General features: G+C 70.4%; 51 protein-coding genes, 1 tRNA gene and 2 pseudogenes (2 of these 54 running past the window's edge). 29 read left to right on the top strand and 25 right to left on the bottom strand.

The annotated features are described in order from the left end of the window. Positions 1-162, top strand: the 3' portion of a protein-coding gene (locus tag ACWGJM_RS28020) for an MFS transporter (protein WP_453414484.1). 1,281 nt of this gene lie to the left of the window's left edge; only the last 162 of its 1,443 coding nucleotides appear in the window; the start codon falls outside the window, past its left edge; the stop codon is at positions 160-162. A 19-nt stretch (positions 163-181) separates the two neighbouring features. Here the strand turns inward: ACWGJM_RS28020 and ACWGJM_RS28015 are convergent, their stop codons facing one another. Both ACWGJM_RS28015 and ACWGJM_RS28010 read right to left on the bottom strand, forming a co-directional pair. Further along, positions 182-1,063: a hypothetical protein gene (locus ACWGJM_RS28015; RefSeq protein WP_453414483.1), complete on the bottom strand. Its 882-nt coding sequence runs from the start codon at positions 1,061-1,063 to the stop codon at positions 182-184. A 38-nt stretch (positions 1,064-1,101) separates the two neighbouring features. Continuing rightward, positions 1,102-2,874 carry a glycoside hydrolase family 35 protein gene (locus tag ACWGJM_RS28010; RefSeq protein WP_453414482.1) on the bottom strand — a complete coding sequence of 591 codons (1,773 nt, stop codon included), beginning with the start codon at positions 2,872-2,874 and terminating at the stop codon, positions 1,102-1,104. A 184-nt stretch (positions 2,875-3,058) separates the two neighbouring features. Between ACWGJM_RS28010 and ACWGJM_RS28005 the strand changes: the two are divergent. From ACWGJM_RS28005 to ACWGJM_RS27985, 5 genes and pseudogenes are all read left to right on the top strand, one after another. After that, positions 3,059-3,916 (top strand): annotated as a pseudogene (locus ACWGJM_RS28005) (helix-turn-helix domain-containing protein); the annotation flags it as partial. A 36-nt stretch (positions 3,917-3,952) separates the two neighbouring features. Next, positions 3,953-4,303, top strand: coding sequence for a chorismate mutase (locus tag ACWGJM_RS28000; RefSeq protein WP_453414517.1), 351 nt, complete (start codon positions 3,953-3,955; stop codon positions 4,301-4,303). A 115-nt stretch (positions 4,304-4,418) separates the two neighbouring features. Beyond that, positions 4,419-4,964, top strand: coding sequence for a response regulator (locus tag ACWGJM_RS27995; RefSeq protein ID WP_453414481.1), 546 nt, complete (start codon positions 4,419-4,421; stop codon positions 4,962-4,964). A gap of 99 nt (positions 4,965-5,063) precedes the next feature. Beyond that, positions 5,064-7,565: an aminopeptidase N gene (pepN, locus tag ACWGJM_RS27990; RefSeq protein WP_453414480.1), complete on the top strand. Its 2,502-nt coding sequence runs from the start codon at positions 5,064-5,066 to the stop codon at positions 7,563-7,565. Between the two features lie 120 nt (positions 7,566-7,685). After that, positions 7,686-8,519, top strand: coding sequence for an NAD(P)H-binding protein (locus ACWGJM_RS27985; RefSeq protein WP_453414479.1), 834 nt, complete (start codon positions 7,686-7,688; stop codon positions 8,517-8,519). 21 nt (positions 8,520-8,540) lie between these two features. On the opposite strand, the gene ACWGJM_RS27980 is transcribed toward ACWGJM_RS27985, so the two are convergent. Beyond that, positions 8,541-9,080, bottom strand: a complete 540-nt coding sequence (locus ACWGJM_RS27980) for a GNAT family N-acetyltransferase (RefSeq protein WP_453414478.1) — start codon at positions 9,078-9,080, stop codon at positions 8,541-8,543. Between the two features lie 177 nt (positions 9,081-9,257). Here ACWGJM_RS27980 and ACWGJM_RS27975 point away from each other — a divergent pair, with 177 nt between their 5' ends. Beyond that, positions 9,258-10,616, top strand: coding sequence for a pyridoxal phosphate-dependent decarboxylase family protein (locus ACWGJM_RS27975; protein WP_453414477.1), 1,359 nt, complete (start codon positions 9,258-9,260; stop codon positions 10,614-10,616). Continuing rightward, a complete protein-coding gene (locus ACWGJM_RS27970; protein ID WP_453414476.1) occupies positions 10,613-12,025 on the top strand; it encodes a lysine N(6)-hydroxylase/L-ornithine N(5)-oxygenase family protein in 1,413 nt (470 codons plus the stop codon). Before ACWGJM_RS27975 ends, ACWGJM_RS27970 begins: the two co-directional genes overlap by 4 nt. A gap of 35 nt (positions 12,026-12,060) precedes the next feature. Here ACWGJM_RS27970 and ACWGJM_RS27965 read toward each other — a convergent pair whose 3' ends face one another. Next, positions 12,061-13,884 (bottom strand): bifunctional metallophosphatase/5'-nucleotidase, encoded by a 1,824-nt coding sequence (locus ACWGJM_RS27965; protein WP_453414475.1) that lies wholly within the window; start codon positions 13,882-13,884, stop codon positions 12,061-12,063. A gap of 149 nt (positions 13,885-14,033) precedes the next feature. On the opposite strand from ACWGJM_RS27965, the gene ACWGJM_RS27960 reads away from it, so the two are divergent. Together ACWGJM_RS27960 and pyk are read left to right on the top strand one after the other, a co-directional pair. Beyond that, on the top strand, positions 14,034-14,717 hold the full coding sequence (locus ACWGJM_RS27960) for an SIMPL domain-containing protein (RefSeq protein WP_453414474.1): 684 nt from the start codon (positions 14,034-14,036) through the stop codon (positions 14,715-14,717). A gap of 175 nt (positions 14,718-14,892) precedes the next feature. After that, positions 14,893-16,323 (top strand): pyruvate kinase, encoded by a 1,431-nt coding sequence (pyk, locus tag ACWGJM_RS27955; RefSeq protein ID WP_453414473.1) that lies wholly within the window; start codon positions 14,893-14,895, stop codon positions 16,321-16,323. An 8-nt stretch (positions 16,324-16,331) separates the two neighbouring features. Here pyk and ACWGJM_RS27950 read toward each other — a convergent pair whose 3' ends face one another. Together ACWGJM_RS27950 and ACWGJM_RS27945 are read right to left on the bottom strand one after the other, a co-directional pair. Next, on the bottom strand, positions 16,332-17,087 hold the full coding sequence (locus ACWGJM_RS27950) for a transcriptional regulator (RefSeq protein WP_453414472.1): 756 nt from the start codon (positions 17,085-17,087) through the stop codon (positions 16,332-16,334). Positions 17,088-17,193: 106 nt separating this feature from the next. Beyond that, positions 17,194-17,266: transfer RNA gene (locus tag ACWGJM_RS27945), tRNA-Leu, on the bottom strand. 101 nt (positions 17,267-17,367) lie between these two features. Here ACWGJM_RS27945 and ACWGJM_RS27940 point away from each other — a divergent pair. After that, positions 17,368-18,024 carry an ANTAR domain-containing response regulator gene (locus ACWGJM_RS27940; RefSeq protein ID WP_453414471.1) on the top strand — a complete coding sequence of 219 codons (657 nt, stop codon included), beginning with the start codon at positions 17,368-17,370 and terminating at the stop codon, positions 18,022-18,024. A gap of 95 nt (positions 18,025-18,119) precedes the next feature. On the opposite strand, the gene ACWGJM_RS27935 is transcribed toward ACWGJM_RS27940, so the two are convergent. From ACWGJM_RS27935 to ACWGJM_RS27900, 8 genes are all read right to left on the bottom strand, one after another. Continuing rightward, the gene (locus tag ACWGJM_RS27935; RefSeq protein ID WP_388788818.1) at positions 18,120-18,836 is read right to left on the bottom strand and encodes an ABC transporter ATP-binding protein; all 717 of its coding nucleotides are present in this window, start codon (positions 18,834-18,836) and stop codon (positions 18,120-18,122) included. Next, on the bottom strand, positions 18,833-19,765 hold the full coding sequence (locus ACWGJM_RS27930) for an ABC transporter ATP-binding protein (RefSeq protein WP_453414470.1): 933 nt from the start codon (positions 19,763-19,765) through the stop codon (positions 18,833-18,835). The genes ACWGJM_RS27935 and ACWGJM_RS27930 overlap by 4 nt, the downstream gene beginning before the upstream one ends. 5 nt (positions 19,766-19,770) lie before the next feature. Further along, positions 19,771-21,594 carry a branched-chain amino acid ABC transporter permease gene (locus ACWGJM_RS27925; protein WP_453414469.1) on the bottom strand — a complete coding sequence of 608 codons (1,824 nt, stop codon included), beginning with the start codon at positions 21,592-21,594 and terminating at the stop codon, positions 19,771-19,773. Positions 21,595-21,599: 5 nt separating this feature from the next. Next, positions 21,600-22,529, bottom strand: coding sequence for a branched-chain amino acid ABC transporter permease (locus ACWGJM_RS27920; protein WP_453414468.1), 930 nt, complete (start codon positions 22,527-22,529; stop codon positions 21,600-21,602). A gap of 114 nt (positions 22,530-22,643) precedes the next feature. Further along, positions 22,644-23,870, bottom strand: coding sequence for a branched-chain amino acid ABC transporter substrate-binding protein (locus ACWGJM_RS27915; protein WP_453414467.1), 1,227 nt, complete (start codon positions 23,868-23,870; stop codon positions 22,644-22,646). Positions 23,871-24,347: 477 nt separating this feature from the next. Beyond that, entirely contained in the window at positions 24,348-24,776 is a 429-nt protein-coding gene (locus ACWGJM_RS27910; RefSeq protein ID WP_453414466.1) for a hypothetical protein, read from the bottom strand. Between the two features lie 66 nt (positions 24,777-24,842). Further along, positions 24,843-25,331 (bottom strand): PaaI family thioesterase, encoded by a 489-nt coding sequence (locus tag ACWGJM_RS27905; RefSeq protein ID WP_453414465.1) that lies wholly within the window; start codon positions 25,329-25,331, stop codon positions 24,843-24,845. A 48-nt stretch (positions 25,332-25,379) separates the two neighbouring features. Continuing rightward, positions 25,380-27,659: an FdhF/YdeP family oxidoreductase gene (locus ACWGJM_RS27900; RefSeq protein ID WP_453414464.1), complete on the bottom strand. Its 2,280-nt coding sequence runs from the start codon at positions 27,657-27,659 to the stop codon at positions 25,380-25,382. A 269-nt stretch (positions 27,660-27,928) separates the two neighbouring features. Between ACWGJM_RS27900 and polA the strand changes: the two genes are divergently transcribed. Next, entirely contained in the window at positions 27,929-30,655 is a 2,727-nt protein-coding gene (polA, locus tag ACWGJM_RS27895) for a DNA polymerase I (RefSeq protein WP_453414463.1), read from the top strand. 257 nt (positions 30,656-30,912) lie between these two features. Then, complete coding sequence (locus tag ACWGJM_RS27890; RefSeq protein ID WP_453414462.1) at positions 30,913-31,305, top strand: hypothetical protein; 393 nt, start codon at positions 30,913-30,915, stop codon at positions 31,303-31,305. Here the strand turns inward: ACWGJM_RS27890 and ACWGJM_RS27885 are convergent. Further along, positions 31,226-32,080 (bottom strand): DUF4184 family protein, encoded by an 855-nt coding sequence (locus ACWGJM_RS27885; protein ID WP_453414461.1) that lies wholly within the window; start codon positions 32,078-32,080, stop codon positions 31,226-31,228. The two genes, ACWGJM_RS27890 and ACWGJM_RS27885, sit on opposite strands and share 80 nt — an antisense overlap. A 314-nt stretch (positions 32,081-32,394) precedes the next feature. Here ACWGJM_RS27885 and ACWGJM_RS27880 point away from each other — a divergent pair, with 314 nt between their 5' ends. The 3 genes from ACWGJM_RS27880 (at position 32,395) to ACWGJM_RS27870 (ending at position 35,493) form a co-directional block, all read left to right on the top strand. Continuing rightward, the gene (locus ACWGJM_RS27880) at positions 32,395-34,176 is read left to right on the top strand and encodes a lytic transglycosylase domain-containing protein (RefSeq protein WP_453414460.1); all 1,782 of its coding nucleotides are present in this window, start codon (positions 32,395-32,397) and stop codon (positions 34,174-34,176) included. Positions 34,177-34,337: 161 nt separating this feature from the next. Then, positions 34,338-34,475: an SPW_0924 family protein gene (locus ACWGJM_RS27875; RefSeq protein ID WP_453414459.1), complete on the top strand. Its 138-nt coding sequence runs from the start codon at positions 34,338-34,340 to the stop codon at positions 34,473-34,475. A gap of 25 nt (positions 34,476-34,500) precedes the next feature. Then, positions 34,501-35,493, top strand: coding sequence for a DUF3068 domain-containing protein (locus tag ACWGJM_RS27870; RefSeq protein WP_453414458.1), 993 nt, complete (start codon positions 34,501-34,503; stop codon positions 35,491-35,493). Here the strand turns inward: ACWGJM_RS27870 and hrpB are convergent. Then, positions 35,483-37,978 carry an ATP-dependent helicase HrpB gene (gene hrpB / locus ACWGJM_RS27865; RefSeq protein WP_453414457.1) on the bottom strand — a complete coding sequence of 832 codons (2,496 nt, stop codon included), beginning with the start codon at positions 37,976-37,978 and terminating at the stop codon, positions 35,483-35,485. The two genes, ACWGJM_RS27870 and hrpB, sit on opposite strands and share 11 nt — an antisense overlap. Before the next feature lie 4 nt (positions 37,979-37,982). Beyond that, positions 37,983-38,843: a class I SAM-dependent methyltransferase gene (locus ACWGJM_RS27860; RefSeq protein WP_453414456.1), complete on the bottom strand. Its 861-nt coding sequence runs from the start codon at positions 38,841-38,843 to the stop codon at positions 37,983-37,985. Positions 38,844-39,159: 316 nt separating this feature from the next. On the opposite strand from ACWGJM_RS27860, the gene rpsA reads away from it, so the two are divergent. The 4 genes from rpsA (at position 39,160) to ACWGJM_RS27840 (ending at position 42,982) form a co-directional block, all read left to right on the top strand. Continuing rightward, positions 39,160-40,659 (top strand): 30S ribosomal protein S1, encoded by a 1,500-nt coding sequence (rpsA, locus tag ACWGJM_RS27855; RefSeq protein WP_361437177.1) that lies wholly within the window; start codon positions 39,160-39,162, stop codon positions 40,657-40,659. Positions 40,660-40,879: 220 nt separating this feature from the next. Beyond that, positions 40,880-41,818: a PAC2 family protein gene (locus ACWGJM_RS27850; protein WP_453414455.1), complete on the top strand. Its 939-nt coding sequence runs from the start codon at positions 40,880-40,882 to the stop codon at positions 41,816-41,818. A 100-nt stretch (positions 41,819-41,918) separates the two neighbouring features. Then, positions 41,919-42,551 carry a dephospho-CoA kinase gene (coaE, locus tag ACWGJM_RS27845; RefSeq protein WP_453414454.1) on the top strand — a complete coding sequence of 211 codons (633 nt, stop codon included), beginning with the start codon at positions 41,919-41,921 and terminating at the stop codon, positions 42,549-42,551. 50 nt (positions 42,552-42,601) lie between these two features. Then, positions 42,602-42,982 (top strand): tetratricopeptide repeat protein, encoded by a 381-nt coding sequence (locus ACWGJM_RS27840; protein ID WP_453414453.1) that lies wholly within the window; start codon positions 42,602-42,604, stop codon positions 42,980-42,982. Between the two features lie 87 nt (positions 42,983-43,069). Here ACWGJM_RS27840 and ACWGJM_RS27835 read toward each other — a convergent pair whose 3' ends face one another. Beyond that, positions 43,070-43,390 carry a DUF6343 family protein gene (locus ACWGJM_RS27835; protein WP_453414452.1) on the bottom strand — a complete coding sequence of 107 codons (321 nt, stop codon included), beginning with the start codon at positions 43,388-43,390 and terminating at the stop codon, positions 43,070-43,072. 66 nt (positions 43,391-43,456) lie between these two features. Here ACWGJM_RS27835 and ACWGJM_RS27830 point away from each other — a divergent pair, with 66 nt between their 5' ends. From ACWGJM_RS27830 to ACWGJM_RS27820, 3 genes are all read left to right on the top strand, one after another. After that, a complete protein-coding gene (locus ACWGJM_RS27830) occupies positions 43,457-44,368 on the top strand; it encodes an acyltransferase domain-containing protein (protein ID WP_453414451.1) in 912 nt (303 codons plus the stop codon). Positions 44,369-44,442: 74 nt separating this feature from the next. After that, positions 44,443-45,120: a class I SAM-dependent methyltransferase gene (locus tag ACWGJM_RS27825; RefSeq protein WP_453414450.1), complete on the top strand. Its 678-nt coding sequence runs from the start codon at positions 44,443-44,445 to the stop codon at positions 45,118-45,120. Between the two features lie 66 nt (positions 45,121-45,186). Next, entirely contained in the window at positions 45,187-45,654 is a 468-nt protein-coding gene (locus tag ACWGJM_RS27820) for a DoxX family protein (RefSeq protein WP_453414449.1), read from the top strand. 14 nt (positions 45,655-45,668) lie between these two features. Here the strand turns inward: ACWGJM_RS27820 and ACWGJM_RS27815 are convergent, their stop codons facing one another. Further along, the gene (locus ACWGJM_RS27815; RefSeq protein ID WP_453414448.1) at positions 45,669-46,208 is read right to left on the bottom strand and encodes an RNA-binding S4 domain-containing protein; all 540 of its coding nucleotides are present in this window, start codon (positions 46,206-46,208) and stop codon (positions 45,669-45,671) included. Between the two features lie 90 nt (positions 46,209-46,298). On the opposite strand from ACWGJM_RS27815, the gene ACWGJM_RS27810 reads away from it, so the two are divergent. Then, the gene (locus ACWGJM_RS27810) at positions 46,299-47,021 is read left to right on the top strand and encodes a uracil-DNA glycosylase (RefSeq protein WP_453414447.1); all 723 of its coding nucleotides are present in this window, start codon (positions 46,299-46,301) and stop codon (positions 47,019-47,021) included. 42 nt (positions 47,022-47,063) lie between these two features. Here the strand turns inward: ACWGJM_RS27810 and ACWGJM_RS27805 are convergent, their stop codons facing one another. Continuing rightward, on the bottom strand, positions 47,064-47,723 hold the full coding sequence (locus ACWGJM_RS27805; protein ID WP_453414446.1) for a GntR family transcriptional regulator: 660 nt from the start codon (positions 47,721-47,723) through the stop codon (positions 47,064-47,066). A 165-nt stretch (positions 47,724-47,888) separates the two neighbouring features. On the opposite strand from ACWGJM_RS27805, the gene ACWGJM_RS27800 reads away from it, so the two are divergent. Both ACWGJM_RS27800 and ACWGJM_RS27795 read left to right on the top strand, forming a co-directional pair. After that, complete coding sequence (locus ACWGJM_RS27800) at positions 47,889-49,340, top strand: NCS1 family nucleobase:cation symporter-1 (RefSeq protein ID WP_453414445.1); 1,452 nt, start codon at positions 47,889-47,891, stop codon at positions 49,338-49,340. A 5-nt stretch (positions 49,341-49,345) separates the two neighbouring features. Then, the gene (locus tag ACWGJM_RS27795) at positions 49,346-50,068 is read left to right on the top strand and encodes an aspartate/glutamate racemase family protein (protein WP_453414444.1); all 723 of its coding nucleotides are present in this window, start codon (positions 49,346-49,348) and stop codon (positions 50,066-50,068) included. Here ACWGJM_RS27795 and ACWGJM_RS27790 read toward each other — a convergent pair whose 3' ends face one another. Both ACWGJM_RS27790 and ACWGJM_RS27785 read right to left on the bottom strand, forming a co-directional pair. After that, a complete protein-coding gene (locus ACWGJM_RS27790) occupies positions 50,069-50,503 on the bottom strand; it encodes an N-acetyltransferase family protein (protein ID WP_453414516.1) in 435 nt (144 codons plus the stop codon). A gap of 21 nt (positions 50,504-50,524) precedes the next feature. After that, on the bottom strand, positions 50,525-50,926 hold the full coding sequence (locus ACWGJM_RS27785; protein WP_453414443.1) for a RidA family protein: 402 nt from the start codon (positions 50,924-50,926) through the stop codon (positions 50,525-50,527). A gap of 259 nt (positions 50,927-51,185) precedes the next feature. Between ACWGJM_RS27785 and ACWGJM_RS27780 the strand changes: the two genes are divergently transcribed. After that, entirely contained in the window at positions 51,186-51,704 is a 519-nt protein-coding gene (locus ACWGJM_RS27780) for a hypothetical protein (protein ID WP_453414442.1), read from the top strand. 1 nt (position 51,705) lies between these two features. Here ACWGJM_RS27780 and ACWGJM_RS27775 read toward each other — a convergent pair whose 3' ends face one another. After that, the gene (locus ACWGJM_RS27775; RefSeq protein ID WP_453414441.1) at positions 51,706-52,662 is read right to left on the bottom strand and encodes an expansin EXLX1 family cellulose-binding protein; all 957 of its coding nucleotides are present in this window, start codon (positions 52,660-52,662) and stop codon (positions 51,706-51,708) included. A gap of 269 nt (positions 52,663-52,931) precedes the next feature. On the opposite strand from ACWGJM_RS27775, the gene ACWGJM_RS27770 reads away from it, so the two are divergent. Beyond that, positions 52,932-54,905 carry a hypothetical protein gene (locus ACWGJM_RS27770; RefSeq protein ID WP_453414440.1) on the top strand — a complete coding sequence of 658 codons (1,974 nt, stop codon included), beginning with the start codon at positions 52,932-52,934 and terminating at the stop codon, positions 54,903-54,905. Between the two features lie 61 nt (positions 54,906-54,966). On the opposite strand, the gene ACWGJM_RS27765 is transcribed toward ACWGJM_RS27770, so the two are convergent. Beyond that, entirely contained in the window at positions 54,967-55,638 is a 672-nt protein-coding gene (locus tag ACWGJM_RS27765; protein ID WP_453414439.1) for an SMI1/KNR4 family protein, read from the bottom strand. A gap of 214 nt (positions 55,639-55,852) precedes the next feature. Beyond that, the gene (locus ACWGJM_RS27760) at positions 55,853-56,335 is read right to left on the bottom strand and encodes an ATP-binding protein (protein WP_453414438.1); all 483 of its coding nucleotides are present in this window, start codon (positions 56,333-56,335) and stop codon (positions 55,853-55,855) included. Between the two features lie 181 nt (positions 56,336-56,516). Here ACWGJM_RS27760 and ACWGJM_RS27755 point away from each other — a divergent pair. Then, a pseudogene (locus ACWGJM_RS27755) lies at positions 56,517-56,984 on the top strand (helix-turn-helix domain-containing protein) (it continues 304 nt past the right edge of the window).

Genomic DNA, 56,984 nt, shown 5'->3' with positions numbered 1-56,984 from the left:
CTCGGGGCGGCCGTCGTCGGAACGGTGTTCTTCGACCACGTCGACCGCGGGCCGACCGAGGCGCTGGGAACGGCGATGCCCTGGGTCACCGGCGGATTCCTGGTGTGCGCCGCCCTGTGCGCGGCACTGCCCCGGCGGGCGGTGGCCGGGCACGAAGGCTGAACGGGGGCGCCGCGTGTCCCTACGTGTCGCACTCCAGCACCGTCCGGCACAGCGAACACCTCGCCCGCACCCGCCCCCGCACCGGCACCCGGATCCGCTGGTGGCAGGTCGGACAGGGGAAGGAGACGCGCAGACGACCGCCGACGTCGGGGGAGAAGGTGTAGCCGATGCCCGGCTGGGGCCCCGGGGCGTGGCTGCGGTCGCGGGCGTAGCGGCGGCGCCCCGCCCAGCCGGCGCCGGTCAGCGGAGGCTGCTGCTCGTCCCGGCGGGCCTCGGCCATGCCCTTGGCGTACGCCGTGTAGGCCTGCGGGCTGGTGAACCACACCGAGGGGTCCTCGTGGAAGAACAGGGCGCGCTTGGCCAGCACGTAGCCGAACTCCTCCGGGGTGAGGTAGCCCAGCTTCTGGGAGGACACGGCGTCCTCCCGGTAGGCGTCCAGCAGCAGCCACCCCGCGCCCAGGTACGTCGTCGCCGTGTCCGTGAGGATCTCGTTCTCCCGGGTGTCGGGGAAGGACAGGTCCAGACGGTGCAGATAGACGTGCATCACCTCGTGGGCGAGGGCCGCGCCGATGTCCCGCCGGTGACCGCGGAAGCGGTCGTTCAACTCCACGAAGTACTCGGGGCCCGCCGCGAGTTCGACGTTCGCCGCGTGCGTCATCTCGCGGAAGCTCACGACCAGGCGGGCGTCCGGCAAGCGGAAGTGCCGCACCATCTCGCGGGCCACCCGCTGCGCGCCCAGATAGAGGTCGTCGGTGTCGCAGAAGGCCACGTCGGCGGGGGCCACGCTGGTGGCGAAGGTCTGGACGGTGTCGTACGAGAGGCGCTTGTACAGCGCGGTGATGGAGGCCCGCACCGTCTCCAGATGCGGGTAGCCGTGCTCGACCGGTCCGCCGTTCGCCACGTCCGTACCCCCAAAGACGTTCGGGCCTCCTCTCCACTCTATGCGGCAGGCCGCGGCGGGGCGCTCAGACGCACGGCGCACGCACCCGGCTCGGTCCCCTCCAGCTCCAGCACCCACACCTCGTTCTCGCCCTCCCGCAGCACCGGGCCGGGAACGTACAGCGAGCGCTGGGGACCCGCGGACCAGTAGCGGCCCAGACCGAAGCCGTTGATCCAGACGAACCCACGGGTCCAGCCCGGCAGTTCCAGCCGCGCGTCCCCGGCACCGCGGACCGTGACGGTGCCCCGGTACAGCCCGGGGGCGCCGTCGCCGGACAGCTCGCCGAAGGGCACCCGGCCGGCCCCGTCGTCGAGAGCGTCCAGCCGCAGCCCACGCGCGCGTACCCCGTGCAGATACTGCCGCTCGTGCTGGATGCCTCCCGTGACACCCTTGGGCTCGCCGCTGCGGGGTCCGTAGTTGACCCGGCCGAGCGACTCGACCCACACCTCCACGCGCGCGGGCCCGGCGACGGGCTTCTCCAGCACGGGCTCTTCCTCGGTGAGCACCCCGGCCCGCTCCCCGTCGACGTACACCACCGCCAGGTCCCGCAGGCCGCGCAGGGTGAGCGGGTACGGCTGCCGCGGGCCCGGCACGGTCACCTCGTAGCGGACCAGCCCCCGGTCGACGTCGAGTTCCTCGAAGGTGGACGGGACACCACCGACGCTCTCCCGGCCGCCGAGCGTGTCCAGCACGTCCCCCAAGGACGCCCAACCGGACAGCCCCACCTCCGCCGGAGCACCCAACGGCGCGGGCAGCCCCGGCAGTTCGGGCAGCGGGTCCGGGTGGTGGGCGGCGAGTACCTCGCGGAAGGCCCAGAACTTCGCCGTGGGGCGCCCGTACTCGTCGATCGGAGCGTCGTAGTCGTACGACGTCACGTCCGGCTCCAGCGGCCCCTCGTGCATGTCGCCGCCGCCGCGGTTGGCGCCCGCCCAGCCGGCGAAGCTGGTGCCGCCGTGCGCCATGTACAGGTTGACCGAGGCGCCGCACTCGAGGATCTCCCGCAGGCTCCGCGCCGCGTCCCCGGCGTCCCGTACCGCGTGCTCGCCGCCCCAGCGGTCGAACCAGCCGCACCAGAACTCCATGCACATCAGCGGCCCCGAGGGACGGTGCCGGCGCAGCGTCGCGAAGGCCTCGCGCGCGCGGGAGCCGAAGTTCACCGTGGCCAGGACACCCGGCACCGAACCACCGGAGAGCATGTGGTCCTCGGGCCCGTCCGAGGTGCACAGCGGCACCGTCACCCCCTCGGCGCGCAGCAGGTCGGTCAGGTGGCGCAAGTAGACCTCGTCGGAGCCGTAGCTGCCGTACTCGTTCTCGACCTGCACCATGATCACCGATCCGCCGCGGTCCAGCTGCCGGGGCACGATCTCGTGCAGCAGATGGTGGAACCAGCGGTCCACATGGGCCAGATAGCGTTCGTCACGGGTACGCGCGCGCGTGCCCAGCTCGCCCGTCAGCCAGTGCGGCAGCCCGCCGTTCTCCCACTCGCCGCAGATGTACGGTCCCGGCCGCACGATCGCCCACAGGCCGACCTCCCGCACCGCGTCCAGGAAGCGGCCCAGCGCCTGCACGTCCCGGAAGCTGCCGGGGCGCGGCTCGTGCAGGTTCCACGGGACGTACGTCTCCACGCAGTTGAGGCCCATCGCCCGCAGCAGCGCCAGCCGGTGCCGCCAGTGCTCCTCATGCACCCGGAAGTAGTGCAGCGCCCCGGACAGCAGCCGCACCGGCCGCCCGTCCAGCAGGAAATCCGTGTCCCCCACAGTGAACTCGCTCATGCGCCCACCCTCGCCCCTGGCGGCGATCAACGCCATGGACAAAGATCGGATCTACTTGGACGGAAACAAACGGCGAAGAAGCCGGAACCGAAGCCGGAACCGAAGCCGGAACCGAAGCTGGAACCGAAGCCGGAACCGAAGCCGGAAACGACGCCTGAAGCGACGCGGGGAGGAGCGCGCGGCCATGTACCACACCTGGATGCGGTACTTCAGCCCCGGCCCGGTCCACCACCGCCTCGGCCTCGTCTGCCTCGGTGTCGGCCTCCAGTACGGCGCCCTGCCCGCCGTCGGACCGCGCACCCTCGACCACCACGTCGCCGTCGTGATCAGCGCCGGCGGCGGCTGGTACCGCGCCCCCGACGGACGCCGCACCACCCTCACCGCGCCGGCGCTGCTGTGGCTCACGCCCGGCGTGCCGCACCACTACGCGCCCGACCCGGCGACCGGCTGGGACGAGGGATTCGTCGACTTCACCGGGCCCGCCACCGCCACCTACACCGAACTCGGCTACATCGAACCCGAGCGGCCCGTCGTGCCCCTCGCGGACGCCGCCGGCCCCCGCGCCGTCATCGGCCGCATCGCCCGCGCCTCCCGCCGCGGCAACCCCCTGCTGGAGGTCGAGACCGCCGCCGCCGTCCACGAACTCCTCGTCGCCCTGCGCCGCGCCCGCGCCGGCCTCGCCCCCGACGGCGACGACGTCCTTCAGGCCCTCGCCCGGGACGCCTGCACCCCGATGACCGTCGCCGAGCACGCCGCACGGCACGGCATGACCCCCGCCGAACTGCGCGCCGCCGTCCGTCGCGGCGCCGGATGCAGCCCCAAGGACTACCTGCTCGGCATCCGCCTGGGCCGCGCCAAGGAGCTCCTGGCGGCCACCGACCTCCCCGTGGCCGCCGTGGCCCGCCGTGTCGGCTACGACGACCCGGCCTACTTCTCCCGCCTGTTCGCCCGCCGCGTCGGCCTCGCCCCCGTCCGCTTCCGCGCCCAGCAGGGCCGCGCCGTCCCCGGTGACTGGAACGGCCGGCCCCCCGACGGTCCACCGGCGAACGACAGCGCGCGCCCCTTAGGGTTGGCACCCATGACCACCAGCAACACCGGCACCGGTGCCGTCGACCCGTCCGTCCGCGAGGAACTCGAGCGGCTGCGCGACAGCATCGACAACATCGACGCGGCCGTCGTGCACATGCTCGCCGAACGTTTCAAGGCCACCCAGCAGGTGGGCCGGCTCAAGGCCGTCCACCAGCTGCCACCGGCCGACCCGGCCCGCGAGGCCCGGCAGATCGCCCGGCTGCGCAGCCTCGCCGAGAACGCCAGACTCGACCCGGCGTTCGCCGAGAAATTCCTGAACTTCATCATCGCCGAGGTGATCAGGCACCACGAGCGCATCGCCGAGGACACCGTCAACCACCAGGCATCCAACGCCGGCTGACCGCCCGCGGGCGCCCTCGGCCGGGCCGTCGCCGCGCACGCATCGTCAACCGGCGAGCACCCGGTGTCAGTGCCGGGACGTAAGCTGGTTGTCCACGTGGGAGGGACGTCGGGCCATGCTGTCGGATGCCAAGATCCTCATCGTCGACGACCACAAGGACACGCTGTACGCGCTGGAGAACGTCCTCGCCCCGCTGGGCTACCGGCTCGGCCGGGCCACCAGCGGAGACGAGGCGCTCAAGCAGGTGCTGCGCGGCCAGGTCGGCCTGCTGCTGCTCGACGTGCGCATGCCCGGCGTCAGCGGCCTGGACGTCGTGCGCTATCTGCGCCGCCTGGAGCAGACCCAGCACATACCGGTCATCCTGCTCACCGGCTTCGGCCCCGACCAGGAACTGACCGCCAGCGCCTTCGCCCTCGGCGTCGCCGACCTCGTCCTCAAGCCCGTCGACCCCTGGGCCCTGCGCACCAAGGTCCGCTACCTCTACGACGCCCACCAGCACCGGCTCGCCCTGGAACAGGAGATCCGCGAACTGCGCGCCCTGGTCAAGGACCCCACCCGGCCCCAGGACCACACCGCGCACCCCTCCCTGCCCCACCCCGACGCCCACGTCCCACCGCCGCGCGACGCGTACCGCACCGGCGCGGGCCGCGACCGGCCCTGACCCGGCGCACGCCCCACATCCCCCCGGCGCGGACCGGACATATGGCGCGTACCGATCCGCCCCTGTGCCGTGTCTGCGACATCAGGCAGCATGTCGTTCATGTCCGTACTGACGCGCGACGAAGCGCAGACCCGTGCCCAGCTCCTCGACGTCCACCGCTACACGATCGACCTCGACCTGACCACCGGGGACGAGACCTTCGACTCGCGTGCCGTCATCCGCTTCACCGTGCGGCCGGGCAGCGCCACCGTGGACACCTTCGTCGAGATCAAGCCCGCCGAGCTGCGCTCCGTCACCCTCGACGGACAGCCCCTCGACCCGGAGACCCTGGACCGGGACCGGCTGCCCCTGAAGGACCTCACCCCCGGCGAGCACGAACTGCGCGTCGACGCGACAATGCGCTACTCCCGCACCGGCGAGGGCATGCACCGCTTCACCGACCCCACCGACGGCGAGACCTACGCCTACAGCCAGCTCTTCATGGAAGACGTGCAGCGCGTCTTCGCCGCCTTCGACCAGCCCGACCTCAAGGCCGTCTTCGAGCTGACCGTCAAGGCCCCCGAGGGCTGGACCGTACTCGCCAACGGCATCACCGAACACCTCGGCGACGGCCGCTGGCAGGCCGCCCCCACCCCGCCGCTGTCCACCTACCTCGTCGCCGTCGCCGCCGGCCCCTTCCACTCCGTACGCACCGAACACCGCGGCCTGCCCTTCGGCATCCACTGCCGCCGCTCGCTCGCCCCCCACCTAGACGCCGACGCCGACGAGATCCTCGACGTCACGCGCGCGTGCTTCGACCGCTACCACGAGAAGTTCGACGAGCCCTACCCCTTCGACTCCTACGACCAGGCGTTCGTACCCGAGTTCAACGCCGGCGCCATGGAGAACCCCGGCCTGGTCACCTTCGCCGACAAGTTCGTCTACCGCTCCGCCGTCACCGACACCGAACGGCAGACCCGCGCCATGGTCATCGCCCACGAGATGGCCCACATGTGGTTCGGCGACCTCGTCACCCTCAAGTGGTGGGACGACATCTGGCTCAACGAGTCCTTCGCCGAGTTCATGGGCTACCAGACCACCCTCGAGGCAACCCGCTTCACCGAACCCTGGGTCGAGTTCGGCGTCGTCCGCAAGCCCTGGGGCTACGACGCCGACCAGCGCCCCTCCACCCACCCCGTCGCTCCCGAAGCCGTCGACGACACCGCCGCCGCCCTGCTCAACTTCGACGGCATCTCCTACGCCAAGGGCGCCTCCGCCCTGCGCCAGCTGGTCGCCTGGCTCGGCGAGAAGGACTTCCTGGCCGGCATCAACACCCACTTCGCCCGCCACAAGTTCGCCAACGCCACCCTCGCCGACTTCATCGACTCCCTCGCAGCCAACACCGAACGCGACGTCCACGCCTGGGCCGACGCCTGGCTGCGCACCACCGGCGTCGACACCCTCACCCCGCGGCTGACCACCGACGGCGCCACCTGCGCCCTGACCATCGAACGCGCCGGCAGCCGCCCGCACCGCATCTCCGTCGGCCTCTACGACCAGGACCTCGCCGACGAGGGCCACCTCACCCTGCGCGAACGCATCGACGTCGACGTCCCGCAGACCGACCCGAAGCCCATCGGCAAACGCCCCTCGCTGATCGTGCTCAACGACGGCGACCTGACCTACACCAAGGTCCGCTTCGATCCCGAGTCCTTCCAAACGGTGCGCACCAGCCTGTCCGGCCTGCCCGACCCGCTCACCCGCGCGGTGGTGTGGAGCACCCTCAGGGACGCCGTCCGAGACGGCGAACTCCCGCCCGCCGCCTACCTGGACATCGCCCGCACCCACCTCCCGCACGAGACCGACCTCGCCCTCGTACAGGGCGTGCTCGCCTTCGCCTCCACCCAGGTCGCCGACCGCTACCTCGCCCCCGAGGAACGGCCCGCCGCCCTGGCCACCCTCACCGCACTGTGCCGCGACCTCATCCGCCGCACCGAGGACGGCGACAACCCCGGCCTGCGCCTGGTCGCCGTACGCCACCACATCGACGTCGCCGCCCACCCCGACACCATCGCCGCCTGGCTCGCCGAGGGCACCGTGCCCGGCGGACCGGAACTCGACCCCGAGCTGCGCTGGCGCATCCTGGCCCGGCTCGCCGTCCTCGGCGCCACCGACGAGACCACCATCGCCGCCGAGCTGGAACGCGACCCCAGCGCCAGCGGCCAGGAGGGCGCCGCCCGCTGCCGGGCCGCCCTGCCCGACCCCGAGGCCAAGCGCCGCGCCTGGGAGGCGATGTTCACCGACGACACCCTCTCCAACTACCTCTTCGCGGCCACCGCCCAGGGCTTCTGGCAGCCCGAACAGGCCGACCTGGTGAGCGAGTACGTGCCCCGCTACTACCAGGACGCGCCCGCCCTGGCCGCCCGCCGCGGCCCCGCCATCGCCATCGCCACCGGCCGCCTGGCCTTCCCCGCCCACGCCGTCGACGCCGAGAACCTCCGCCTCGGCGAGGCCTGCCTGCGCGACGCCGACCCGGTCACCGCCCTGCGCCGCAAACTCGCCGACGAACTCGACGACCTCGCCCGTGCACTGCGCGTGCGCCAGGCACAGGACCGGCACTAGGGCCCTAGGACCGGCGACGTAGGGCACGTCTGGTCCCTGCCGACGATGCGGCGGGCCGGTCGTCCTGCCTAGGCTCGACAGAGCCCGAGGACGATCGGCCCGAGCATCCGAGGAGAAACCGTGATCGCAGTGACCGGTGCCACCGGCAACGTCGGCCGTGCCCTGGTGGAACGACTCGTCACCGCCGGCCGGCCCGTACGGGCGCTGACCCGCGACCCGCAGCGGGCCGCACTGCCGCAGGGCGCGGAGGTGGTGCGATTCAGCCCCGACGAGGGCGCCGCCCTGTTCGAAGGCGCGTCGAAACTGTTCCTCTACGTACAGGCGGGCGCCGGCCGGACCGACGCCCTCCTCGACGCGGCCCGCAAGGCCGGCGTCCGGCACGTCGTGCTGCTCTCCTCCGCCATCATCCAGGAAGGCGCCGACGAGACCCACCCCATCCACGTCATGCACGCAACCGCGGAACGCCAGATCCGCGACAGCGGCCTTCAGTGGACCTTCCTGCGGCCGGGCGCCTTCGCCACCAACGCCCTGCAATGGGCTCCCCAGATCCGCACCTCGGACACCGTCCGCGGCGTCTACGCGGACATGGTCGCCGCCCCCATCCACGAGGACGACATCGCCGCTGTCGCCGAACGCGCCCTGCTCGACCCCGGACACGAGGGCGCCGTCCACCGACTCACCGGCCCCGAGGCCGTCACCAACGCCCAGCAGATCGCCGCGATCGGCCGGGCGGTCGGCCGCGACCTGCGGTTCGTGGAGGCACCGCCCGAGGAGATCGGGCCCGAACTGTTCCCGAACGTTCCCCCGGACTTCCTGCACGGCCTCCTGAAGTCCTTCGCGGCCACCGTGGGCGTCCCCCCGGAGATCACCACCACCGTCGAGAAGATCACCGGCGTCCCGGCCCGCACCTTCACCCGGTGGGCCCAGGACCACGCGGACGACTTCCGCGGCTGAACGAGCCGTCGGCCGGGCGCGTCAGCCCCGGTCGACGCGCAGCTCCGCCCGCCGCACACCCCGCTCACGCGGCCCCGCCCGCCGGTTGCCCACCTCCACGCCCACCACCGACTCCTCCTCCAGCACGAAGCCGAGCCGCTCCAGGAAACGCTCGCCCGGCCGCCAGCCGGGCGGGACCGTCGCCCGCACCCGGGTGACACCCTCCGCGCGCGCGAGCAGCGCCCCGGCCACCGCCCGGCCCAGCCCCCGGCCACGGGCCCAGGGCGCCAGCAGGAACATGCCCACCGACACCGCACCCGGCTCCGGGTGGTCCCGTACCGCGTCCACCAGGCCCGTCACCACCCCGTCCCGCTCAACGACCAGAAGCACCTTGTCCTCCGGACGGGCCCCCTCGGGCAGCGAGTAGAACAGGCTCTGCACATCACCGGGCGCCGACGGCAGCCCCGTCGCGGCCACGAACCAGTCCTCGCACGCCTCGAACAGCGCGAGCAGCGGCGCCTCGTCCGCCGGGACCGGCTCCCGCACCACCACCCGCTCACCGGGCACATCCAGCATCCACATGTCAACCATCCGACCGACGCCACCCACCCTCCGGAACGCACCCAACACGTTTTCCCCGCACGGGAGTACCCACTTCCGGGTCCGCTCGTTGAACTTTCCGGATGCGCAGCCCCATCCGCGTACAAGCTGGAACCACCGCGGCGGATGTCCCCTCGCCCGCGCCCCGGAGGAGAGCCCATGAGCATGCCGCCCCTCGCCTCAGGACCCGACGGCCCCGCGGCCCTGCGGCCGCTGCTCGACACCGTCCTCGACGCCCTGCGCGAAGGCGGCCGGTCACGCGGTGGCCCACTGCCCGAAGGCGGCCCGCAGGCCGTCACCGCCCGCATCACCGACGCCGTCGGCGACGTCCTGCCCCACGACGGCGAACCCGAGGCCCTGCGCACCCTCGTACACGCCCTCGCCGAAGGCTCCGCCGACCCCGCCGACCCGCTGTGCACCGCCCATCTGCACTGCCCGCCCCTCGCCGTCGCCACCGCCGCCGACCTCGCCGCGAGCGCCCTCAACCCCTCCCTCGACTCCTGGGACCAGGCCCCCGCCGCCTCCGCCCTCGAAGCCCTCGTCACCCGCGCCCTCGCCCACGAGATCGGCCTCGCCGACGCCCTCGTCACCACCGGCGGCACCGAAGCCAACCAACTCGCCCTCCTGCTCGCCCGCGAGGCACACGGCGGCAGCGTCCGACTGGTGTGCGGAGCCAACGCCCACCACTCCCTGTCCCGCGCCGCCTGGCTGCTGGGCCTGCCCGACCCGGTCGTCGTCCCCGCACCCGCCGGCACCCTCGACCCCGCCGCCCTCGACGAAGCCCTCACCCGCCTGCCCCGCCCGCTGCTCGTCGCCGCCACCGCCGGCACCACCGACGCCGGCCTCATCGACCCGCTGCCCGAGATCGCCGGCCTGTGCGCCGCCCACAGCGCCCGCCTGCACATCGACGCCGCCTACGGCGCAGGCCTCGTCTTCAGCGACCGCCACCGGGAAAAGCTCGCCGGCCTCGAAGCCGCCCACACCGTCGCCCTGGACCTGCACAAACTCGGCTGGCAGCCGATCGCCGCCGGCCTCCTCGCCGTCGCCCGCCCCCGCGACCTCGCCGTCCTGAACCAGCACGCCGACTACCTCAACGCCGACGACGACACCGAAGCCGGCCACCCCGACCTGCTCGGCCGCTCCCTGCGCACCACCCGCCGCGCGGACATCCTCAAGATCGCCGTCACCCTCAAGACCCTCGGCCGCACCGGCATCGGCGCCCTCGTCGACCAGGTCTGCGCCCGCGCCCGGCAATTCGCCGCCCTCGTCCAGGACCACCCCGGCTTCGAACTCCACGACCGGCCCGTCATCAGCACCGTCCTGTTCCGGCCCGCCGACGCCACCGACGACACCGTCGCCGACGTACGCCGCAGACTCCTCCAGGACGGCCGCGCCGTCCTCGGCCGGGCCCGCATGGACGGCCGCCTCTGGCTCAAGGCCACCCTCCTCAACCCCCACACCGGGCCCGACGACCTGGCCCACCTCCTGAAACTCGTGGAAGGAACCACCCCCAGATGACCATCCCCCCACACCACGAGCCCGAAGCACCGCGCGACCTGGTCGGCATCGGCATCGGACCGTTCAACCTCTCCCTCGCCGCCCTCGCCCACCCACTCGCCGAACTCGACGCCGTCTTCTACGAACAGCGCCCCGGCTTCGACTGGCACCCCGGCCTGCTCATCGACGGCGCACGCATCCAGGTCCCCTTCCTCGCCGACCTGGTCACCCTCGCCGACCCCGCAAGCCCCTGGAGCTTCCTCAACTACCTCAGAGCCCGCGACCGGCTCTTCCCCTTCTACTTCGCCGAGCGCTTCCACATCCAGCGCGCCGAGTACGACGCCTACTGCCGCTGGGTCTCCCAGAGCGTCCCCGGACTGCGCTTCTCCCACCAGGTCGACTCCGTCCGCTGGAACCCCGAACGCGACGTCTTCGAAGTCGACTTCACCCAAGTCGACGCCGAAGGAGAGGCCGAGGCCCTCGGCCGCACCCACACCAGGAACATCGTCCTCGGCGTCGGCACCGCACCCCACGTCCCGGACCCCTTGAAACCCCTCGTCGAAGCCCCCGGCGTCCCCGTCGTCCACGCCGCCGACTACCTCGACCACCGCGACACCATCCTCGCCGCCGGACACGTCACCGTCGTCGGCTCCGGACAGTCCGGCGCCGAAGTCTTCCTCGACCTGCTCCGCCACCGCCCCGCCGGCCACGAGCGACTGCACTGGATCGGCCGCACCGAGTCCTTCGCACCCATGGAGTACTCAAAGCTCGGCCTCGAGCACTTCACCCCCGACTACACCCGCTACTTCCACGCCCTCGACCAGCCCACCCGGGACCGGCTCGTCGCCTCCCAATGGCAGCTCCACAAGGGCATCGACGCCGACACCATGGCCGACATCCACGACGAGCTCTACCAGCGCACCCTGCACGGCGGCTGGCCCGACACCGTCCTCACCCCCGGCGTCCACGTCCGCACCGCCGGACGCATCGCCACCAGCAAAATCGAACTCCACCTCGAACACGTCCAGCAGGGCAGCCGCTCCCGCCTCACCACCGACGCCGTCGTCCTCGCCACCGGCTACCGCGAACGCCCCCTCGGCCGCCTCCTCGCCGGCCTCGACCCCTATCTGCGCCGCGACAGCGGCGAACGCCCCCGCGTCGACGAACACTTCCGGATGGTCCTCGACCCCTCCGTCACCGGAACGGTGTACGTACAGAACGCCGAACTCCACACCCACGGCGTCGGCGCCCCCGACCTCGGCCTCGCCGCCTGGCGCAGCGCCACCATCCTCAACACCCTGACCGGCAAGGACCCCTACCCCCTGCCCGCCCGCACCGCCTTCACCACCTTCGGCCTCGACCGGCGACCCCAGGTCCCCGACACCCGAAGGCCCCCCATGACCCTCACACCCCTCGTCGACGGCAGGTAGGAAAACCCCCGCCGTCGACGTGACACCCCGGCCCACTAGAAGACAGGCGTGCCGTTCCGCGTGAGCTTCCAGTCCACCGACGCGAAGTCCTTCGGATCCAGCACACCCTTCGCGGTCACCCACTCCGCGATCCGGGTACGGATCTCCGTCGACTCCGACCACAACTCCTTGGCCGAAGCGACATACGGGAACGCACCGCCACCATTGGCCCGGTAGTTGTTCACCGCGAGCACGAACTGCTGGGCGTCGTCCAGAGCGGCACCGCCGAAGGTCAGGTTCTTGATCCGCGCACCGGCCGCCTGGGCGATGTCGATCTCGTACTGGAAGCCCGAGACATAGTCGTAGTTGTAGTCCGGACGGCCGCTCGCGTTGGTCAGCTTCTCCACGTCGACCGCCGCGTCGGCGGCCGTCTGCACGAAGTACTCCGCCGAGTACTCCAGGTACGCCCGCAGCTGCGCGCCCGTCATCAGCTTCGCGACCAGCGTGTTGTCATACACGTACAGGCTGGACAGATCCCGGATCGTCACATCGCCGGCCGGGATCTCCGAGGTGCGGGAGAACGGCGAGGCCTGCGCGACCACCGGCAGTGAGGCGTACTCGGTGCCCGCCAGCGCCGCCTTGACCACGTCCTCCTGGACCTTCGTGATCAGGTCGATGATCGGGGCGTCCTTGTAGCGGGCCTCGACCGTGGTCAGCGTCGCGGTCGCGGTGCCGACGACCTGGTTGACGTACTCGACGACCTTCGCGTGCTCGTCCGCCAGCAGCTTGGTGATCTTCGGGTCGTCGGCGACCGAGCTGGAGTTCCGCAGCGAAGCGGCGACCGACTCCACCTCCCACTTGCCCTTGCTGAACACCAGCTCGATGTCGAACAGCGTGAGACGCTCGGCGAAGCACAGCGGCTCCGACAGCACGACCGTCCTGCCGGTCGCCTCGTTGGTGACCTTCAGCTCCGGGATCTCCACATGCGCGTGCCCGACCAGGATCGCGTCGATGCCCGGCACCTGCTTGGCGACGTTGGCGGCCGCGTTCTCCACGTACGGCACCTGGTCACCGTACGACGAGGTACCCGAGGAGCCGCTGTGCGCCGACACCACCACGACGTCCGCGCCCATCGAACGCAGCTTCGGCACCCACTTCGCCGCCTGCTCCTCCAGACCCGGGAAGGTCAGCTTCCCCTGCACGAACGCCTTGTCCCAGATCGCGATACCCGGGTTGGTGAGACCGAGGACGGCGACCTTCACCGGCGGGGCGCCCGGCACATGGAACTTCTTGATGAAGTACGGCGGGAACGCGGGCTTCTGCGTCTTCGCGTCCAGCGCGTTCGCGCCCAGCAGCGGAAAGTGGAGCTGCTGCTCGAACTTCCGCAGCGTCTCGATGCCGTAGTTGAACTCGTGATTGCCGAGCGCCGCCGCGTCATAGCCGATCGCGTTCATCGCCTGCGCCATCGGATGCACCGGACCACCCTTGGCGGTGATCGGGTCCACCTTCGCGTAGTAGTACGTCAGCGGGGTCCCCTGGATCGTGTCACCCGCGTCCAGCAGCAGGGTGTTGCAGCGGCCCCTCTCCTCGCGCACCTGGTTCACCAGGGTCGAGATACGGGCCAGGCCCATCGCGTTGCCCGCCTTGTCGGAGTACTCCGCGTCCTTGAAGTAGTCCCAGTTGAAGACATGCCCGTGCAGGTCCGTCGTGCCCATCACGGTGAGCGAATACCGCTTCGGCTGCTTCGCGGGCTTCCCCGCCGCGGCCGCCGCGGCCGTCTCGGCCGCCTCCGCCGACGGAGCCGCCGCCGCGCCGGCGATCGCCACTCCCGCCCCGGTGGCGGCGGATTTCTTCAGGAACTTCCGGCGGTTCAACGGCATGTCTCGATCCCCTCGGGAAATGGTCAACGACGCGCGTAGATTCTGACCCGTTCATGACTTGCCGCAACAGATACAGCAGGTTTCGATCTGGTGACCTAACCGGTCAACTCCCGCCGCCCAACCAGAAAAGACCTGACAGAGTAGGACGTATGACCACCCCCCACGGCACCCCGGACGCCCCCCTCCTCGTCGTCCGCGGCGAAGCCGAACTGGAAGTCGAACCCGAGATCGCCCGCATCAGCATCACGGTCACCGCCCGCGGCCGCGACCGACGCACCGCCCTCGACGACCTCACCCACCGCAACACCACCGCCCTCGACCTGATCAAGTCCTACGGAGACACCGTCGAACGCCTCTCCGCCGGCGCCTTCTCCATCACCCCCGAACTCAGCGAACGCGGCCGAGGCGAACGCGTCCACGCCTACCACGGCCGCGTCAACCTCACCGCCGACTTCACCGACTTCACCGTCCTCGGCGAACTCACCACCCGCCTCGCCGACATGGAGCTCACCCGCGTCGACGGACCCTGGTGGCTCCTGCGCCCCGACTCACCCGTACACCGCCAAGCCCGACAGCAAGCAGTACGAGAAGCCGTCCAGCGCGCCCACGAATACGCCACCGCACTCGGCACCACCGTCGCCGCCCTCATCGAACTCGCCGACACCGGCACCGACCGACCCCAGCCCGCCCGCACCCCCTTCACACGCGGCGTCCGCCGCGCCTCGCTCGCGGGCGCCGCCGAGCCCCCCGAACCACTCGACCTGGAACCCGAACGCCTCCGCGTCAGCGCTCAGGTCAGCGCGCAATTCACGATGGCGCCGCCACAGCTCTGACAAAGGAACGGCGCTCACTTTCCGTTCGGACGCAATTCCGGGCGGTGTTTCAAAAATGCTCATCGGAGCGGCCGGTCGCACAATTCAACACTTGTCAACGAGCCTTCATCCAAAGGACGTTGAGTGGTCACGCCCCACCGATTCTCTACCGGCGGGTAAGGCCTAGGCTCGATACATGCGCCGAGCAAAGATCGTCTGTACTCTTGGGCCCGCCACCGACACATACGACCAGATCAAGGCACTGGTCGACGCCGGAATGGACGTCGCCCGATTCAACCTCAGCCACGGCGGATACGCCGAGCACGAGGAGCGCTACCACCACGTACGAAAGGCCTCGGACGAGACCGGGCGTAGCGTCGGGCTCCTCGCCGACCTTCAGGGCCCGAAGATCCGCCTCGGCCGCTTCGCCGAAGGCCCCGTACTCCTTGAACGCGGCGACTCCTTCACCATCACCGTCGAACCACACGTCGAAGGCGACCGCCACCAGTGCGGAACCACCTACTCCGGCCTCGCCGCCGACGTCACCCCCGGCGAACGCGTCCTCGTGGACGACGGCAAGGTCTGCCTCGAAGTCACCGCCGTCGACGGCCCCCGCATCCACACCACCGTCGTCGAGGGCGGCATCATCTCCGACCACAAGGGCCTCAACCTCCCCGGCGTCGCCGTCTCCGTCCCCGCCCTCTCCGAAAAAGACGAAGCCGACCTGCGCTGGGCGCTGCGCACCGGCTTCGACGTCATCGCTCTCTCCTTCGTCCGCAGCGGCAAGGACATCGAGGACGTCCACCGGATCATGGACGAGGAGGGCCGCCACCTCCCGGTCATCGCCAAAGTGGAGAAACCGCAGGCCGTCGACGCCATCGAGGACATCGTCGCCGCCTTCGACGGCATCATGGTCGCCCGCGGCGACCTCGGCGTCGAGATGCCGCTCGAACAGGTCCCCCTCGTCCAGAAGCGCGCGATCAAGCTGGCCAAGCGCAACGCCAAGCCGGTGATCGTCGCCACCCAGATGCTCGACTCCATGATCGAAAACTCCCGCCCGACCCGCGCGGAGGCCTCCGACGTCGCCAACGCCGTCATCGACGGCACCGACGCCGTGATGCTCTCCGGCGAGACCAGCGTCGGAAAGTACCCCGTCGAGACGGTCCGCACCATGTCCAAGATCGTCGAGGCCGCCGAGGAAGATCTCCTGGCCAAGGGCCTCCCGCCGCTCACCGAGAACAACAAGCCCCGCACCCAGGCCGGCGCCGTCGCCCGCGCGGCCGCGGAGATGGGCGACTTCCTCGGCGCCAAATTCCTCGTCGCCTTCACCCAGTCGGGCGACACCGCCCGCCGCCTCTCCCGCTACCGCTCGCCGATCCCCCTCCTGGCCTTCACCCCGGAACCGGCGACACGGTCCCAGCTCAGCGTGACCTGGGGCGTCGAAACCTTCCTCGTCCCGGACGTCGGCTCCACCGACGCGATGGTCGACCAGGTCGACGAGCTGCTCCTCAAGTACGGCCGCTGTCGGCCGGGCGACAGCGTGGTCATCACGGCCGGCTCACCGCCCGGAGTCTCCGGCTCGACGAACATGGTGCGGGTGCACCACATCGGCGAGGACGACTGCTGACCGCGGTTTCAGTGCTTGGGGCCCACGTGGGTGTCCATGAGGGCTACGGAGGCTTTGCGGGCGACGGAGATGTTGAAGGGGGTTCCGCTGCGGGTGCACTGCGTCCACTCGACGCCGAGTTTGTCGAGGGTGTCGGTGTAGAGGCGGCGGATGTCCTCGGAGACGTTGGTGAAGAAGTACCGAGGGTATTCGTAGCGCTTGCGCTCACCGGCAATGACCTTCTCGGTCCAGTTGGTGATGCGGCAGCCGTCGGAGTGGATGAGGCCGCGAATGAACTCCCAGGGGTGGGCGTCGACGATGTCCTGTTGCCAGGGTTCGAGAGCGATACGGCGTTCGTGTTTCTTGCCGGGGCCGTGTTGAGGGAATAGCTGAGGCCAGTGAGGGGAGTAGCTGGTCACCGTCGCGCAGCCCTGCCTCTGAAGCGTGTATACGCCGACCCCTGGGCGGACTTTTGTGATGGCCTCGCGGCACTGCTGCATGAGTCCGGGCCATGCGTCGGCACACGCGATTCTGAGGTAGTAGCCGCTGCGCGGGTGAGGGCTGATGCACCCGTCACCGAGATAGAGGCCGAGTAGATAGGCGTACGCGCGGTCGTCGGAGGGTGGTCCGGGGTCCGGCGGCGCCATGCGGGGTAGCGGTTCGAGGCGGTCCTGCCATGAGCGGATCGCGGCGCGTGAGATGCCGGTCTCGCGGCTCACCGAGTTGAGGCTGCGGCCTTGGATGACCAGGGCGAGGGCTCGCTTGCGTGTGCTGATGTCGTACATGCGGCCACTCTGGGAGAGTGATCGCGGCGACACGCAGCAAAAAGCGGATGTTCACGAGAACGTGCTCATCCGCTTTATAAACTCAACCTTGGAAAAGAAGGAAAAGTGCCCCGGGTGGGATTCGAACCCACGCTGTCGGTGGTTTGAGCACCGTGCCTCTACCGCTGGGCTACCGGGGCTTCCTCTAAAACGAAGGTTGGCGGTCACCCGCCGTGCTCTACCTTACCGCAGCTAGGTACGCTCTTGTCAGCAGTACCCCGCCCCTGAACGAGGAGCCCGAGTGACCGCCCCCGAGTCGCCCCAGCCCGTAGACGTGCCCGATGACGACAAGTCGCACGTGCCTCCGCTGACGACCCGTGTCGTCATCGCCGAGGACGAGGCCCTGATCCGGCTCGATCTCAAAGAGATGCTGGAGGAGGAGGGGTACACCGTCGTAGGCGAGGCCGGTGACGGGGAGCAGGCCGTGGAGCTGGCTCGCGAGCACCAGCCGGACCTGGTCATTCTGGACGTGAAGATGCCGAAGCTGGACGGCATCTCGGCGGCGGAGAAGATTGCCGAGGAGTCGATCGCACCGGTGCTGATGCTCACGGCGTTCTCGCAGCGCGACCTGGTCGAGCGGGCCCGGGACGCGGGTGCCATGGCGTACCTGGTGAAGCCGTTCAGCAAGAGCGATGTCGTTCCGGCGATCGAGATGGCCGTCTCGCGGTTCAACGAGCTGCGGCAGCTGGAGAAGGAGGTCGCCGACCTCACGCAGCGGCTGGAGACGCGCAAGCTGGTGGACCGGGCGAAGTCGATCCTTCAGACGGAGTACGGGCTGACCGAGCCGGCCGCCTTCCGGTGGATCCAGAAGACGTCGATGGATCGCCGGATGTCGATGCAGCAGGTCGCGGAGGCGGTCATCGCGGACAGCGAGGAGAAGAAGTCGGCCAAGGGCTGATTGCAGGCGCTTCGTGCGACGAGGCCCGCGCCCCGGAGAAACGGGCGCGGGCCTCGTCGTATGTACGCAGGTACGGTCTACGTGCCTCGGTCGGTTCAGTCCTCGCCGAGGTACGCCTTGCGTACGGATTCGTCGTGCAGCAGGTCCTGCCCGCTGCCCGAGAGGACGATCTTGCCGACCTCCATGACGTGGCCGTGGTCGGCCAGGGACAGTGCGGCCTGGGCGTTCTGCTCGATGAGCAGGATGGTGGTGCCGTCGGCCTTGAGTTCCTGGATGGTGGCCATGATCTTCTGCATCATGATCGGGGAGAGGCCCATGGAGGGCTCGTCGAGCATGAGCAGTTTGGGCCGGGACATCAGGGCGCGTCCCATGGCGAGCATCTGCTGTTCGCCGCCGGAGAGGGTGCCTGCGGGCTGTTTCCGTCGTTCTCCGAGGATGGGGAAGAGGTCGTAGGCGCGCTGGATGTCCTTTTCGATGCCGTCCTTGTCGTTGCGGAGGAAGGCGCCGAGGCGGAGGTTGTCCTCGATGGTCATGCGGGGGAAGATGTGCCGGCCTTCGGGGGAGTGGGCCAGCCCCAGCGAGACGATCTTGTGGGCGGGGATCTTGTTCAGCGTCTTGCCGTCGAACTTGATCTGCCCGGCGAGGGGCTGGAGGAGGCCCGAGAGCGTCCGCAGGGTCGTCGTCTTCCCGGCGCCGTTGGTGCCGATGAGGGTGACGACCTCGCCGGCTTCGACCTTGAACGAGATGCCTTTGACGGCTTCGATCTTGCCGTAGGCGACCCTGAGGTCTTCGACCTCGAGCAGTGCGGTCACTTGGCGTCTCCTTCTGCGGTGCTCTGCGCCTCGGCGTCCTCGGCCTCGACCTCGGCGTCCTCGACCCCGGTCTCGGTCTCGGTCCCGGAGGCCCCGGCCTCGGCGGCCTCGACCTCGGCGGCCTCCTCCGTACCGGGCGTGCCCTCGAAGGGTGTGCCGAGGTAGGCGGCGATGACGCGTTCGTCGGCCTGGACGACTTCGGCGCTGTCTTCGACGATCTTTTCGCCTTGGACGAGCACGGCGACGCGGTCGCAGAGGTTCATGATGAACCGGATGTCGTGCTCGATGACGAGGATGGCGGTGCCCTTGTCGCGGATGGCGAAGACGAGTTCCTCGGTGGCCCGGGTCTCCTGGGGGTTCATGCCCGCGGTGGGCTCGTCGAGGAGCAGCAGGCCGGGCTCGCTCGCGAGTGCGCGGGCGATTTCGAGCTTGCGCTGTTCGCCGTAGGGCAGGTTGCGTGCGAGGTGGTCCGCCTTGGCGGCGAGGCCGGTGAACTCCAGGAGTTCCATGGCCCGTTCGCGGGACTCCTCCTCGGCCTTCTTGAAGCCGGGCAGGCGCAGGAGTGCGGACCAGAGGCCTTCGTTGGTTCTGGTGTGGCGTCCGACGAGCACGTTTTCCAGGACGGTCATGTTGGCGAAGAGCCGGATGTTCTGGAAGGTGCGGGCGATGCCGGCCTGGGTGACGAGGTGGGGTTTGGGCGGCAGGACGGTGCCCTTGTACTTCACTGTGCCGCTGGTCGGGACGTAGAGGCCCGTGAGGCAGTTGAAGAAGGTGGTCTTGCCCGCGCCGTTGGGTCCGATGAGGCCGACGATCTCGCCGCTGTTGACGGTGAGGTCGACGGAGCGTACGGCGGTGAGGCCGCCGAAGCGCATGGTGACGTCGCTGGCGTCGAGGACCGTCGTGGTGGTGGCGGTTGTGGTGGTGGTCATGGCGGTCACGCCCCTGCCTTCGCGACGCCGGTGGCACCTTCGGGCAGTGCTGTGTCCTCGGGTACGTCGAGTTGTCCGGTCTCGTGGAATTCGAGCTGCTTCCTGCGGTCGGCGACGAGGCCTTCGGGGCGGAAGCGCATGAGGAACATGAGCGCGATGCCGAAGAGGAGGAGCTGGTAGTCCGCCATGAACTGGAGTTTGGCCGGGATGAGGTAGAGGAGGGCGGCGCCGATGAGGGGTCCGCTGATGGTGCCCATGCCGCCGAGGATGACGGCGGCGAGGAGGAAGGCGGAGTTGGGGGGTACGGAGCCGGCGAACTGGTACTGGTCGGGGGTGACGCTGTAGGAGACGTGGGCCTGGACCGTGCCGGCGAAGCCGGCGAGGGAGGCGCCGAGGGCGAAGGCGAGGAGTTTGAGGCGGAAGCCGTTGATGCCCATGGCGGTGGCGGCGGTCTCGTCTTCGCGGATGGCGACCCAGGCGCGGCCGATGCGGGATTCCGCGGAGCGGCGGAAGACGGTCACGACGACGGCCGTGAACAGCAGCATCAGCAGGTAGTAGTTGCCGGAGCGGGTGAGTTCGTGGCCGACGACGTCGTGGGGCAGGCCGAGGTTGAATCCGAAGATCTCCAGGTCGGGGATGTTCGGGATGCCGTTGGAGCCGTTGGTGACGTCGGGGCCGCTGTTCCCGTTCAGGTTGTTCATGGTGATGCGGAAGATCTCACCGAAGCCGAGGGTGACGATGGCGAGGTAGTCGCCGCGCAGCCGTAGGGTCGGGGCTCCGATGACCACGCCGAAGATCAGCGAGGCGAGGGCGCCGGTGAGGACGGCGGCCCAGAACGGGAAGTGGACGCCGATGGTGGACTGGGGGGAGCCGGAGACCAGGGCGGCGGCGTAGGCGCCGACGCCGAGGAAAGCGACGTATCCGAGGTCGAGGAGGCCGGCCAGGCCGACGACGACGTTGAGGCCGAGGGCCACGGTCGCGAAGATGAGGATGTTCGCGCCGATGAGGGCGAACTGGTCGTTGGTCTGGGTGAAGGGGAAGCAGATCGCGGCGGCGAAGGCGGCGCCGACGGTGACGTTGCGGTGTTTGGCGGTGAGGGTCGACAGCCGCTTGAGGAGGCCGGCACGGGTGACTGCGGTGAATCCGAAGCCGGCGATGATGAGGAAGCCGATGAACAGTTCGGAGTAGTCGGTGCCGAGGGCGTAGGAGAAGACGTAGAGGCCGATGCCGAAGCCGGCGGCGATGATGAGGATCTCGGCCCAGGCGGGGAGGTCCTTGGCGCGGCCGGGGTCGGGGGCGGTGAGCGAGTGACGGATCCTGCCCCAGAGGTTCGGGGTGGGGTCGCTTTCGTCGTACGGCTGGTCGACGGGGAGGCCGAAGGCCGCGATGACGGCGATGAGGGAGCCGATGCCGGAGACCCAGGCGCCGGGTTCGAGGTTGACGAGGCCGCCGAGTTCGTCGCTGATGGCGCCCATGGCGTAGCCGGTGGTGCCGAAGGTGCCGAGGGCGAGAAGGACGACGGGGCTGTTGGTGCCGCCGGGGGTGAGCCAGCGCAGTCCTCGGATTCCGTAGCCGGAGAGGGCGAACAGCAGGGTGAGGACTGCCCCGATGAGGGTGAGGATCTGGAGGCCGCCGGGGTAGCCGGTGACGGTGAGGTCGCCGGGGAATTCCGCGGTCCAGGTCCAGGCGAGGAAGGTGCCCACGAGTGCGACGGCGGAGCCGGCGATGGTGGTGATGCGGGCGAGGGCCGGGGGCAGTGGAATCAGCGGAGTTGCCCGGGTGGGCGGCTCGGTGATGTCCGGGGTGTCGGTGGGTGTTTTGGTGGTCATGGGTATCACGCCCGATCCGCGACGCGCTCGCCGAGGAGGCCTTGCGGTCGGAAGAGGAGGACGAGGATGAGGAGGGCGAAGGCCCAGACGTCCTTCCAGGCGCCGCCGCCGAAGAGGTCCATGCCGGGGATGTCGCCGATGTAGCCGGTGGCGAGGGATTCGGCGACGCCGAGGACGAGGCCGCCGAGCATGGCGCCGTAGATGTTGCCGATGCCGCCCAGGACGGCCGCGGTGAAGGCTTTGAGGCCCATGAGGAAGCCCATGCGGAAGCCGACCTGGCCGTTCTTGAGGCCGTAGGCGACGGCGGCGATGGCTGCGAACGCGGCGCCGATGGCGAAGGCCATGACGATGATGCGGTCGGTGTTGATGCCCATGAGTTTGGCGGTGTCCGGGTCCTGGGCGGTGGCCTGCATGCCGCGTCCGGAGCGGGTCTTGGTGACGAAGAGACCGAGGGCGATCATGCAGAGGGGGGCGGCGATGATGACGAAGAGGTCGCCGCGCTGGATGTTGGCGCCGAAGATGTCGAAGGGGCCGCCGTCGAACTGGGGGAAGGGGCGGTCCTTCTTGGCGTCCGGGTACCACTTCCAGACGATCTGCTGGAGGACGATGGACAGTCCGATGGCGGTGATGAGGGGTGCCAGGCGGGGTGCGTTGCGCAGGGGGCGGTAGGCGAAGCGTTCCGCCGCGGTGGCGACGCCGACGGAGACGATGACGCCGCCGAGGATCATGAGGGGGATGGCGGCGCCCAGGGCGAAGTCCTTGGGGAGCCAGAGCCAGACGGTGAGGGCCCCGAAGCCCCCGACCATGAAGATCTCGCCGTGGGCGAAGTTGATGAGCTGGACGATGCCGTAGACCATCGTGTAGCCGATCGCGATGAGTCCGTACATCGCGCCGAGGATGAGTCCATTGGCCAGCTGTTGCGGCAGTTCGTTCACCGCAGGGCCTCCGTGGAGTGGTTCGGATACGGCGCCGCGCGGGAGCGCTGGTGGGCGCTCCCGCGCGGCCTGATCAATGTGTGCAGTGGTGAGGAATCCGTGTTCTTTCCTCGCTCAGCCGATCTTGGGCACCCCGCTGTACTCCGGCGTCCACGCGTTCTTGTTGATCTTGTACGCGGTCATGGTGTGGTTGGTGGTGTCGCCGTACTGGTCGAAGGAGATGGTGCCGGTGACGCCGTCGAACTTGACCTTGGCCATGGCGTCCAGGACCGCCTTGCGGCCGTCGGTGGGGAGCTTGCCGCTGTTGCCTTCGACGGCGAGCTTGACGGCTTCGATGATGGACCAGGTGGCGTCGTAGGTGAGGCCGCCGTAGGCCTCGTAGGCGTCCTTGTAGCCCGCGTTCTTGTAGTTCGCGATGAACGTCTTGGCGGAGGGCAGCTGTTCGACGGGCTTGCCGACGGAGGTGGCGAGGTCGCCTGCGGCCTTCTTGTTGAGCTTGGGGTAGTCGCCGGAGTAGATGCCGTCGCCGCCCATGAGCGGGATGTTCTGGCCGCTGTCCTTGAGCTGCTGGCTCAGGGGGGCGGCGGCCGGGTACTCGCCGCCGTAGTAGAGGGCCTGGGCGCCGGTCTTCTTGATCTTGGCGACGACGGCGTTGAAGTCGCGGTCGTCGGGGTTGACGTGGTCGCTGCCGACGATCTTGCCGCCGAGCTTGGTGAAGTTGGTCTTGAAGGAGGCGGCGAGGCCGGCGCCGTAGGTCTTCTGGTCGTCGATCAGGTAGGCCTTCTTGATCTTGCCCCTGTTGTACAGGTAGTCGGCGGCGAAGGCGCCCTGGATCTCGTCCGTGGTGGCGGTGCGGAAGAAGGTCTTGAACTGGCGGACCCTGTTGTTGGTCTTCCAGCCGTCGCCCTGGGTGAGTTCGGTGCCGGTGTTGGCGGGGGAGATCTGGGTGAGGCCGGCGTCGTTGAACGGCTTCTGCATCTGCTGGGAGACGCTGGAGTTCAGCGGGCCGACGACGCCGAGGATGTCTTTCTCGTTGATGAACTTCTGGGCGTTCTGCTGGCCGACGGAGGGCTGGGCCTGGTCATCGAGGGCCTCGACCTTGAATTCGACGCCCTTGACGAACTCCTGCTTGTTGGCCGTCTTGGCGGCCAGGTCGGCGGAGTTCTTGATGCCGAGACCGAGGGCCGAGAGGTCGCCGGTGAGCGGAGCGTCGACACCGATCACAACCGTGGTCTTGTCGCCGCTGCTGCTGCCCTTGTCGTCGCGCGACCCACAGGCAGTGAGTGTCAGCGATCCCGCCGCGAGAGCGGCGGTGATAGCGATGATCGAACGTTGACGCACGAATCAGGTCCTTTCCCTGGCGCGCGGCGGCTCCCCGTGGAACGCACCGAGTCCGGCGCCGTGGCCATGTGGCTGGCTGTGAATCTCATGGCGCGGTGACTGGCCGTGACTCTAAGCGTGTGCAGGGAACGTGGAGGAGTGTCTGACCAAGGCTGTGACGCTCTTGTTATGACACGGCGTAATGCAGAGCGGTACTGAGTGGGGGGATGCGTGGAATTCCAGCCGATTCGCCCTGTCCGCATTGTGAGAACCCGCAGGACGCGCGCCCGTGTTTTCAGCAGCGTCGAACTGTTTTGGTGATGACGTGGAGTTGTTGCCGCGGGCTACCAGGGCGGCTTGCGAGGACGGTGTGGGCCGTAGGGGCGCCGTAGTTGACGCGGGTGGCTCTCATTGCGTGCGTATTACGCAGAGTTACGCCGAGGGAAGAGGGTCGGGCGTTTGCCGACGCATTCCTTCATTCCGTGACAAGATCGCCGCTCATCCCCAAGGGCCTTTGCTCGGGCCGCCCGTTCGGTACCAGTTGTCGCAGCCCTGGCGTGCCTTGCGGTCGACGATCCGGTCGGCCGTGTCGGCGTCGCCGTGTTCGAGTTCGGCGCGGGCGGCGTCCACGACGTCTCTGAGGATGTCGTACTGGCCATCGGACAGCCCCATCGACTGGTAATCGCCGTAGGTGTCCTGCTTGAGCTGCCTGCGCGACCAGTACGCGACGACCCGCGTGCACAGTTCCTCGGGTGACGTGGCGTGGGGTGAGGGCGCGCCGGTGGCGGTCGCCGGGCTGCTCCGGCCCGCCGCCCCGTCCGCGGTGCCGGAGCCTGCGCATCCGGCGGCCAGGGAGCCGGTCAGGAGTACCAGCCCGAGCCCGAATCCGAGTGCCGCCCCCGGCGCGGAGGCCCGTCCCGCAGTCATGCCCCGACGCTATGCGCCCAGGCGTGGGACATCAACTGCCGGGCGACCGCGGTCCGTTGCGGTGGGTCAGTCGGTCGCGCGCAGATGGGCCCCGTCGCCGGGCCGCACGTCACGCAGCAGACAGGTCAGCCGCGCGGTACACACGCGCCGGCCCTCCTCGTCGCTGATCACGATCTCGTACGTCGCCGTCGACCGGCCCCGGTGCACGGGTGTGGCCACGCCGGTGACCAGACCGGAGCGCACTCCGCGGTGGTGGGTGCAGTTCAGGTCGACGCCGACCGCGATCTTCGAGCTGCCGCCGTGCAGCATCGAGCCCACCGAGCCCAGGGTCTCCGCCAGCACCGCGGAGGCGCCTCCGTGCAGCAGTCCGTACGGCTGGGTGTTGCCCTCCACCGGCATGGTGCCGACGACCCGGTCCGCCGACGCCTCCGTGATCTCCACACCCATCCGCTGGCCGAGGTGTCCGGCGGAGAACAGCGCCTGGAGGTCGATGCCGAGCGCGGCGTACTCGTCGATGACCTCCTGCGGGAACTTCACGTGCTGCTGCTCACCCATCGGCCCGGCTCCGTTCGTCGTACATGTGTCCGTCGGCTGAGCAAACGCTCAGTCGGTCGCCGATTGTTCCAGACGCACGACGACGGACTTGCTGGCCGGGGTGTTGCTGGTGTCCGCCGTGGCGTCCAGCGGGACCAGGACGTTGGTCTCCGGGTAGTACGCCGCCGCGCAGTCCGGCGCGGTCGGGTAGTGCACGACCCGGAAGCCGGGCGCCCGCCGCTCCACGCCGTCCTGCCACTCGCCGACCAGGTCGACGTACGACCCGTCGGCCACGTCGAGTGTCCGTGCGTCCTCGGGGTTGACGAGGACGACCCGGCGGCCGTTCTTGATGCCCCGGTAGCGGTCGTCCAGGCCGTAGATCGTGGTGTTGTACTGGTCGTGCGAGCGCAACGTCTGGAGCAGGAGGCGGCCCTCGGGCAGTTCGGGGTACTCCACCGGGGCCGCAGTGAAGTTCGCCTTGCCCGTCGCCGTCGGGAAGCGGCGCTCGTCGCGCGGGGCGTGCGGCAGGGCGAAGCCGCCGGGGCGGGCCACACGGGTGTTGAAGTCCTCGAAGCCGGGGATCACGCGCGCGATGCGGTCGCGGATGGTGGCGTAGTCCTTCTCGAACTCTTCCCACGAGACCTTGCTGTCCTCGCCGAGCACACGGCGCGCCAGGCGGCACACGATCGCCGGCTCGGACAGCAGGTGCGGGCTCGCGGGCTCCAGACGGCCGCGTGAGGCGTGCACCATGCCCATGGAGTCCTCGACGGTCACGAACTGCTCGCCGCCGCCCTGTACATCGCGTTCGGTGCGGCCGAGCGTCGGCAGGATCAGGGCGCGCGCGCCCGTGACCACGTGCGAGCGGTTGAGCTTCGTCGACACGTGGACGGTCAGCCGGGCCCGGCGCATGGCCGCCTCGGTGACCTCGGTGTCGGGGGAGGCGGAGACGAAGTTGCCGCCCATGGCGAAGAAGACCTTCGCCTCGCCGTCGCGCAGCGCGCGGATGGCCCGTACGACGTCGAAGCCGTGCTCGCGCGGGGGCGCGAAGCCGAACTCCTTCTCCAGGGCGTCCAGGAAGGCCGGGGCGGGGCGTTCGAAGATGCCCATCGTGCGGTCGCCCTGCACGTTCGAGTGGCCGCGCACCGGGCACACGCCCGCGCCGGGGCGGCCGATGTTGCCGCGCAGCAGCAGGAAGTTGACCACCTCGCGGATGGTCGGCACGGAGTGCTTGTGCTGGGTGAGGCCCATGGCCCAGCAGACGATGGTGCGCTTGGAGGCCAGGACCATGCCGAGGGCCTTTTCGATCTCCGCGCGCGTGAGGCCGGTCGCGGTGAGCGTCTCGTCCCAGTCGGCGGCGCGGGCGGCCTCGTCGAACTCCTCGAACCCGTGGGTGTGTTCGCGGACGAACTGCTCGTCGACCGCGCCCTCCGTCTGGAGGATCAGCTTGTTCAGGAGGCGGAAGAGGGCCTGGTCGCCGCCGATGCGGATCTGGAGGAACAGGTCGGTGAGAGCGGCGCCCCGGAGCATGCCCTGGGGGGTCTGCGGGTTCTTGAAGCGTTCCAGGCCCGCTTCGGGCAGCGGGTTCACGCTGATGATCTTCGCCCCGCCGGCCTTGGCCTTCTCCAGGGCGGAGAGCATACGGGGGTGGTTCGTGCCGGGATTCTGCCCGGCGACGATGATCAGGTCGGCCTTGTGGAGGTCCTCCAGCAGGACGCTGCCCTTGCCGATGCCGATGGTCTCGTTCAGCGCCGAGCCCGACGACTCGTGGCACATGTTGGAGCAGTCGGGCAGGTTGTTCGTGCCCAGCTCGCGGGCGAACAGCTGGTAGAGGAACGCGGCCTCGTTGCTCGTCCGGCCCGAGGTGTAGAAGACGGCCTCGTCGGGGGAGGCGAGGGCGGCGATCTCCTCGGCGATGATGCCGAAGGCGCGCTCCCAGCTGACCGGCTCGTAGTGTTCGCCGCCCTCGGGCAGGTACATGGGGTGGGTGAGGCGGCCCTGCTGGCCGAGCCAGTAGCCGCTGCGGCCGGCGAGATCGGCGACCGGGTGCGCGGCGAAGAACTCGGGAGTGACCCGGCGCAGGGTGGCCTCCTCTGCCACAGCCTTCGCACCGTTCTCGCAGAACTCCGCCTTGTGCCGGTGGTCCGGCTCGGGCCAGGCGCAGCCGGGGCAGTCGAAGCCGTTCTTCTGGTTGACCCGCAGGAGGGTCAGCGCGGTGCGCCGCACGCCCATCTGCTGCTGGGCGATGCGCAGGGTGTGCCCGATGGCCGGCAGCCCCGCCGCCGCGTGCTTCGGCCCCTCGACCTGCGGCGCGTCCTGGACCGGATCCCCCGTGGGCGGCTTCGTCGCCATCGCACGCTCCCCTTCGACTGCGTGTGTGCCGTGCGGGACCGATCCTCGCACGAGGCGGTGACAATGCCTGCGGTCGGGCGTGGGGGAAGGACGGAAGCACTGCTTGCGCGGGGCGGCCGCTGGAGCGGTTGCCGCCGCGGGGGCCGGTGCCTTCCACGTTTGGAACTCGCGTCCGTCGGGCGCTCGGTCCCGTGCTTCTTGCTTCCACCGCGGAAGCCGGCGCCGCACCCCGACTCCGACTGTCGGTGGAGCGTGGCAGGATCGGGGGCGTGGCAGAAACAGCATCGAAGACGACCGACAAGACCCCCGGTGGCACGCGTCCCCGGCTGATGCTCATGGACGGGCACTCGCTGGCCTACCGCGCGTTCTTCGCGCTGCCCGCGGAGAACTTCACCACCGCGGCGGGCCAGCCGACGAACGCGATCTACGGCTTCGCCTCGATGCTGGCCAACACCCTGCGTGACGAGGCCCCCACGCACTTCGCGGTGGCGTTCGACGTCTCCCGCAAGACCTGGCGCTCCGAGGAGTTCACGGAGTACAAGGCGAACCGCTCCAAGACCCCGGACGAGTTCAAGGGCCAGGTCGAGCTGATCGGCGAGCTGCTCGACGCGATGCACGCGCCGCGCTTCGCCGTCGAGGGCTTCGAGGCGGACGACGTCATCGCCACCCTCGCCACCCAGGCCGAGGCCGAGGGCTTCGAGGTGCTGATCGTCACCGGCGACCGCGACTCCTTCCAGCTGGTCTCCGAGCACACGACGGTGCTGTACCCGACGAAGGGCGTCTCGGAGCTCACCCGGTTCACCCCGGAGAAGGTTTTCGAGAAGTACGGATTGACGCCAGCGCAGTACCCCGACTTCGCGGCGCTGCGCGGCGACCCGTCCGACAACCTCCCCGGCATCCCCGGTGTCGGCGAGAAGACCGCCGCGAAGTGGATCAACCAGTTCGGCTCGTTCGCGGAGCTGGTCGAGCGCGTCGACGAGGTCAAGGGCAAGGCCGGGCAGAACCTCCGCGACCATCTGGAGGCAGTCAAGCTCAACCGCCGGCTCACCGAGCTGGAGCGCCAGGTCGAGCTGTCCAGGTCGGTCGTCGACCTGGAGCGGGCCGCGTACGACCGCAAGGCCGTCGCGGTGATCCTGGACACCCTGGAGATCCGCAACCCGTCCCTGCGCGAGCGGCTCTACGCCGTCGACCCCGGCGCCGAGGAGGCCGAGGCCACCCCGATCGCGACGGACGGCGTGCAGCTGGACGGTACGGTCCTCGGCACGGGCGAGCTGGCCCCGTGGCTCGGCGGGCACGGCACGGAGCGGCTCGGCGTCGCCACCGTCGACACGTGGGCGCTGGGCACCGGCTCGGTCGCCGAGGTCGCGCTCGCCGCCGCCGACGGGGCCGCCGCCTGGTTCGACCCCGCCGAGCTGGACGAGACCGACGAGAACGCGTTCGCGGCCTGGCTCGCCGACGCGGACCGCCCCAAGGTCCTGCACAACGCCAAGGGCGCCATGCGTGTCTTCGCCGAGCACGGCTGGTCCGTCGAGGGCGTGACCATGGACACCGCGCTCGCCGCCTACCTGGTCAAGCCGGGCCGCCGCTCCTTCGACCTGGACGCGCTGTCCCTGGAGTACCTGCACCGCGAGCTGGCCCCCGCCGCGGCGGCCGACGGCCAGCTGGCCTTCGGCGCGGACGAGGGCGCCGAGGCCGAGGCCCTGATGATCCAGGCCCGCGCGGTCCTCGACCTGGGCGAGGCCTTCGAGGGCCGCCTCGAGGAAGTGGGCGCGGCGGAGCTCCTCAGGGACGTGGAGCTGCCCACCTCCGTGCTGCTGGCCCGCATGGAGCGGCACGGCATCGCCGCCGACCGGGCGCACCTCGAAGCGATGGAACAGATGTTCGCGGGTGCGGTGCAGCAGGCGGTGAAGGAGGCGCACGCGGCGGCGGGCCACGAGTTCAACCTGGGCTCGCCCAAGCAGCTCCAGGAGGTCCTCTTCGGCGAGCTGGCCCTGCCCAGGACGAAGAAGACCAAGACCGGCTACACCACGGACGCCGACGCCCTGGCCTGGCTGGCCACCCAGACCGACAACGAACTCCCGGTGATCATGCTCCGGCACCGTGAGCAGGCGAAGCTCCGGGTCACGGTCGAGGGCCTGATCAAGACCATCGCGGGCGACGGCCGCATCCACACCACCTTCAACCAGACGGTCGCCGCGACCGGCCGTCTGTCCTCCACGGACCCCAACCTCCAGAACATCCCGGTCCGCACGGACGAGGGCCGGGCGATCCGCCGCGGCTTCGTCGTCGGCGACGGCTTCGAGTCCCTGATGACCGCGGACTACAGCCAGATCGAACTGCGCGTCATGGCCCACCTCTCCGAGGACGCGGGCCTCATCGAGGCGTTCACCTCCGGCGAGGACCTGCACACGACGGCGGCCTCCCAGGTGTTCGCGGTGGACGCCTCGGCGGTGGACGCGGAGATGCGCCGCAAGATCAAGGCGATGTCGTACGGCCTGGCGTACGGGTTGTCGGCCTTCGGCCTGTCCCAGCAGCTCAACATCGAGGCGGCCGAGGCCCGCGCCCTGATGGACGCGTACTTCGAGCGCTTCGGCGGCGTACGGGACTATCTGCGCAAGGCGGTCGACGAGGCGCGGGCGACGGGCTACACGGCGACGCTCTTCGGGCGCCGCCGCTACCTCCCCGACCTCAACAGCGACAACCGTCAGCGCCGCGAGGCGGCCGAGCGCATGGCCCTCAACGCGCCCATCCAGGGCACGGCGGCGGACATCGTGAAGATCGCCATGCTCAAGGTGGACAGCGCGCTGCGGGCGGCGGACCTCAGGTCCCGCATGCTCCTCCAGGTCCACGACGAAATCGTCCTGGAGATCGCCCCCGGCGAGCGCGAGGCCACGGAGGAGATCGTCCGCCGCGAAATGGCGGACGCGGTCGACCTCAGGGCCCCGCTGGACGTCTCGGTCGGCGTCGGCCCCGACTGGGAATCCGCGGCGCACTAGCCTCCGGCGGTTCGGCGGCAGAGGGGGCTCGGCCAACAAGGCCGAGCCCCGAAGTCCCTGCCGCCCCCTGATCCCCGCCGCGACGGTTAGCAACCGCAACAGCGCACCCGGCGGTGCCGAACGAACCGAACCCTGTTCACCGGGCCCGCCCGCACCACCCAACCCCGCCGAAGCCCCGCAGGGAATCCGCCGGGGACCGTCACTCACGTGGCCCCCGCCAGAACGCCCCCGCCGCCCCCGCCCGTAAAGATGCGGACATGGGTATACGCACGCTCCACCGCCGGACGGCCCACGCACGGCCCCCGAGCCGGCCGGGTGCCGCCGAGGCACCGGACACGCCGCCCCCGCCGGTTCCGGCCCTCTCGGCCGAGGCAAGCACCGCCCGCATCCCCGCCGACCCGGCCGGGGCCGTCCGCAGGACGACAGCAGACGTCAGGCGCAGGCTCACCGGCCGGCTCTCCCGGGTGAGGAGAGCGGCCGCCGACCTCGGCCGCGGCTACTTCGCCCTGCTCCTCGCGCGGCTCCCGAGAACCCGCCCCGCGCGCACCATGACCGTCTTCGTGGCGCCCCTCACCGAGCGGCCGACCGGGTCCGCCGCGCGCCGGCCCAGCCCGGACCGGCGCCATCCAGGGCCGGACGCCACACCCTGACCCCGACGGCGTACCCGAGCAGCCCCGGCACCAGCCCCGCACCCAGCCCGAAGCACAGCGTCGGCACCAGCTCCCAGGGCTTCGCGGTGGCACCCCAGTACGCCCACCACCGCAGCGCCCGCTGCGCGGCTCCGGCGACCGCGCAGCCGCCGATCACCATGGCGGCCCACCACCGGTCCCGCGCCGACAGCAGCGGAACCCCCACCGGCTCGCTGACCGGCGCCCGCCGTACCGCACGCCCCACCCACGCCGCGATCACGAGGGCGGCCGCGAGCGAACAGCCGTACTGGAGGTACGAGTACAGCGGCATCCCCGCCGGGGACCGGTCGAGAACCGGGAACAGCCGCACCCCCCAGCGGTCGTGGTGCGTGAACGCGTCCCACACCACGTGCGTCGACGCGCCGAGCACCGCGGAGACGTACCACCAGGCGACCGAACGGGGCCGCACGCGCGCGCGTGACGCCCCGCAGCGCAGCAGGGCCGCCCACCGCCCCTGGCGGGCCCGCGGCAGCAGTGCCACCAGCGGTTCGCGCAGCACCAGCCACAGTCCCACCAGGCTCCAGGAGACCAGCACGTCGACGCTCAGCACTCCCGCGAAGGAGTGCGTGACGTCCCCGAAGCGCATCGCCCCGGGCAGGAGGCTCGCCGCGTAGTAGGTCGTGTCGGGAGAGAAGGAACCCGCCACGAGCACCGCGGGTATCAGCCGGCCCCGGCCGGATCCGTCCCCGCGGACCGCGGGCAGCACCGCCGCCGCATGGCTGAGAGTGAACGGCAACTCGGCCCCTTTCGCCGGACGTTACGGGGCGGATCGCCCGTGATCACGCGGCCCAGTATGCGGGACCGCGCCGCGGACCAACGGGACATGGCCAACCGGTGAAAACCGGGCAGCACCGGGTGCCCCCGCAAAGGAAGTTGTCGTAGGGTCACCTGGGTCACGGTGCCGGGAAACACGTTCGAAAACATCGGCGTCGAGTGGAAATACGCAACGGGGGCAACCACAGCCACAGGTCATCCGTCAGAACAGAACGAGCGGGAAGAGCGGAAAGACTTGAGACGGGCGCTCGGGCGTCCATGGGAGGGGTTCACTCTATGGCGGCGCATTTCGGCAGTCGGCTGCGCAAAGGGGCGGCGACCACCGCCGTGGCCGCGGCGGCGGTCGCGGCTCTCTCCGCTTCCCAGGCTCCGGGAGTGACGGCCGAGGAGGCGAGCAGACAGGCCGCCGCCGGCGCCGCCACCGTGCCGGACGCGACGTCCGACGGCAACGCCACCGGCAACTCGCCGTACTACACGGACCTGCCGCCGCTGAACAGCCCGAGTCCCAGCGCCAGTCCGTCGCCGACCGCCGGCGCGCCCGCCTCGGCGGGTGCGGCCGAGGCGGGCATACCCGCGACCGTCCTGGACGCCTACAAGAAGGCCGAGGCCGAGCTGCGGGAGTCCAAGCCCGGCTGCAACCTGCCGTGGCAACTCCTCGCCGCCATCGGCAAGGTCGAGTCCGGCCAGGCGCGCGGCGGACGCGTCGACGCGAACGGCACGACCATCGGCCGGATCCTCGGCCCGCAGCTCGACGGCAACGGCTTCGCGCTCATCAAGGACACCGACAACGGCGAGTACGACGGCAACAGCTCCTACGACCAGGCCGTCGGGCCCATGCAGTTCATCCCGTCCACCTGGGCCTGGGCCGGGCGCGACGGCAACGGCGACGGTGTAAAGGACCCCAACAACGTCTACGACGCCGCGCTCGCCGCCGGCCACTACCTGTGCCGCAACAACTGGGACCTGTCCCAGCAGAGCGGCCTGAACAGCGCCATCCTCAGCTACAACAACTCGCAGGACTACCTCAACCTGGTCCTGTCGTGGCTGGAGTACTACCGCAAGGGCACCCACTCCGTCCCCGACGGCACCGGTTCGGTGCCCTCGCACCGCAGCGACGACCACACGCCGGGGGCCGATCCCTCCCCGAAGCCGTCGACGCCGTCGAAGCCGGACAGGTCCACACCGAGCCCGAAGCCGACCGAACCCGGCGACGGCAACAGCAGCCCCGACCCGTCGACGCCGAGCGCACCGAGCACGCCGAGTACGCCGAGCACGCCCCCCACCCCCACCGACACGGTGGACCACCTGGAGGACGCGGGTACCGCCAAGCTCACCGCGATGGCCGGGGACGCCTTCACCAAGCGGATCAGCACACGCGCCGAGACCGAGGCCGGCAAGTCCGTCGGCAAGGTCAGGATCCGGTTCACCATCACCGGCGACACGGACGCCACCTTCACCGGCGGTGAGAAGGTCGCCACCGTGGTCACCGGCAGCACCGGCATCGCCGTCGCACCCCCGCTCCAGGCGGGCGAGAAGACCGGCGACTTCACCGTCCACACAGCCGTCGTGGGCCGCTCTGTCACCGGCGTCGACTACAAGGCGACCGTCACGGCCCGGGCCGCCGACACCCTCGCCCGCACCAGCGACACCGCGCTGACCTGCACACCGGGCGGCGAGTTCGCCGACCAGGTGGAGGTGAAGGCCACCTACAAGGGCGCCGTCGCCGACAAGGTCGCGGCCACCGCGACCCTGATCAAGTCCGCGGACGACCCGACCGTGAACGACAAGGGCCCCTACTTCAAGGACGCCGACGGCAAGGCCGTCCGCACCCTGACGGGGCTGGAGACGGACGCCAAGGGCCTGCTGAAGCTGCCGAAGCTGTACGCGGACGACACCACCGGCACGTTCCTGCTCCGCATCACCACCCCCGGTGGCGCGACGCTGACCGTCGAACTCACGGTCGCCGCGGCGGACTCGTCGGCGAGCCCGTCGCCGAGCAGCACCGAGAGCACCTCCGCGTCCCCGAGCCCCTCCGCGTCCCCGAGCCCCTCCGCATAGGGTCCGGCCGCGCCCGGCGAGGGCGCCCCTCCGCTCCGGCGGAAGGGCGCCCTCGTTCCGTGTACGCGACGTGTTCTCATCTCGGCCCCCCGTTGCTACCGTGCCCGGACCTGACGATGCATCAGATGAATCCGTTCCGGACGGCCCGGGGGAGGTCCCGCATGCGTGCCCTGATCGCCGCCGCGACCGGTTTCGTCCTCGCGTTCGCCCTGGTGGTGCTGGCGGTCACCGCGACGGGCTCCGCGACCGGCAGCACGTCCCCCAAGCCGCTGCTCACCACGGTGCCCCCGCACCCGTGACCGCCCGCCCGGGAGGGAGGCCGAGATGCGCCGCACGGCCAGTCTGATCCTGCTCGCCCTCGCCGTGTTCTTCGCGGCACTGTCCCCGCTGCTGCGCTGGTACGCCTTCCCGCGCCTGGCCAAGATCCCCGCGAACCAGTACCAGGACATGGTTCTCGAGGCGAAGAACGCCACCCTCCTCGACTACGGCACGATGAAGGCGAAGAAGGTCTCCAAGGTCACCATCGTGCAGACCCTCAAGGGCGATGTGGAGGCGGCCCGGAAGATCGAGAAGACAGCGGGGCGGGACGTGGTCGTCTGGAACGGCCTTTCCTACATACAGGGCCCCGACGGCAAGATGGTCTCCAAGGTCCCCGAGCGCTACATCTTCGACGCCCACTCCCAGGAACCCGTCCACGCCACCGGCGAGATGATCGACGGCGATCCCGTCAGGCGGGACGGCATCGAGTTCAAGTGGCCCTTCCTCACGCAGAAACGGGACTACGAGTACTTCGACGCACAGACCCGCACCACCAACCCCATCCACTACAAGGGCACGCGGACGTTCCGCGGCCTGAAGGTCTACTACTTCGAGCAGACCATCCCGTGGACCAAGGTGAGCATGCCCAAGACCATGCCGGTCAAGGGCATCACCCCCGAGTCGGTCGCCAAGACGGGCACGACCCGCTGGTACACCACCGTCCGCAGGTTCTGGGTCGAGCCCGTCACCGGCGCCCCCGTCTACGGCGAGGAGAGCCACCAGGAGGAGCTGCGCGGCGGCACCCTGCTCGGCGGACGCGCCAAAGTGACGGCGTTCGCGGGGGACGTGAAGATGCGCGAGGACTACATCGAGCACACGGTGGCCCTGGTCAAGCACAACCGCACGATCGTCCTGCTGCTGACGTCGTACCTGCCCTGGGGCTTCCTGATCCTGGGCACCCTGTTGCTGGCGCTGTCCCTGTACCTGGAGGCACACGGCCGCGGGCCATCGGACCCGGAACCCTCCCCGGCCACCACGCCGGAGCCGGTCAGCGCCTGAGCCGGGCGTTGGTGTGGCGCGTCGGTTCGGCGGTGGTCGGGTCCTCGGGCCACGGATGCTTGGGATACCGCCCGCGCAGTTCGGCCCGTACGCCCTTGTAGCCGTCCTTCCAGAAGGACGCGAGGTCGGCGGTGACGGCGGCGGGCCGCCCGGCGGGGGAGAGGAGATGGACGAGCAGCGGCACCCCCGCCACGACGGGCGACTCCCGCAGTCCGAACATCTCCTGAAGCTTCACGGCGAGGACGGGCCGCTCCGGATCGCCGTAGTCGATCCGGATTCTGGACCCACTCGGTACGGTGATCCGCTCGGGGGCGAGTTCGTCCAGCCGCGCGGCTTCCCCCGAGGACCAGGGCAACAGCCGCCCGAGCGCAGCCCCGGCGTCGATCCGCGCCAGGTCCGCGCGCCGCCGGGCCCGGCCGAGCTCGGGCTCCAGCCACTCGTCCACGCGCGCGTACAGCGCTTCGTCGGACACGTCCGGCCAGGGCTCCCCGACCCGCAGCCGCAGGAAGGCCAGCCGCTGCCGCAGCCCGACGGCCTCCGCCGGCCACCGCAGCAGCCCGAACCCCTCCTGCCGCAGCCCCTCGAGCAGCGCCTGGCGTACGAGGCCGGAATCGACGTCCTTCAGGGGCCGCACCGCCAGCTCGACCGCCCCCAGCCGCTCCACCCGGCGCGCGACGACATCCCCGTCCCCCCAGCGCACCTCGTCCCGCTCCTCGTACAGCGCCCGCGCCGCGGACCGCGCGAGCTCCTCGTCGACCACGGCCCCGAGCCGCACACGCGCGTGCCCCTTGCCGAGCGGCCGGTCGGCCACGGCGACGGCGATCCAGGGCGCCCCGTGCAACGGCGACCCCTCGGCGAGCTCGGCCCGCGTCCCGGAGACCATGAGGTACGACCCGCCGTCGAGCTTGGCGACCCGCTCGGGAAACGCGAGAGCGGCGACGAGCCCGGCGATCTGGTCGTCGCCGGTTCCCGCACCTGTGGGTGGGTGGGAAACGCCCTCCGGCACGACGGCCCGCAGCCGCCGCACCTCGGCGGCCCACCGCTTGGCATAGGCGTCACCCCCACGCCGCGCGACACGCAACGCCGACGCCAGGTCGTCCCCGTAATCCCTGGGCGCCTCTTCACTCAGCAGCGCGACGACCTCCGCACCCGCGCCGGAGGTGTCCAGCAGCGCCCTCCCCAGCCGGGGATGCAACCCCAGCCGAGCCAACCGCACCCCCCGCTCCGTGGCCCGCCCGACGCGATCGACCGCCCCCACGGCGGAAAGCGCGGAGCGCGCCGTCGCCATCGCCCCACCCGGCGGAGCGTCGAGCAACGCCAGCCCGGAGGCGTCCGGATCGCCCCAGCAGGCCGCCTGGAGCGCGAACGCGGTCAGGTCGGCCACCTTGATCTCCGGCGACGGAAAACGCCGCAGACGCCCGTCCTCGGCCTCGGACCAGCACCGGTACACGATCCCCGGTGCCTCACGCCCCGCCCGTCCGGCCCGCTGCCGCCCGGCCGCGTGCGACGCCCGTACCGTCGTCAGCGCGCTCAGCCCGCGCGCGTGGTCCACCCGCGGCTCCCGGGCCAGCCCCGAGTCGACGACCACCCGCACCCCGGGAACCGTCAGAGAGGACTCCGCCACGGAGGTCGCCAGCACCACCCGGCGCCGCCGCCCGGGCACCAGCACGGCGTCCTGCACCGCCGCCGGCGCCCGGCCGTGCACCTGGAGCACGTCCACGTCACCCAGGTCCCCCAGCAGCCCGGCGACCCGCGCGATCTCACCCACGCCCGGCAGGAAGCAGAGCACGTCGCCCGCGCACTCCGCCAGCGCCCGCCGCACCACCGAGGCCACGTGCGCGAGCAGAGCCGGATCCACCCGCATGCCGTGCGGCGGGCGAACCGCGCGCGCCGGGGGCGCGTAGACGATGCCGACCGCGTGCGCGGAACCCCGGGCCTCGACGATCGGCGCCCCGCCGAGCAGCCGGGCCCATTCCCCCCAGTCCGTGGTCGCCGACGCGGCCACCAGCGCCAGCTCCGGCCGCAGCGTCTCGCGGACATCCCACAGGAACGCGGCCACCGTGTCGGCGTCCAGATGCCGCTCGTGGCACTCGTCGAGCAGGACCACGTCGACACCGGTCAGTTCCTGGTCCCGCTGGAGCCGCTGCAACAGCACACCGGTCGTGACGACCTCCACGCGCGCGTGCCGGCCCACGACCCGCTCGCCGCGCACGGTGTAACCGACGCTGTCGCCGACCTTCTCACCCAGCAGCCAGGCCATCCGCCGGGCGGCGGCCCGCGCCGCGATCCGCCGCGGCTCGGCCACGACCACCCGCCGCACCGGCCCGTCCCCGAGCAGCCCGGCCAGCGCGAGCGGCACCAGCGTCGTCTTGCCCGTGCCGGGCGGCGCTCCGAGGACGGCGGTGCCGTGCTCCTCCAGGGCGTCGTTCAGCGCGGGCAGGGCGCTGCGTACGGGCAGGGCGTCCAGGGCGTCGTAACGGATCACACGTTCAGTCTCGTACGCACACGAAGATCGCCGTCCCCGGGATCAGGTTCCCCCGCAGCGGCGACCACCCGCCCCACTCGGAGCTGTTCCAGGCCGGCCACTCCGGCTCCACCAGGTCCACCAGCCGGAAGCCCGACGACGCGATGTCCCGGACCCGGTCGCCGAGCGTCCTGTGGTGCTCGACGTACACCGCCCGGCCCTCGTCGTCCTGCTCGACGTACGGCGTGCGGTCGAAGTAGGAGGCGGACACCGACAGGCCCTCGGGCCCGGGCTCGTCCGGGAACGCCCAGCGGACCGGGTGCGTCACCGAGAACACGAACCGGCCGCCCGGCCGCAGCACCCGGCACACCTCGCGCAGCACCAGCCGCGGGTCGGCGACGAACGGCAGCGCCCCGTACGCCGAGCACGCCAGGTCGAAGGAGCCGTCCGCGAAGGGCAGCGCGCCGGCGTCGGCGCACACCAGCGGAAACGATCCGCCGATGCGCAGCGCGTGCTGGAGCTGGCGGTGCGAGAGATCCAGGGCCACCGGGCGGGCTCCCTGGGCGGCCAGCCAGCGCGAGCACTGGGCGGCGCCCGCGCCGATCTCCAGTACGTCCCGGCCCTTCAGGTCCTCGGGCGGGCCGAGCAGCTCCGCCTCCACCTCGTCCAGGCCCTCGGGGCTCCACACGAAGCGGTCGTCGCCGAGGAACGTGCCGTGTTCGATCTGGTACTCGTCCGCGTTCCGGTCCCACCAGCCCCGGTTGGCCCGGGAGCTCTCCGTCGTCCCGGCGGCACGCCGGGTGGCTTCCGGTTCGAACGGTTCGGGCTCTTGGATGATCGGCTCCCTCGTCGTACTCTTCCGTGCAACCCGTCGGGGTCGTGTCACGGAAGAGGTCCCGCAGGCCTGCTCGGCCTCGTGGGACGGTTCTTGTGCCGGGTATGCGGCGATCCGCCCCGGGTGTGCGGCTTCGCGCATTGACCCTGTCCGGCTGCCCCCGTATGCTACAAGTTGCGCTGCGGGCCTGCGCACCTCAGACGTAGCAGGCTGCGCTCGCATCTGTTGTATGTCCCCTCGGTTGTCGAGGCGTCATCACCCATATCGGTGGGGCGCTTCCTTGGCTGTCCGGCTTCTTCAGAGCGAAACGGGCTCCCGGCGTAAGCAGTACCTACGACTCAATGTCCGTACCGGAGCCCTTTCCCACATGACGAGCAGCACCGAGACCACCGCCACCACCCCGCAGGTTGCGGTCAACGACATCGGTAACGAGGAAGCCTTCCTCGCCGCTATCGACGAGACGATCAAGTACTTCAACGATGGTGACATCGTCGACGGCGTCATCGTCAAGGTTGACCGGGACGAGGTTCTCCTCGACATCGGTTACAAGACCGAAGGTGTCATCCCGAGCCGCGAGCTCTCGATCAAGCACGACGTCGACCCGAACGAGGTCGTCGCCGTCGGTGACGAGATCGAAGCCCTTGTTCTCCAGAAGGAGGACAAGGAAGGCCGCCTGATCCTCTCGAAGAAGCGCGCCCAGTACGAGCGTGCCTGGGGCACCATCGAGAAGATCAAGGAAGAGGACGGCATCGTCACCGGTACCGTCATCGAGGTCGTCAAGGGTGGTCTCATCCTCGACATCGGCCTCCGTGGCTTCCTCCCGGCCTCCCTGGTCGAGATGCGCCGCGTTCGCGACCTCCAGCCCTACGTGGGCAAGGAGCTCGAGGCCAAGATCATCGAGCTGGACAAGAACCGCAACAACGTGGTCCTGTCCCGCCGTGCCTGGCTGGAGCAGACCCAGTCCGAGGTCCGCCAGACGTTCCTCACCACCCTCCAGAAGGGTCAGGTCCGTTCCGGCGTCGTCTCCTCGATCGTCAACTTCGGTGCCTTCGTGGACCTGGGTGGCGTCGACGGTCTGGTTCACGTCTCCGAGCTGTCCTGGAAGCACATCGACCACCCCTCCGAGGTCGTCGAGGTCGGCCAGGAGGTCACCGTCGAGGTCCTCGACGTCGACATGGACCGCGAGCGCGTCTCCCTGTCGCTGAAGGCGACCCAGGAAGACCCGTGGCAGCAGTTCGCCCGCACCCACCAGATCGGCCAGGTCGTGCCCGGCAAGGTCACGAAGCTGGTTCCGTTCGGTGCGTTCGTCCGCGTGGACGAGGGCATCGAGGGCCTGGTCCACATCTCCGAGCTGGCCGAGCGCCACGTGGAGATCCCGGAGCAGGTCGTCCAGGTCAACGACGAGATCTTCGTCAAGGTCATCGACATCGACCTCGAGCGTCGTCGCATCAGCCTCTCGCTGAAGCAGGCCAACGAGTCCTTCGGTGCCGACCCGGCCTCGGTCGAGTTCGACCCGACCCTGTACGGCATGGCCGCGTCCTACGACGACCAGGGCAACTACATCTACCCCGAGGGCTTCGACCCCGAGACCAACGACTGGCTCGAGGGCTACGAGACCCAGCGCGAGGCGTGGGAGCACCAGTACGCCGAGGCGCAGCAGCGCTTCGAGCAGCACCAGGCGCAGGTCATCAAGTCCCGCGAGGCGGACGAGAAGGCCGCTGCCGAGGGCGGCGACGCGGCGGGTGCGGCTCCGGCCGCGTCCGGTGGCGGTTCGTACTCCTCCGAGGGCCCGGACACCTCCGGTGCGCTGGCCTCGGACGAGGCGCTGGCCGCGCTGCGCGAGAAGCTGGCCGGCGGCCAGAGCTGAGCTCCCCCAGAGGGGGCCCAGCCGCTGAGGCTTAGCCGATAGATGGTCCTGAGGGGCCGTACCTTTCGAGGTGCGGCCCCTCAGCCATGTGCAGGTCCGGTCGTCGTTCGCCCGCCGGCCCCATCGAGGACGGCACCGATTCCCGATCATGGCCGTGGTGCGGGAATGCCCACGTTCCAGGGCGCGTTGTGCTCTATGAACACGAGGAGGGGCGGTCACTGTGCTTGATCCGCAGGGTTTGTACGCGTGGGAGCCGAAGGGGCTGGCCGTCGTCGACATGGCGCTGGCCCAGGAATCGGCCGGTCTTGTCATGCTCTACCACTTCGACGGATACATCGACGCGGGGGACACCGGCGACCAGATCGTCGACCGGCTCCTCGACTCGCTGCCCCACCAACTGGTCGCCCGCTTCGATCACGACCGGCTCGTGGACTACCGCGCGCGCCGCCCACTGCTGACCTTCAAGCGCGACCGCTGGACCGAGTACGAGGAACCCGCCATCGAGGTCCGGCTCGTCCAGGACACCACCGGTGCGCCCTTCCTGCTGCTGTCGGGCCCCGAGCCGGACGTGGAGTGGGAGCGGTTCGCCGCGGCCGTACGGCAGATCGTTGAGCGCCTCGGCGTCCGTCTGTCCGTGAACTTCCACGGCATCCCCATGGGCGTCCCGCACACGCGGCCCGTCGGCCTCACCCCGCACGGCAACCGCACCGACCTCGTCCCGGGACACCGCAGCCCCTTCGACGAGGCCCAGGTGCCCGGCAGCGCCGAGTCGCTCGTCGAGTACCGGCTCATGGAGGCGGGCCACGACGTCCTGGGCGTCGCCGCGCACGTGCCGCACTACATCGCGCGCTCCCCGTACCCGGACGCGGCCCTGACCGTCCTGGAGGCCATCACGGCCGCGACCGGCCTGGTCCTCCCCGGCATCGCGCACTCCCTGCGCACGGATGCCCACCGGACCCAGACAGAGATCGACCGGCAGATCCGCGAGGGCGACGAGGAACTCACCGCCCTCGTCCAGGGCCTCGAGCACCAGTACGACGCCGCGGCGGGTGCCGAAACCCGGGGCAACATGCTCGCCGAACCGGCCGACATCCCGTCCGCGGACGAGATCGGCCGCGAGTTCGAACGCTTCCTGGCGGAGCGGGAAGGCGACAGCTGACAGCGGCAGGCCCAAGGCCTGTCCGGGGGTCATGCCGCAGCCGCGGGGCTTGGGCCGCCCTCCTCAGCCGATCCGCCGGACAGGCTCTAAGCTTCCGCTCATGCTGACAGTGGGCCTGACCGGTGGCATCGGCGCCGGCAAGAGCGAGGTGTCGCGGCTGCTCGTCGAGCACGGAGCCGTGCTGATCGACGCGGACCGCATCGCGCGCGAGGTCGTGGCGCCCGGCACCGAAGGTCTGGCGGCCGTCGCCGAGGCCTTCGGCGACCAGGTGCTCGCCGGGGACGGCAGCCTGGACCGGCCGAAACTCGGCTCGATCGTCTTCGCCGACCCCGAGAAGCTGGCTCTGCTCAACTCGATCGTGCATCCCCTGGTGGGCGCCCGCTCCCGTGAACTGGAGAACGCGGCGACCGAGGACGCCGTCGTCGTCCACGACGTCCCCCTCCTCGCGGAGAACGGCCTCGCTCCGCTCTACGACCTCGTGGTCGTCGTCGACGCCGCCCCTGAGACCCAGCTCGACCGGCTGGTCCGGCTGCGGGGCATGAGCGAGGAGGACGCACGCGCGCGCATGGCCGCACAGGCGACCCGCGAGAAACGCCTGGAGATCGCGGACATCGTCATCGACAACGACGTACCCCTACAGGCGCTGCGGCAGCGGGTCCGCGAAGTGTGGGACGACCTGGTGCGCAGAGCGCACGCGCGGCGCGGGGACGCCCCCGCGCCGCCCCAGGAATAGCGGCCTGCGATCCGGGCGTTGAACCCTTCCAGTGAGGGAAGGACTGTGCCGTGCCCGAGACCAGCGGTTCCACCGGACGTACTCCGGAAACGCATGTCATCGACTTCCGTGCCGCCGAGCAGTTGCTCAGCGCGCGGGACCCGCGGGGCGCGGTGAAGCTGCTCGACGGAGTCATCGCCGCGCACCCGGAGAACACGGCCGCGCGGCTGCTGCGCGCGCGTGCCTTCTTCGCCGCTGCGCAACTGCGGCCCGCGGAACTTGAATTCACCATCGTCCTGGAGCGCGAGCCGGACAACGCCTTCGCGCACTTCGCGCTCGCCCGCACCTATGAACGTCAGGGACGGCACGACCAGGCCAAACGCCACTTCCGGCTGGCGGCCGCGCTGGACCCCAACCCGCAGTATCTGAAGGCGGCACGCTTCGACTCCTGACCGCTTCGACTCCTGACCGCTTCGACTCCGGACCGTTGCGACTCCGGACCGTTGCGGCTCCTGACCGCTCCGGTTCCTGACCGCCGGTCACGGATGCCGGTGCCGCGGCGGCCAAAACGGCGGGCGGCGCCGTGGCGCGCGGTGGGACGGATGGTCCTCGGCCGGACGGTACGGCGGGACGTCCCGGCCCGGCTGGTAGTGCGGGCCCTGCCGGATGTGCCGGACGATCAAGGTCATGTCGACGGCGGCCACCAGCCACAGCACCCCGCAGGCCGCCGCCCACCAGGGGCGGCCGGTAAGCGTGAACGCCGCCATGCCGAAGATCGTCCAGGCCAGACCCCACACGCTCAGCCACAACCGCGCCCGCAGCGCACTGCGCGCGGTCGCCGGTTCACTGCCCGTACGCATCACGGTTCACGCTCCTCTCTCCCACGTACCCTTCGACGAGGACGTTCACCCAAGGGGGACCGCACCGTGCTGCCGGACGCCGACGACCTGCCCGAGCTGCTTCTCGATCTCGCCGTACCGCACGAGGACATCAACGAACTGGTCGGACTGCGGAGCACGGTGACGGGTGACCCGGGCGTGCTGCGACTTCTGGCGGAGTGCGTGGAGGAGCTGGTCCGGGACATCGGGGAGATCGGCAGGACGCCGGACATCGACGAGCGGATCGCCGCCGCGCCGGCCGCCCTGGCGCGGTACTTCGCCGTGTACGTCTTCCTCGCCGCGGTGCCGCACGCGCGCGCGTACCACCGAGAGCGCGGCATCACGGCCGATGTCTCCCGCCGCACCCTCGCCGACCTCGGCCGTAACCTCGCCGCCCACCGCAGACGGCACGGCACGGCCGGCGTGCAGTCCCCGCGCTGGCTGGCCCATCACTTCCGCGGTGAGCTGTACCAGCTGGGGCGACTTCAGTTCGAGCGGGCGGCGCTCGGGCAGCGCGCCGCCCCGGGACTGGCGGCGGCGGGGCTGCGGGCGGCACCGGGCGACCCCTGCCTCGCCGTCCACATACCCGACTTCCACGGCCCCTTGACCCCGGCGGCCTGCGACCGCTCCGTGGCGCTGGCGCGGAAGTTCTTCGCTCTTCACTTTCCCGAGGAGCCGTACTCGACCGCGGTCTGCCACTCCTGGCTGCTCGACCCGCAGCTGAGGCGGTACCTGCCCGCGCAGTCCAACATCGTCCGCTTCCAGGAGCGGTTCCGTCTCGCCCGCCAGGACACGGAACCGGCCGACCGGGAGCCCGTCCGGTTCGTCTTCGGCGACCCGGACCTGCCGGTGGGGGAGTTGCCGCGCCGGACCTCGGTGGAACGGGCGGTCGGGGATCATCTGCGGGCCGGAGGGCACTGGTACATCGGGGACGGATGGTTCTCGTTGCAGGCCGAATAACTCGAACGAGTGAACAAGGGCCGTGCGGGAACGGGCGTACGGAGTCGGGCCGTTGTCCGGGCATGAAGGTCGAAATGCGTGAGGGACACGAAGGAACCGGCCCCGGTGCGATCACCCCGGACGGCTGCGCGGTCGAGTTGTACGCGCGGCTTCCGGTGCGCGACGAACCCGACATCCTCGCGGCGGCGGTTCCCGCCGGGGCACGCATCCTGGAACTGGGCAGCGGAGTGGGCCGGGTGACCCACCCGCTGCTGGAGCGCGGTTTCACGGTCACGGCGGTGGACGAGTCCACCGAGATGCTGGAGCGCGTCCGCGGGGCGCGCACGATATGCAGCCCGATCGAGGACCTCGACCTGGGCGAGAAGTTCGACGTGGTGATGCTCGCGTCGTTCCTGGTCCACGCCGGGAACGTCGAGGTCCGCCGGGGACTGCTGCGCACCTGCGCCCGGCACGTGGCGGAGGGCGGCTGCGTGCTGATTCAGCGGGAAGGAGAGGACTACTACACCGATCTGCCGCGCGAGCGGGTGGACCCCAGCGGTTGCACGACGCGGATAGTGTCGGCGGAGCCGGTCGGCGACGGGGTGAACTCGGTCCGCGCGGAGTACGTGTTCCCGGACGCGGTCTGGACCCAGACGTTCCGGGCCCGCCCGCTGACCCGGGAGCAGTTCGAGGAGGCGCTGGCGGAAGCGGGACTGGAGGTGGACGAGTACCTGACCCCGGACCAGGTGTGGGTGAGAGCGGTGCGGCGATGAGTTCTCGGCGCGGGGTCGGTCTACATCGGTGACAGCAACCGAGACCGCCTCACCCAGGAGAACCCCATGGCCGAGACCACCGCTCCCGCCGCCTCCGTCAGCCCCATCCCTGCCAGCCCCGCCGCGTCCGCGCCGGCCCGTGACCGCCGTGCACAGGTCGCCCGTGTCGCCCTGCGCACGGTGCAGGTGCTGCTCGCCCTCTTCTACGGGATCGCGAGCGCGCTGCCCAAGTTGATCGCCCACCCGTCGGCTGTCGAGTCCTTCGACAGGATCGGCTGGGGCAGCGCGGGCATGTACGCGATTGGTGCGCTGGAACTCGCCGGGGCCGTGGCCCTGTTGGTCCCGGCTCTCCAGTCACTGGCGGCGATGGCGCTGAGCGCGCTGATGGTGGGTGCCTTCATCGTCCAGCTCACCGTCTTCGACGGGCAGTACGCCGCGACACCGCTGATCCTCATCGTGCCGCTGGCCCTGATCGCCTGGGCCCGGCGCGGCCACAACGCGGAGCTGCTGCGGCTGCTGCGGCCAGCCCAGTGACGGGCAGCGTGACGTCACTGTCCGCCGGGACGCCCCCTGAGCCCGTTCAGCGCCCGCAGGCGCTCCAGCTCGCGGCGGTCGCGCTTGGTGGGGCGGCCGGTGCCGGGGTCGCGGAGACCGGCGGGGGCCACGGCCTCGCGGGGCGGGGGCGGCGGCGAGTTGTCGATGTAGCACTGCTGGGCCACGGGGGCGCCGACCCGCTTGCGGATCAGGCGCTTGACGATCACGACCCGTTCCCGGCCCTCCTGCCGCAGACGCACCTCGTCGCCGACGCGCACGGAGTACGCGGGCTTGACGCGTTCGCCGTTCACATGGACGTGTCCGCCACGGCAGGCGGTGGCCCCGAGGGAGCGGGTCTTGATCAGCCGGACGGCCCAGATCCAGCTGTCGATACGCACGGTCTCACCGCTCGCGGGACCGGCCGCCTCGGCCGCGGCCACGGCGGCGGCGATCTTCGGGTCGACGGCGTCCGCCGCGCGCGGGCCCGTGCCGACGCCGTTGCCGGTGCCGCCGGTGTCGCCGGTGGTGTCCTCGTCCGCATCCTGGGAAGCCATGTCCTCGACCCTAGCTCGCCGGCGCGGGGGAACCGGACCCGATTTTCCTCCCGGACGAACCGGTCGCGGCGCAGCCCCTACCGTGGAGGCATGAACACCAGCGGCCTCACCCGGCTCGACGGCCGCGTCGCGGACTGCCGGGCCTGCCCTCGGCTGGTCGCCTGGCGGGAGGAGGTGGCCCAGGCCAAGCGGGCCGCCTTCGCCGACTGGACGTACTGGGGACGGCCCGTGCCCGGCTTCGGGCCGCCCGACGCCCGGCTGCTGATCATCGGCCTCGCCCCCGCCGCGCACGGGGGCAACCGCACCGGCCGCATGTTCACCGGCGACCGTTCCGGGGACGTGCTGTACCAGGCTCTGTACGACGTGGGACTGGCCTCTCAGCCCACCTCCGTGCGCGCCGACGACGGGCTCGAGCTGTACGGCGTCCGCGTCACCGCGCCCGTGCACTGCGCCCCGCCCGCCAACAAGCCGACCCCCCGGGAACGGGACACCTGCCGGCCCTGGCTGGTGCAGGAGCTGCGGCTGCTGCGTCCGACGCTGCGGGCCGCGGTGGTGCTCGGCGCCTTCGGCTGGCAGGCCGCGCTGCCCGCGTTCGCCGAGGCGGGCTGGAACGTCCCCCGCCCCAGGCCGGCCTTCGCCCACGGCACCCGCGTGGCGCTCGACGGCCTGGACGGCCTGGACGGCCTGGACGGCGTGGACCTTTTCGGCTGCTTCCACGTCAGCCAGCGCAACACCTTCACCGGCCGGCTCACCCCCGAGATGCTGCGCGAGGTGCTGCGCACGGCGGCGGAGACGGCCGGGCTGCCGGGCTGACCCTGCGTCACCCGGCGTCACCAGGTGTCACCCCGCGTCACGTCACCCGGCGTCGGCGGCCTCGCCGAACAGGTGCCGCACCGTCGACCGATAGTTGGCCTGGACGTGGCGGAGCGCGTGGGCGCGGGCGCGATCCGGGTCGCCGGAGGCGATCGCCTCGTACAACTCGCGGTGCTCCATGAGCAGTTGGGACCACTCCTCGTTCTGCCGGGTCAGCCAGCGCAGCCGGCCGTCGACCGGTTCCATGACCGAGATCAGCAGGCTGTTGCCCGCCAGAGCCAGGATGCGGTCGTGGAAACGGGTGTTGGCGTCGGTGATCGTCTCGGCATCCCCCGTCTCGGTGGCGGTGGCCGACTGGGCCAGCAGTTCGCGCAGTTCCGCCAGCGCCTGCGGGGTCGCCCGTGACGCGGCGAGCCCGGCCGCGTACACCTCCAGGGCCTCGCGCAGCTCGAAGAGTTCCTTGACGTCGGTGGGGGTCAGCCGGCGCACGACCGTACGGCGGGGGGTCTCGAAGAGGACGAAGCCCTCGGCGACCAGGGCCCGGATCGCCTCGCGGACCGGCACGCGCGAGACCCCGAAGCGCTCGGCCAGCTCACGCTCGACGAGCCGGTCGCCGGGGTGCAGGCGGCCCGCGATGATGTCCTGCCGCAGGTCGGCCAGGACGCGCTCGCGCACCGCGCCGAGGGGTTCGATCTTCGCCATGGGGCCATCTTCGCCGACGCGAGGGGGCTTTTACGGGGCCGTAACGGGGCGGACATCGGTCGTGACTCTTGAAGGCGGGACCATGGCGGCAGTTTGGTATACCAAACGGTCCGGTCAGCCACCCCTCGAGCAGTCCTCCTCCGCCCCTCGTCCATGGAGGCCCCCGTGTCCCTAGCCGACCGTGCCGAAGCCACCGGCACACCAGCGTTCGTCCCCGACCCCCGGCTCACCAACGACGACCTCGCTCCCGCGGCCAACCGTTCCTGGAAGGTCTTCGACCTCTTCGCCATGTGGATGTCGGACGTCCACAACCTCGGCAACTACACCTTCGCCGCCGGACTGCTCTTCCTGGGCATGAATGTCTGGCAGATCTTCACGTCGCTGCTGGCCGGCTTCGTGATCATCTACCTCGGGATGAACATGATGGGCCGCATCGGCCAGCGCACCGGCGTTCCCTTCCCCGTCGTCAGCCGGATCGCCTTCGGCGTCTGGGGCGCCAACATCCCCGCGCTGATCAGGGCCGTCATCGCCATCATGTGGTACGGCATCCAGACCTACCTCGCCTCCGTCGCCGTCAACGTGATGCTGCTGGCGGCCTGGCCGGGCCTTAAGTCCTGGACGCACAGTTCCTTCCTCGGCCTGGACGCGCTCGGCTGGGTCTCCTTCGTGGCGCTGTGGATCGTCCAGGCCCTGATCATCAGCCGGGGCATGGAGTCGGTGCGCAAGTTCCAGGACTTCTGCGGTCCCGCCATCTGGGTCGTGATGATCGCGCTCGCGGTCTGGATCCTCGCCAAGGCCGACTGGACCATCGCGCTCACCTCCACCCCGCACCCGGTGTCCACCAGCGAGCAGTGGCGCCAGTGGTTCGGCGCGGTCGGCCTGGTCCTGGCCACCTACGGCACCCTGATGCTCAACTTCTGCGACTTCTCACGCTTCGCGCCCGACTACCGGACCGTCAAGCGGGGCAACTTCTGGGGCCTGCCGGTCAACTCCACGGCCTTCGTGATCGTGTCGGTGATCGTCACGGCGGGCGCGTACGAGGTGTTCGGCAAGGAGATCACCGACCCGGCCTACCTCGTCGCCGAGATGGGCAACAAGTGGGTGCTGGTGATCGGCGCGCTGACCTTCGCCGTGGCCACGATGGGTGTCAACATCGTCGCCAACTTCGTCTCCCCGGCGTACGACCTGGCCAACGTCTGGCCGCAGAAGATCACCTTCAAGGTCGGCGGCATGATCAGCACGGTGGCCGCGCTGGTCGTGACCCCGTGGAACCTGTTCTCCAACCCCACGGTCGTGAACTACTTCCTCGGTGGCCTCGGCGCCTTCCTGGGCCCGCTGTTCGGTGTGATCATGGTCGACTACTACTGGGTGAAGCGCGGCCGGGTGGACGTCCACGAACTCTTCGACGCCGCTCCGGACTCCCGCTACCACTACCACAAGGGCGTCAACCCCAAGGCGCTGTGGGCGTTCCTGCCGTCGGCGGCGGTCGCGGCCGTGCTGGCGCTGGTGAAGGCCTTCAGCGATGTGGCGCCGTACTCCTGGTTCATCGGCACGGCCCTGGCCGCCGGGCTGTACGCGGCGCTGTGCCGCGGCGAGCGCGCCACCGAGGAGGGCTGACGGACGTGCGGATCGTCGTCACCAACTGCAACACCACGCAGGAGATGACCGAGGAGATCGTGCGAGGTGCCCGGGCCGCCTCAGGCCCGGGCACCACCGTGACCGGACTGACCCCCACATGGGGACCCGAGTCCGCGGAGGGCTGGCTCGACAGCTACCTGTCCGCCGCGGCCGTCCTCGACGCGCTGCGGACGTACGAGGGCGCTCCCTACGACGCCGTGGTCCTGGCCGGCTTCGGTGAACACGGCCGGGAAGGCGTACGGGAGCTGGTGGACGTACCGGTCGTCGACATCACGGAGGCCGCGGCCCACCTGGCGTGTCTCCTGGGGCGGCGGTACGGCGTCGTCACCACCCTCGAACGCTCGTGCGGGCAGATCCAGGACAGCCTGGAGACCGCCGGGGTGGCGCGCAACTGCGCCGCGGTCGTCGGCACGGGACTGGGTGTCCTCCACCTCGGCGACGACGACGAACGCACGGAGACCGCCTTCCTGGCGGCGGCCGAGCGGGCACGCGAGGCCGGGGCGGAGGTACTGGTGCTCGGCTGTGCCGGGATGACGGGGTTACAGCGGGCGGTGGGGGAGAAGCTCGGGCTACCGGTCGTCGACGGAGTCGGGGCGGCGGTGAAGCTGGCCGAGTCGCTGGTGTCGCTGGGGCTCACGACGAGCCGGACGGGGACTTACGAAAAGCCGCTCCCCAAGCGGAGACTGTGGGGCCGCCCGTCCGGCTGATCACGGCCGCCACTCATAACGAACGTCCGGCTCCTGCTCCTCGTTCCCGCTGCCGTCCGTGAACTCCACGGCGACGAACCCGTGGCGCTCGTAGAAGCGATGGGCAGGCGTGTTGACCTGGAAGGTCCACAGGGTGAGCCCCTGCGGGCCGCGCTCCTTGGCCAGCGCGACGAACCGGTCCCCGATACCCCGCCCGCGCCACTCCGGGGCGAGGCAGAGCTGGGACAGCGACTCGCCCTGGAGCACCATCACACCGACGACCGCGCCCGCCGCCTCGGCCACCCAGGTCTCCCGCAGCGGCACCAGGACGTCCCGGAAGTACTGGCGCACCTCGTCATCGGAACGCGGCCGGACGACCGTGGGCAGCGCGGCGGCGAAGGACCGCAGCCAGACATCGGCCGCGGCGGCGGCGTCGGCATCGACCGCCCTACGCAGGACGCCCTCATCCCCGGCGTTTCACTCGGGCACCACGGCCGTGGCCGTGATCTCCACGAGCTGCCCGGTGTACCCGAGGCATGCCACCCCGATCAGCGTGGACGAGTGCGGTCCCGCACTGAGCCCGGAGCCCTCCACCACCTCCCACACGGCGGACAGCACCGACGGTTCACCGCTCACCACGTAGACGTCCGTCGACACGACGTGAGCCAGGTCGCTTCCCACCGCGGCCAGTTGCTCACGCAGATTGCGGATCACCTGCTCCGCCTGCCGCACGGGATCTCCCGGCCCGACGACCTCCCCCTCCTCGTCCAGAGGCACCGACCCGGCCAGAAACGCAAGCTTCGTACGGGCCTCGACGACGGTGGCGTGCGAGTAGGTGGGGGGCGGGAAGAGACCGGGGGCGGTGACGCGCCGGATCATGGGCGGGGCTCCTGTGGTCGGATGGCGGACAACCATCCGATCATCCGAACCAGCGCCCTTCGCCGCATCCCAATTTCCCGGCGCTGAGCAGCGGTTCGAGCCAAATGGGCGTCCTGGGACGGCACCCGGGCGATGTGGCCCTCGGGTCGGCACGCGCCATGGATGATCACGGAATGGTTGCTGAATCTTCACACCCCTTTTGCGTGGTGCGTACATACATTTAACGTCGTCCCGCTGAAAGAACCTCAGGGGGGACGACATGAACAACCCGTACTCGACGCCGCCGGCTCCGCGCCCCGCGGACACCCGGCGGTGGTACAAGCGCAAGCGCGTGTGGGCGGCCAGCGTGGTCGTGTTCGGCCTGGGAGCCATGGGTGGTACCCAGAGCGCGCAGGACGAGGTGAACGCGGCCAAGGCCGCCGCCGCCAGGCCCCGGCCGACGGTCACGGTGACGGCCACGGCGACCGTGACCGACATACCGAAGGTCGCGCCCGCGCCCACGGTCACCAAGACGAAAACCGTGAAGAAGCCCGGCCCGACCGTCACGGTCACGAAGGCCGCGCAGAGTGTCTCCGGAACCAGTCACAGCAGCAGCAGCGGGAGCAGCGGCAGTGACACCGGCACCGGCACCTGCTCGATCACCTCCAACGCGGGCAACTGCTACCAGGCGGGTCAGTACTGCCGGAACAGCGACCACGGCGCTGTCACGACCACCGCCGGCGGTACGAGCATCAGGTGCAGCTACAGCTCGGGCGCGTGGCGTTGGAGCTACGCCTGAGTCAGTGCTGGGCGAACTGGACGCGGGTCGTCTGGACGGCGTCCGGGCGTACGGCGAGGCCGCTGACGGTCAGTGGCTCGCCATAGATGTCGGTGAGCCGGAGCGAGCCGCCGCAGCCGGTGCCGTCCTCGGAGAGGAAGTAGTTGTAGGTCTCGCGGGTCAGCTGCCGCCAGCCGCCGCCGGTGCTGACCTCCAGGCGGGCCAGCGGGTTGCGGTGACCGATCGCCTGGATGCCGCACCAGTTGGCGCTGGAGCCGGTCTTGTAGCGGATGGAGACCGTGTCGGAGGTGCTGGGGCTCAGCAGGCTCCAGGTGATCGAGATCCGGCCGGCGGAGAGGGCCGCGACTCTGGCGAAGGCCTGCTCGCTGAGGTCCAGTTGCCCGGGTGCGCACTCGGGGCATTCGTTGGTGACCCGCACTGTGACGGACGCACCGCCCGCCGCGCGCACGCTGACGTACGCCCCGCACGCCTTGGCCGTCTCGTAGTCGGAGTGGTTCATCGCCGCGATCATCAGGTCGGAGGTCGGGCCGTACGTGCAGGCGCCGTTGCCGTCTGCCGCGTCGTAGTGGGTGGCGACTCCCGTGTAGGTGACCCCGGGCTTGATCCGTCCCGCCAGCGGGGCCGCGCCGGAGGCCGGCCGCGCGTTGGCCACGGGGGTGTGGCTGGGCGAGGGCCGCGCCGATGCGGTGGGTTTCCTGCTGGGCTTCGGGGTCGTCTTGGTGGGCTTCGGGGTCGGGGACGCCGTGGACGGCTTCGGTGTCGGCGTCGTGGGCGGGGCGCTCGTCGGCCGGGTGCTCGCGGCGGGTGTGGCCGCGGCCTGTACGGTCTGGGGCCCGCCGTCGGGGCGGAGTGCCATTACCAGGAATACGAGGAGTCCCGCGGCTGCCACGGCGACGGTGGAGACGAGGGCCTTGCGTCGTCGCCTGGGGGCGGGCCGGCGGTGGGGTGAGGATGCCACGGGTGACTCCCTTTGAGTCCTTCGAGTCCTCACGTGGTACGTGAGGACATGCGCTTCCGACTCACCAGTGGTCGCGGAGGCCGGAAAGGTTGCCGGGGTTTCGGTTTTGTCTCGTGCCCGGCCCAGGCGCGACTTCCCCCGCTCACCCGGCCGGAACGGCCTGGTGGCTCATCTCTTTCTCTGACCGCTCAAACCGTGATTCTGGCCATGGTTCTCGCGGGTGTGGACCTGGTGGGGTCGCACAGTTGTTCTCACAGAGAGGTCACAGGTTGATACCCCCCACCGCAAGCAGACGACGATTAGCCCTCGGCGCAATCCTCGCCATCGTCCTCGGATCAGGAGCCACCACCAGCCACGCAGCCGGCTCTGACACCCCACCGCCGGTCCACGGCCCCGGCGCACGGGCAGTCGCAGCCGCCGCGCCGAACACCCCCAACGCACCGGATGCGGGGCCGCCGTTCACGACGTCGAACGGCGTCTGGCAGGTCAACACCACAACACCGACGTTACGCAACACGGTCAACACCACCAGCGGCCACAAGACCACCGCGACCTTCGAGGTCCACACCACCGATTCCAGCGGCAAGCCGACCGACGCGGTCGTGAAGCTGACCGACGAAAACCAGTGGGGCGTCCTCGTCTCAGGCGAGGTCGACGCGGGCAAACCGGCCTCCGTCACGGTCCCCTCGGGCAAGCTCAAGAACGGCGTCACCTACGCGGTCCGCTCCTCCGGGTACGACGCCACCAGCAAGGTCTACGAGAATGACTGGTCCCCGTACTCCACCTTCAAGATCAGCGTGCCTCCGGCCGAGAAACCGTACGTCACCTTCCCGGCGCCGCAGGCCACGTCCACCATCGACTCGGTTGCGCAGACTCCGAGAGAGTTCGGGCGCACCGATCCTGGCCCGATCCAGGGAATCCGAGGCAAGGATTCCGGCCGGAAGTGCTCGGCCCCGGACTCCAAGGGCCGGAGGGTGTGCATCGAGATCAGCCGCCAGGCGCCGACTCCCGAGGACGCGGCGGTTGCCGAGAGGGCGACGAGCCACGCACTCCGGGGCGCCGATCTCGTCCCGTGGTGTGCCTCGACGCCGGGCGGCAAGGACTACATGAACCGGACCGAGGCGTGCCTGAAGAACGATGGCTACGCGACCCTGATCTTCGTCGACGCGGACGAACTGCCGAAGTTCGGCACCGCCTCGTTCGCGCTGTCCCAGCAGATCAAGCTGTACAACAAGAAGTCGGACACAGGCACCGACCGGGCGGAGTTCGATCAGCAGCTCACCGTGATTCCGACGCACATCGATGAGGCCACGGAGGGCGTTCACCTCACCTGGGGGGCGTCCGACAACTGCGAGGACTGCACCAGTTCGCAGGTTCAGTGGTCGAGCGACGACGGCCTCAACCAGACACCGCACTGGGCGGTCGGCCAGGTCGGCTCCCAGTACGCCATGACGGCGAAGAAACAGACGATCTGGAACGGCACCGGCAAGGAGCAGTTCGACCTCGGATGGAGCCTCCTCGGTTCCGTCGACGCCGGAGACGCGCACGCCCAGACCAGCCTCGGCTCCAGCGGCGATGTCCACGTCCGGGAGCTTGCGCCGCGCTGCGACGACATCGCGGGAGGCAACATCAAGACCGGCTGTGTCTTCCCGTACTTCAAGCCCACCTGGACGGTCGACACCAACCTGTACCCGGCGGCCGGCGGCTACTACTGGCTGATGCAGCAGAAGCTCCCGTCCCACCCCGGCAGCCCGCAGTTGGACTCCCTCGTCACCTACCTCGGCCCCGGCAACAACCGGGACCCGAACGGAGGCGACTGGACCGCCAAGAAGAGTCGCACGAAGGTGTGCCCCACCAGCTGGACGCCGAACAGTGCCACGCCGAGCGGATCGTGCGACGAATACGCACCCGCGAGTACCTACCAGAGCGGCGGCATGCCAAAGGGCCCCAACCAGGTCGACAACGGGGACAAGTGCGCGCAGCTCTACACCAGGCCGATGACCGGCGGAACGTGGGGCCTGTTCGCCGAGAACCGCAACGGTTACACCGGCCCGAAGTGGGACGAGAAGTGCGGTCGTGCCTCCGTGCCGGAGGAGCAGAACGAAGCCGCTTTCCGCGACCTCGGCATCAAGTTCGTTCCCCAGATGCGGCTGCTCGACGAGGACGGGTTCTTCATCAGCGATCCCGGCTTCGAGCACTGCAAGGACGCCGATACGGTCTGCGCGTGGAAGAAGGTCGGCTGACCTGACCGATTGACTGACCGGTCCGGTGGCCGGAGCACCCTGTGGTGTTCCGGCCACAGTGCTATGCGAAGCGTGTCCAGTCCGGGTCCAGTGGATACGAGGGGCCGTCCCACGCCAGGGCCTGATCGACGAGACCGGGCACCGTCTTGTCCTGGTGTCCGTTCGCGTACTCCACGCCACGGTTCTCGTAAAGGGCATCGGTGACTTCGATGAGGTAGTCGGCGAACGACGGCCACACGCCCAGCTTGGGGATGCCGGCCTCCTCGAAGGTTCCGATCCGTCCGTAGCCGGGTCCCGGTGTGCAGTCCGTAAAGAGCCCGTACAGGCCGCTGCGGTCGGTCGCGGCGAAGGCGAGGTACCGCATCTCGGGGTCGGCCGGCATACCGATGGTGTGGGGGCCTTCGTCCCAGTACGGCAGCTGCTGGACCGGGGGGATCGCATACTGCATCGGCAGCAGCCAGGCCGTTCTCTGACCTTGGGGAGGGAGCCCGGTTTCGGGCTCGGGTGTCCAGCCGAAGTCGGCGGGGTGGCCAGTGCCGTTGCGGAGGCGGTAGAAGGCTTTGAGGCCCGGTGGGACGGTGAGGTCGAGTTCCTGCTCGACCGCAATGACGTCGGCTTCCGGGGCGGGTGGCGGAAGCATCCGGTAGGAGCGGGGAGCGTTCTGCCTCAACCACGCTTCGATCCTCGCCCAGGCGCCCGCTACGGCCTCTTCCTGCTGTCGCTCGTCGGTCATACCCGCGACCCTACGGTTCTCCCGCGCGCGCAACCATGGCCTGCACCATGCGGCCGCTCAGATGTCGCCGGGCACCGCACTCGGCGCCTGCATCCGGACAACGCCGCTCTCCGCTAACGCGATCGGCCACTGGGGCCGCGCTCTCGCTTCAGTGACGGGTCATTGACGAAAACGCACGCTTTCGGTCGCAGGAGCCGGAAAGGTTGCCCGGATTTCAGCGGCGGTGCGGCTGGAGGAGCTCCGCCCACACCGTCTTGCCCGGCGCGGAGGCGCGGGGCGTGACTCCCCAGTCGTCCGCGAGGGCGGCCACGAGGAGGAGACCGCGGCCGGATTCCGATTCCGAGTCGGGGGACGGGGGAGTGGACGAGGGCCGCTTCTCGGTGCGGGTGTCGGTCACCTCGATGCGGAAGGTGGCGCCGCCGGTCAGGAGCAGGCGGAGGTCGAAGTCCCGGCCGGGGACGTGGCCGTGGCGTACGGCGTTCGCCGTGAGTTCCGCTGCGATGAGGGTCAGCGTCTCGTTGACCGGGCTGTCGTAGGGGTGTCCCCAGTCGTTCAGGCGGTGCGAGACCAGACGGCGGGCCAGGCGTGCGCCGCGCGGGGTCGAGGTGAACCGCATCGCGAACTCGTGGGCCGGGACCGGGTGCGGTGGCTTCAGATCTTGCCGGCCGGTCTCGTGTGGGGGGATCACTGACTTCATGGCGTCAACGGTCTTGCACTGTGCGTAGTCTTGACCAGGGGTGGCGCGCTGACGCGGGTGGGCTGTACGTGGCTGGTGCGCGCTTGTACGTGATGCGGGGCGAGACCTGTGGTGCGGGAGGAGCGGCGGCGTGAACGACGAGGTTCAGGGGCCGGAGTACGAGTACGAGCCTGGTACGGGCATGCTGCACGTCTTCGGGCGGCAACTGAAGCTGTTTCGGGAGCGGGCGGGGCTGGACCGGGCGGGCGGGGTACTCGGCCTCGACGATCGCCTCGTACGAGCAGGGGAGACGGATTCCGCCGCCGCGTTTTATCGACCGGGCGGATGAAGTGCTGGGCGCCGGTGGCGTGTTGAGCGCGGGGAAGGACGAGGTGGCTCGGGCGCAGTATCCGGCGTTCTTCCGGGATGCGGCGAAGTTGGAGGCCGAGGCGGTTGAGCTACAGCTGTACGACACCCACGTGGTGAACGGCTTGTTGCAGACCGAGGGGTACACGCGGGCCCTGCTGGCCATGCGCCGCCCGCTCCTGGACGCGGAGACCATCGAGCAGCGGGTGACGGCACGGCTGGCTCGGCAGGACATCTTCAGCAAGTGGCCCGCTCCGCTGCTGAGCTTCGTCATGGAGGAGCCGGTGGTGCGGCGGCCCCTCGG

This window comes from Streptomyces sp. NPDC054834 (assembly GCF_053611185.1).
Note: the sequence above shows the minus strand (reverse complement) of the source record. Positions and strands in the feature narration are given on the sequence as shown.

Excerpts from the sequence above, each read along its gene's own strand:
- ACWGJM_RS27965 (WP_453414475.1), bottom strand. The coding sequence starts at position 13,884 with ATGCCGTTGAACCGCCGGAAGTTCCTGAAGAAATCCGCCGCCACCGGG.
- ACWGJM_RS27810 (WP_453414447.1), top strand. The coding sequence starts at position 46,299 with ATGAACACCAGCGGCCTCACCCGGCTCGACGGCCGCGTCGCGGACTGC.
- ACWGJM_RS27785 (WP_453414443.1), bottom strand. The coding sequence starts at position 50,926 with ATGATCCGGCGCGTCACCGCCCCCGGTCTCTTCCCGCCCCCCACCTAC.
- pepN (WP_453414480.1), top strand. The coding sequence starts at position 5,064 with ATGTCCGTACTGACGCGCGACGAAGCGCAGACCCGTGCCCAGCTCCTC.
- ACWGJM_RS27900 (WP_453414464.1), bottom strand. The coding sequence starts at position 27,659 with ATGGCGACGAAGCCGCCCACGGGGGATCCGGTCCAGGACGCGCCGCAG.
- ACWGJM_RS27875 (WP_453414459.1), top strand. The coding sequence starts at position 34,338 with ATGCGTGCCCTGATCGCCGCCGCGACCGGTTTCGTCCTCGCGTTCGCC.
- ACWGJM_RS27950 (WP_453414472.1), bottom strand. The coding sequence starts at position 17,087 with ATGTACGACATCAGCACACGCAAGCGAGCCCTCGCCCTGGTCATCCAA.
- ACWGJM_RS28010 (WP_453414482.1), bottom strand. The coding sequence starts at position 2,874 with ATGAGCGAGTTCACTGTGGGGGACACGGATTTCCTGCTGGACGGGCGG.
- ACWGJM_RS27765 (WP_453414439.1), bottom strand. The coding sequence starts at position 55,638 with ATGACCGACGAGCGACAGCAGGAAGAGGCCGTAGCGGGCGCCTGGGCG.
- ACWGJM_RS27880 (WP_453414460.1), top strand. The coding sequence starts at position 32,395 with ATGGCGGCGCATTTCGGCAGTCGGCTGCGCAAAGGGGCGGCGACCACC.
- ACWGJM_RS27760 (WP_453414438.1), bottom strand. The coding sequence starts at position 56,335 with ATGAAGTCAGTGATCCCCCCACACGAGACCGGCCGGCAAGATCTGAAG.
- ACWGJM_RS27910 (WP_453414466.1), bottom strand. The coding sequence starts at position 24,776 with ATGACTGCGGGACGGGCCTCCGCGCCGGGGGCGGCACTCGGATTCGGG.
- ACWGJM_RS27870 (WP_453414458.1), top strand. The coding sequence starts at position 34,501 with ATGCGCCGCACGGCCAGTCTGATCCTGCTCGCCCTCGCCGTGTTCTTC.
- ACWGJM_RS27995 (WP_453414481.1), top strand. The coding sequence starts at position 4,419 with ATGCTGTCGGATGCCAAGATCCTCATCGTCGACGACCACAAGGACACG.
- rpsA (WP_361437177.1), top strand. The coding sequence starts at position 39,160 with ATGACGAGCAGCACCGAGACCACCGCCACCACCCCGCAGGTTGCGGTC.
- pyk (WP_453414473.1), top strand. The coding sequence starts at position 14,893 with ATGCGCCGAGCAAAGATCGTCTGTACTCTTGGGCCCGCCACCGACACA.
- ACWGJM_RS27930 (WP_453414470.1), bottom strand. The coding sequence starts at position 19,765 with ATGACCACCACCACAACCGCCACCACCACGACGGTCCTCGACGCCAGC.
- ACWGJM_RS27970 (WP_453414476.1), top strand. The coding sequence starts at position 10,613 with ATGACCATCCCCCCACACCACGAGCCCGAAGCACCGCGCGACCTGGTC.
- ACWGJM_RS27905 (WP_453414465.1), bottom strand. The coding sequence starts at position 25,331 with ATGGGTGAGCAGCAGCACGTGAAGTTCCCGCAGGAGGTCATCGACGAG.
- ACWGJM_RS28000 (WP_453414517.1), top strand. The coding sequence starts at position 3,953 with ATGACCACCAGCAACACCGGCACCGGTGCCGTCGACCCGTCCGTCCGC.
- ACWGJM_RS27835 (WP_453414452.1), bottom strand. The coding sequence starts at position 43,390 with ATGCGTACGGGCAGTGAACCGGCGACCGCGCGCAGTGCGCTGCGGGCG.
- ACWGJM_RS27805 (WP_453414446.1), bottom strand. The coding sequence starts at position 47,723 with ATGGCGAAGATCGAACCCCTCGGCGCGGTGCGCGAGCGCGTCCTGGCC.
- coaE (WP_453414454.1), top strand. The coding sequence starts at position 41,919 with ATGCTGACAGTGGGCCTGACCGGTGGCATCGGCGCCGGCAAGAGCGAG.
- ACWGJM_RS27980 (WP_453414478.1), bottom strand. The coding sequence starts at position 9,080 with ATGTGGATGCTGGATGTGCCCGGTGAGCGGGTGGTGGTGCGGGAGCCG.
- ACWGJM_RS27975 (WP_453414477.1), top strand. The coding sequence starts at position 9,258 with ATGAGCATGCCGCCCCTCGCCTCAGGACCCGACGGCCCCGCGGCCCTG.
- ACWGJM_RS27825 (WP_453414450.1), top strand. The coding sequence starts at position 44,443 with ATGCGTGAGGGACACGAAGGAACCGGCCCCGGTGCGATCACCCCGGAC.
- ACWGJM_RS27890 (WP_453414462.1), top strand. The coding sequence starts at position 30,913 with ATGGGTATACGCACGCTCCACCGCCGGACGGCCCACGCACGGCCCCCG.
- ACWGJM_RS27815 (WP_453414448.1), bottom strand. The coding sequence starts at position 46,208 with ATGGCTTCCCAGGATGCGGACGAGGACACCACCGGCGACACCGGCGGC.
- ACWGJM_RS27780 (WP_453414442.1), top strand. The coding sequence starts at position 51,186 with ATGAACAACCCGTACTCGACGCCGCCGGCTCCGCGCCCCGCGGACACC.
- ACWGJM_RS27960 (WP_453414474.1), top strand. The coding sequence starts at position 14,034 with ATGACCACCCCCCACGGCACCCCGGACGCCCCCCTCCTCGTCGTCCGC.
- ACWGJM_RS27820 (WP_453414449.1), top strand. The coding sequence starts at position 45,187 with ATGGCCGAGACCACCGCTCCCGCCGCCTCCGTCAGCCCCATCCCTGCC.
- ACWGJM_RS27925 (WP_453414469.1), bottom strand. The coding sequence starts at position 21,594 with ATGACCACCAAAACACCCACCGACACCCCGGACATCACCGAGCCGCCC.